This is a genomic window from Streptomyces sp. NPDC012474 (genome assembly GCF_042955185.1).
GTDB lineage: Bacteria > Actinomycetota > Actinomycetes > Streptomycetales > Streptomycetaceae > Streptomyces > Streptomyces cahuitamycinicus.
The window spans coordinates 1-54,808 of sequence record NZ_JBIBEP010000024.1 but is presented as its reverse complement, the minus strand read 5'-3'; the positions used below and the strand labels follow the sequence as shown (position 1 = coordinate 54,808).

The window sequence follows — 54,808 nt, the reverse complement described above, 5'->3', positions numbered from 1 at the left end:
CCCACGCACCCGCGTTGAGCGGGCACGGGAAGCTGGACTTCGCGGGGGTGTGGGGCCGGCGCCCGGAGGCCGCGAAGGAACTGGCGGAGCGGCACGGCGTCCGCGCCTACGACGACGTCGACGAGCTGTTCGCGGACGTGGACGCCGTCGCCGTGGCACTGCCGCCCGAGGTGCAGGCCTCACTCGCCGCCCGGGCGGCGCGGGCCGGGTGCCATCTGCTGCTCGACAAGCCGCTCGCACCGACGGTGGAGCAGGCGCGGGCCGTGGTCGAGGCTGCCGAGGAGGCCGGTGTCGCCTCGGTGGTGTTCTTCACGCCCCGCTTCCAGCCCGGGCCGGCGGCGTGGATCGCCGAGCAGGCAGCGGTGCCGGGCTGGTTCACGGGTCGCGCCGAGTGGCTCGGGGCGGTGTTCACGACGGAGAGCCCCTTCGCGACGCCGTGGCGGCGGGAGAAGGGCGCCCTGTGGGACGTCGGCCCGCACGCCCTGTCCGTGCTGCTGCCGGTCCTCGGCGAGGTACGGGGCGTGACGGCGGCGGTGTACGGGCCCGGCGACACGGCCCATGTCGTCCTCGACCACGCGGGTGGGGCGTCGAGCACCCTCACCCTGAGCCTCACGGCGCCGCCCGCCGCAGAGGGTGCCGGCGTGGAGCTTCGGGGGGAGGCCGGGGTCGCGGCGCTGCCGGACAGCTCCGACGGGGCGGTGCCCTCGTTGATGCGGGCCGCGGACGCGTTGCTCGACGCCGCCCGGACCGGCCGCCCGCACGCCTGTGACGCGGCGTTCGGCCTGAGGGTGACGGAGATCCTCACGGCGGCCCAGGACCTGCTGAACGACAGGTCCTGGGCCGCGCGGCCGGGGGCGGGCGGCCCGGTTCCTACGCCGGGTCGAAGTTGAGGCGCTCCCTCACCACCGGGAAGCCGGCCTTGGCGAAGTTCGCCGCCATCGGGAAGTTGCCGCGGTCCGTGGCCGCGGCGACGAACTCAGCCCCCTGCTCGGCCAGGAAGTGCGTGCACTCGGCCAGGAGGTCGTAGGCGTAGCCGTGACCGCGCCGGTCCGGCAGGACGCCGATGGAGCCGATGCAGGGGCCCGACGGATTGTGGGCCGGGATGTGGATGCCGGCCATGTCGCCCTGCGCTGTGTACGCCACCTGCCACCACTCGCGCGGCGACGGGCACCAGTGGAAGAAGTCGAGTTCCTCCTGGGCCGCCCGGTCGAGTCCGCCCTGCTCGACGGCCTTGAGCGCGTGGGCGTCCAGGGTGACGGAGTGGATGCGGCGCAGCGCGTCGAAGAACACGGCGTCGTCCGGTTCGGCGCGGAACTCCAGGCGCCCGGGCCGCTCGGGCAGGCCGCAGCCGGGGGTCCAGCGGTACAGGAGGCGTTCGACGAGGAGTTCGTAGCCGGCCTTCCGGGCGGCGGTGATGCGGGTCTCGGCGGCGGCGCGCAGGGCCGGGTCGTCGCGCCAGCCGGCGGGCAGGTTCACTTCCAGTCCGACCTGCCAGGGGGCGGAGCGCAGGAGTGCGGCGCCCGCTTCCTCCTCGCCTTCGGCCACGTCGAACCAGTTGAGGTTGAGGGGCTCGGAGTCGTCGGGGCCGCCCCACCAGGCGCCGCGGGCGACGACACGGCCGTCGCGCAGGGCCACCCATTTCCAGTCGGGGCGGTGCCGGGTCAGCCGGTGGCCCTCACGGGCGCCCAGCGGGTCGGGCAGGGTGTCGAAGATTTCGGCGTCGCTCGTGTCGAGCGCGCGGATGACCACATCGGTCATGGGGAGTCCTCCGGGACGCATGCTGCTGAGAGCGCTCCCGGTCGGTCAGTCGAGGCACGCCGGCTGGGCGGGGAGGGAGCGCGGAAACGGTGGGAACTGCACGGCTCGTCCTCCTTCCGCTGGTCTCTTGGCGTGGCGCGCCACACGCTACGTGATCTCCGACGGGCCGTCCATCGGTTTTCCGCGGCGGCTCAACGGCCCTTGGCCAGAGGCGTGTTCGGGGTTCCGGCCGAGGCGGGCGCCCTTCCGGCCGGGCTCATGGCCGCCGGTGGCGGTGCGGGCCCGGCGTGCGGCGGCCGGTCGGGCGTAGCAGCGTGGTGGTGTGAGCAGTGTGCGCGGCCGGCTGGCGCGGCGGGACCCGGACCGGCGGGGCTGGCTGGGCGGCGCACCGCCGCCCGGCTGGGCCCGGGTGCTGCCGTCGGCACTGCTGGTGGGGGTGTGCGCGGCGGAGCTGATCAGCCCGGAGCCGCTCGACATCGGCTTTCTGCTGGGCGCCATCCCGCCGCTGGCCGTGCTGGCGCACGGCCCGGTGGCGACGGCGGTGCTCGGCGCGCTGGTGGTGGTCGTGCTGACCGTGCCCGTCTTCAGCCTCGATGATCCCGGCAGTACGGATCTTCTGACCGTGTGCTTCGTGTCGGTGCTGAGCGTGCTGCTGTCCTACATCCGCACCAGGCGGGACGCGCAGTTGGTCACCGAGCGGACCGTTGCCGAGGCCGCGCAGCGGGCCGTCGTGCCGCCGCTGCCGGCGCGGGTCGGGCCGGTGCGGTGCGCGGGGCTGTACCGGGCCGCGCAGCGCGGGACGCTGGTCGGCGGCGATTTCTTCGACGTACGGGCGGGCCCCTACGGCGTGCGGGCGGTGATGGGTGATGTGCAGGGGCACGGGCTGTCGGCCGTGGCCACGGTCGCGGCGCTGCTGGGGGCGTTCCGGGAGGCGGTGCTGGACCAGCCGGACCCGGAGGCGGTGGCGGCCCGGCTGGACCGGAGGCTGGCGGTGGACTCGGCGGGCGACCCGCACGCGGAGCTGTTCGCGACGGCGGTGCTGCTCGACTTCTCCGCCGATGCCCGCATCGTGCGGATCGTGGCGTGCGGGCAGGCCGGACCGCTGCTGCTGCGGGACGGACGGGCCGTCGAGCTGGACGTCGAACCGTGTACCCCGCTCGGTCTCGGGCTCGCCGAGGCCGCCGCGCCCCGGGTCGTCTCGGTGCCGCTGCGGGCCGGGGACCGGCTCTTCCTCGCCTCCGACGGGGTGACCGAGGCCAGGGACGCGGACGGGGCCTTCTACCCGCTGGTGGAACGGCTGCCGGGCCTGGCCGCCGAGGACCCGGTCGCGCTGGCCGAGCGGGTCTGGGCCGACCTCGTGCGGCACTGCCCGGACGTGCAGGACGACGTCACGATGCTGGTGCTCGCGCCGCGTCCGCGGGGCGGGATCTGACGACAGCGGCCTGCGGCGGCCCGCGATGCTTCGCGGGCCGCCGCCGGCCGGGCCGTACGACCGGACCGGTACGTCAGTCCTTGATCTCGCACTCGTTGCCGAACGCGGGGTTGAGCAGCCCGATCACGTTGATCGAGTTGCCGCAGACGTTGGCGTTGACGTCGATCGGGATCTGGATGACGTTACCGGAGAGGAAGCCGGGGCTGTCGGTGGCGATACCGACAGTGCCGTCGTCCGCGCTCGCCGTACCGGCGAAGGCCAGCAGGGCGGCGCAGGCCAGGCCGGCCGCGGCGGTCATACGTGTACGCATGGAAAAGCTCCTGTCATTCGCAGGGACACGTGACTCCACCGTCACCCGGAGTAGGGCCGTGCGACATCCATGGGCGTCCGAACGGGGTGCGGGGCCACGACCGCGCTCTCCGGATGCAGGCCGCGCTCCCGGGGGGAATGGTGATATCGGACCCGTTTTTCAGCACCGGGGCCGCCCCAGCGATCCGGACCCTAGGAGCAGAGAACATGTCGACGTCAGAGCCCGCCGCATCCCGGCCGTCCGAGGACCGCGCCACCCCGGACCGCCTGCTCCACGCCCGCACCGGCACCGACGTGTCACCGGAGGACCTCGTCCTCGCCTCGGGCAAGGACATCACCCCGCGCAACATCGAGTGGGCCAAGCGCAAGCTGGCGGCCGAGGGCCCCGCCGCCCTGGAGAAGATCCTGCCCTAGTCGCGTTCCTCGGCATGCGGAAGGCCACCGGCCCGGCGCGGATGCGTTCGGGTCCGGTGGCCTCGCGCGGTCCGGCGGGCGCGGGCTCACGCCGGCGGGCGGTTCACAGCCTGCCGTCGTCCTCGGGGAGGGCGCTGTCGTCCTCCACGACGTGCACGGCGGCCTCTTCCGCGCCGGCCGCTCCGCCGTCGATGCCGACGTCCGTCGCGACGGTCTCCTTCGTGGTGTCGGCGTGGGTGCCCTCGTCCGGGGCGACCAGCCGGCCCGCACGGGCGGTGCCCGCCTCGGGGTCCACCGGTTCGCCGTCGCCGTCCGGGGCGTCGCCCACACCGTCCCCGGCGGGCTCGTCGGACACATCGGGGACTTCCTGGGCCAGCCGTTCGTCGAGGGTCTCGCCCTCGTGCTGCTCGGCGGCGGTGGTGCCGCGCTTGGTGACGCCGAGGGGCTTCTCCGGCGGGGAGTAGCCCTCGTCGAGGGTGTCGTCGTACGTCCGCTCGTCGACGGCGTCCTGCAGGTCCAGCGGCGCGGCGTCCTCCTGCTCCTCGTTGGTCCCGGTGGGCTGGTACGCGTCGTCCGCCATCGGTTCGGAGCTCATCGGTTCCGTGCCCATCACTCCTGCCTTCCTGTCGCGCTGCTCGACTCGTTCGTCTGTGCTGTCCGTTCCGCGTTTCCCGTTACGCGGGCTTCAACCTCGGCGGAGGCCCCACGACCGGGCCGGGAGACCGAAGGCCCCGCGTACCAACAGGAGTTAAAACCCTGGGCTGCCCCGGACATTACCCACCGGTTAATCTTGAAAGCTCAAGGAGTGGGACTATCATCACTCGCACACACGCTGTGACCGGCTGCCGACGCGGCGGCAGCACGGTATCCACGACCCCCTTTGCCATCGCTCCGGGCCCGAGGCCACCCTCCTCCGTCCGGCGGCGAGCTCCCCCCCCAACGCCCCGGGGCGGCCTGCCCGCCTCCGGTCGTGCACAAGTGAAAGCAGCACATCCATGAGCTACAGCAGGGGCAGAGGGCTGCAGGCCAATGTCCTCAGCACGTTCGACACCGTGGTGATGGCGGTGGCCGGCAGCGCCCCGGCGTATTCGCTGGCCGCGACCACCGCCGTCCTGGTCGGCGCGGTGGGTCTGGCCAGTCCGGCCGCCCTGCTGTATTGCGCGATACCCATGCTGGGCATCGCTCTGGCGTTCAGCTACCTCGGCCGGATCGACGTCAACGCGGGTGCCAGCTACTCGTGGGTGGGGCGCACCCTCCACCCCTTCCTGGGCTTCATCAGCGGCTGGGCACTGGTGATCTCGGCGACGATCTTCATGGTGGCCGGGTCACTGCCCGCCGGGTCGATGACGCTCGCGCTCTTCGACGAGCAGCTGGCCGAGAACACCGCGCTGTCCACGGTGATCGGCGCGGCCTGGTTCCTGATCATGCTGTGCGTGGTGCTCGGCGGCGCCCGTCTCACGGTCCGGGCGCAGCTGGTCATGTCGGGCGTCGAACTCGCCATCCTGGCCCTGTTCGCGGTGCTCGCCTTCTTCCACACCGGCAACGCCCGCGCCTTCGACTGGTCCTGGCTCGGCTTCTCCCACTTCGACGGCATGGCCGGCTTCGCGTCGGGCGCGCTCATCGCCGCGTTCTACTACTGGGGCTGGGACGTCACCAGCAACCTCAGCGAGGAGACCCGCAACAGCCGCCGTACGGCGGGGCTCGCGGGCCTGATCGGGCTGGGCATCGTCTTCCTGCTGTTCGAGGTGTTCACCATCGCGGTGAACGTGATCCTGTCCTCGAAGCAGATCGAGGAGAACGACGCGAACGTGCTGGCGGTGCTCGGCGAGGAGATCTGGCCGGGCTGGGGCGGCAAGCTGCTGATCGTGGCCGTGATGCTGTCCACCATCGCCACGCTGGAGACGACGCTGATCCAGGTCACGCGCTCGCTGTTCGCGATGGGCCGGGACCGTACGATGCCGGCGGCGCTGGGCCGGGTGCACCGCCGGTGGAACACCCCCTGGGTGGCGATCGTCGTGGTCGGGGCGGTGGCGCTGGCGATGTTCATCGCCTCCAACGCCCTGGGCTCGGTGGGCGACATCCTCGCCGACGCCATCTCGGCGATCGGCCTGCAGATCGCCGTCTACTACGGGCTCGCGGGCCTCGCGGTGGTCGTGGCGTACCGGAAGATGCTGCTGAAGTCCCCGGCCAACTTCCTCTTCGGCGGTCTGTGGCCGCTGTGCGGGGCCCTGTTCATGTTCTGGGTGTTCGTGGAGTCGCTGGGCGAGCTGAGCAGCGCCGCGATCACGATCGGCATCGGCGGCCTCGCGGTCGGGCTGGTCCCGATGCTCTGGTACTGGAGGCAGGGCAGCGACTACTACCGGCCCGCGAAGCTGGATGCCTCGCGCGCGGTCGAGGCCGACTACGTCCCCGACGAACAGGACGCGCACGCCCGCGTCCACGAGGGTCTCTCCACCGACTTCTGAGGAGGACCCCGATGGCGCGAGGCAGTATCAGACGTGGTTTCACTCCCGACTTCGACCCCGACTGCGGGGACGCCGGCCTCACCTCCGCCCGCCAGGACGTCGTGATCGGCCGCTGGCAGGGGCTGCGTGACCTGCTGGGCGCCACCGGCCGCGACTGGGCGGCCCGTGGGCACCGGATCCGGCAGCTCGCGCAGGTGTGCGCGGGCAGTTCGACGGTGGAGTCCTGGCTCTCGGCGGACGCCCACAGCGCCGACGCGCTGGTGCTGCGGGCGGCGACGGAGACGGCCCGCACCTTCAACGTGGCCATCGCGGCGGGGCGGGGCGTGCCGATCGACCAGCACCGGGTGGACGCCACGGTGCTGGCCTGCCTGACGGCGGCGGAGGCGTACCCGGAGGATCCGACGCCGTGGGTGTCGCTGATCTCGGTGGCGCGCCTGTACCCGTCGGGGGTGCGCCGCCAGGAACTGGGGCGCTGGTGGGACGAGTTGCACGGGCGCGATCCGTACAGCGTCGAGGGACACCTGCAGGTCCTGCACTACTACTCGGCACGCTGGCACGGCACGCACGGCCTGATGTACGACTTCGCCCGGGACGCGGCCGGGGTGGCGCCGCCCGGCTGTCCGCTGCCCGTGCTGGTGCAGTACGCCCGGGTCGAGGAGTACCGCTTCGCCCTGGACGCGGCACAGGGCAGGCACTCCGCTGTAGGCCTCTCACAGCACTGGAACCACGACGGTGCGGTGAGTGACCTGCGGCGTACCTGGCAGCGCTGGGTCATGAGCCGGACGGAGCTCGGGATCGCGCCCGCCGAACTCCGCGACTTCAGCTACCTGGCCCACGCGGCCTGTTCCGCCGGTGCCAAGGACCTCGCGGGCGTCCTGCTGGGCATGCTGGGGCCCCGCGCGACCCGCACCCCGTGGTCGTACACGGGGGATGCGGAGAAGCAGATCGTCAAGTGGCGCAAGGAACTGCGGCTGGGGGCGTGAGCGGCTGCTACGAGCGTTGAGGAGGGGCCAGGTCCCCCGACCACTTCTCCTCGATGCGCCCGGCCCGCCACACGACGAGCGCCACCACCCACGTGGCGAAGAACAGGGCGACGACGACGTAACCGAGGATGTTGAGGTCGAGGCCGGAGACCCAGTCCCAGAAGGGGCCGTGCAGTGCGAGCTGTCCGGCGAGGAGGCCGAGGAGTTCGACCGAACCGATCAGGAGGGCCACGGCGACGGACAGGCCGGTGATGGTGAGGTTGTAGTAGACCTTGCGGACCGGCTTGGAGAAGGCCCAGCCGTAGGCGAAGTTCATGAACGAGCCGTCGATGGTGTCGAGGAGGCACATCCCCGCGGCGAACAGGACGGGCAGGCACAGGATCGCGTACCAGGGCAGTCCGGAGGCGGCGCCTGAGCCGGCCAGGACCAGCAGGGCGATCTCGGTGGCGGTGTCGAAGCCGAGGCCGAACAGCAGGCCCAGCGGATACATCTGCCAGGGCTTGGAGACCGACTTCGTCACCCGTCCGAGCAGGCGGTTCATCAAGCCGCGGCTGTCCAGCCGCTCCTCCAGGGCTGCCTCGTCGTAGCGGCCCGAGCGCATGGCGCGGAACACCTTCCAGATGCCGGCCAGGATGACGAGGTTGACGCCCGCGATGAGGTAGAGGAAGGCCCCGGAGACGGCCGTGCCGATCAGGCCGGTGACGTCGTGCAGCGCGGAGCCGTCGTCGCGGACCGGCCCGGCCAGGCTCTTCACCCCGAGCGTGAGCAGGAAGGCCAGGGCGAAGACGACGCTGGAGTGGCCCAGGGAGAACCAGAAGCCGACCGACAGCGGCCGCCGCCCCTGCCCCATCAGCTTGCGCGTGGTGTTGTCGATGGCGGCGATGTGGTCGGCGTCGAAGGCGTGCCGCATGCCGAGTGTGTAGGCGGTGACTCCGATGCCGACGCCGAAGGTCTGCGTGCCGATGGCGTGGTGCTCCGGAGCGACGACGGCGACGAGGGTGAACCAGCCGGTCACGTGCAGGGCCAGGATGAAGGCCGCCATCCCCCCGACCCTGGTCCACTCCCGCCGCGTCATCGAGGTGCGGACGCGGTGCCAGGCCGTGCGCTGGGCCGGGGCGGGGAGGCGCGGAGTGGACTCAGGGGCGGCCGTCATCGGGGGAAGGTCTTTCTGTCGGATGAACGGCTGTGGCAGACAGCCTTGCGCCATACTCCAGCACCTGCAAGTCATGTGCAGTAAAGCCGGTGACAGATCTTGTCCATGGAACCGGAAACTCCGCCGCCGGGCCGTCCGGCCGGGGTGTCACTCCCTCACATACGGGTCTTCCGGCCGGGGGTCACACCCCCGCGACCGGTCCGTCCGGCCGGATACCCGCCCTCGTCCGGGCCTTCCGGCCGGGGGTCACACCCCCGCGTCCGGCCCTCCCAGCCAGGGGTCACACCCCCGCGACCGGTCCGTCCGGCCGGATACCCGCCCTCGTCCGGGCCTTCCGGCCGGGGGTCACACCCCCGCGTCCGGCCCTCCCGGCCAGGGGTCACACCCCCGCGTTCGGTCCGTCCGGCCGGGTGTGCCGCTGCTCGACCATTTCGCGGCTGAGCTCCTCCGTCTCCCCCTCGGCCAGCCGCTCGAAGCCGTCCTCGCTGATGACGGAGACGATCGGGTAGATGCGGCGGGTGAGGTCGGGGCCGCCCGTCGCGGAGTCGTCGTCCGCCGCGTCGTACAGCGCCTGCAGGGCGGCCAGGGCCGCCTCGCGGCGGGACATGCCCGGTCGGTACAGCTTCTTCAACGCGCCCCGGGCGTACGGCGACCCGGAGCCCTCGGCGTGGAAGCCGAACTTCTCGTAGCGGCCGCCGGCGACGTCGAAGGAGAAGATGCGGCCCCGTGCGCCCTCGGGACCCGCAGGGTCGTAGCCGGCCAGCAGCGGGACGACGGCGAGGCCCTGCATGGCCTGGCCCAGGTTGTTCCGGATCATGGTGGCAAGCCGGGTGGCCTTCGCGGCGAGGGTCATGGGGATGCCCTCGATCTTCTCGAAGTGCGCCAGCTCGACCTGGTACAACTTCACCATGTCCACCGCGAGCCCGACCGTGCCCGCGAAGGCGACCGCGCAGTGGTCGTCGGCGGGATGCACCTTCTCCAGGTCGCGCTGGGCGATCAGGTTGCCCATCGTCGCCCGCCGGTCGCCCGCGATCAGCACGCCGTCCCGGTAGGTGAGGGCCAGCACGGTCGTGCCGTGCGGAGCGCCCTCGGCCCGGACGCCGTCCGGAAGGACGCGCCGGGTGCTCAGCAGTTCGGGGCGGTGGGCCGCCAGGAAGTCCGTGAAGGACGAGGAGCCCGGAGTGAAGAACTCCTCCCCCCAACCTGCCCCCTTGGTCGCTCGCGGCCATGCCGTTCCCCCCTCGATCGTGACCGTCAACCGACTCCTACCTGAGCCGGACGGACGGGAAACGTTGCCTGCGGCATCAGGAGCCCGGTGCGACACGGACGTCCAGATCCGAGATCCGGTGGACGGGCCAGGAGCTGGCGTAGCCGGGCGGGGTGCCGCCGGCCGGTGCGAGGTGGGCGACCGGGAGACGGTCCGCGGTGCGCAGGATGCCGGTCACGGTGATGTTCTCGTTGTTCCCGGACGTCGCCCCGGAGGAGCAACCGGTGTAGTAGCCGACGGGGATGGCCTCGTGACCGGTGAGCAGACAGGGCGGGCGGACACCGAGCCGGTGCAGGGCGTCGGCGGTGCGGTCCCAGTCGCGACGGCTCTCGGTGTTGCGGGACACCGCGCCGTGCAGCACGGCGAGTTGCGCCGCGAGGTGCCCGGCAAGGCACAGCGGGACGAGCACTGCGGCCACCGGGCGCCAGGTCCCGCCCGGGGTTCTGACCAGGTGCCACAGGGCGTCGGCGACCGGGATCGCGAGCAGCGCGTAGGCCGGCTGGAGGAAGCGCGGGGCCGCGTAGCCGATCATGAAGAGGTACGGCAGCGCGACCGTGGCGGCGCAGGCCAGCGGGACCAGGGTCCGCCCCAGGCGCCCGGCCCGTGCCGCCACGACCAGCCCGAGGCCGGCCAGGACGGGCAGGGCGAACCACCAGAGGGTGACCAGGGGGGTGGGCATCGGCCCGGTGCACGGCCGGCACAGGGCGCGTCCGCCCAGGCTGCGCAACTGGTCGTCGACGGCGATCTGCCAGCCAAGACCGCCCTGGATCCGGGAGGCCTCCGCCAGCCGCTCGCCCAGCCCGCCGAAGCCGGCGTAGGCCTCGATCACCCAGGGCACGGCACCGGCCGCGAGCCCTGCCGCGAGCACGAGCAGGAGTCGCCGGTGGCGGTGCACGAGGGCGAGGACGAGCAGCGGCACCGCCACGTAGGCCGCGTCGGTGGGACGCATCCACGCCATGAGCGCGGCGCCCGCCGCGAGACCCCACAGGACCGCCGGGGAGTGCCCCTGCGCCCGGGCTCGCAGGAAGCAGCCGACGCTGATCAGGGCGCCGATCGCGACCCAGTAGTTGGGCATGGCCTGCGGACCGTAGAAGAGCGTCACCCACAGGGACGCGAAGAGGGCGCCGCCGACGACCAGGACGCGGGTCGGGAACAGGCCCCGCCAGCAGCGCAGGGCCAGGTAGAGGGCGATGCCGGACAGCAGGGCGAGGTAGACGCGCAGCAGCGGGACGGACGACGACCAGGACGCGACGGGCGCGACCAGAAGCGTGACGCCGCGGGAGCGGGGTGCGCTGAAGAAGGCCGCGGGGTGGTGCGAGGTGACCTGGCTGACGTAGACGATCTCGTCCCAGCCGAGGCCCAGGACGGGCCGCACGAGGACGAGCTGCGCGAGGGTGAAGACGACGGCCAGGGCGGCGAGCGGCCGGTTGCCGCGCGCCCCCGAAGCGGTGCGCGGCCCGGCGGGCTGCTCGCGTCTTCGCCTCCCGGTGAGGATGGCGTTGGCGCCATCAGGCATGTTCCGCCCCTAACCCTGATGATCGGAAAACATGATCAAGCTAACCCGCGGGTCGGCGGTGTGCAGGGCGGAACTCAGCCAAGTGGGGGTGCTGCTCAGCGGGCGTTCGGTGCGCGGTGCGGGGGCCCGCTCGGGGCCGGGCGGCGAGTCAGCTCGGGGATGGGCCGGGAGGCCGGGGCGTCCTCGCCCACCGTCAGCTCGCTCCCGTGGTGCCGGATCGTCAGGGGCATGCCGGAGTTCAGGGTGTACGTGGCCCGGTCGGCGGTCAGTTCCACGCGCAGGCACCGGCCGAGGAAGCTCACCCGGAAGGCGAGCCGGCTGTACCGTTCGGGAAGGCGGGGCGCGAACCGCAGGGCGCCGTCGTTGCACCGCATGCCGCCGAATCCGGCGACCAGCGCCATCCAGGTGCCGGCCAGCGAGGCGATGTGCAGTCCGTCGCGGGTGTTGTGCTCCAGGTCTCCGAGGTCCATCAGCGCGGCCTCGGCGGTGTAGTCGGCGGCCAGGTCGAGATGACCGGACCGCGCGGCCATGACGGCCTGGACGCAGGCGGACAGGGAGGAGTCGCGGACCGTCAGCGGCTCGTAGTAGGCGAAGTTGCGGGCGATCTGCTCCTCGTCGAAGTACTCCTCGAAGAAGCTGCCGCAGGCGTACATGGCCAGCACCAGGTCCGCCTGCTTGACGACCTGCTTGCGGTACAGGTCGAAGTAGGGGAAGTGGAGCATCAGGGGGTACTGGTCCGCGCCGGTGTTCGCGAAGTCCCAGCGCTGGTGGCGGGTGAAGCCGGCGTGCTGCTCGTGCACGCCGAGTTCCTCGTTGCAGGGCACGTTCATGGCCTCGGCGGCGTCCCGCCAGGCGGCCATCTCCTCCTCCTCGGCCCCGAGCCGCGCGGCCTCGTCGGGATGGCGTTTGCAGGCGTCGGCGGCGGCCAGCAGGTTCGCCCGGGCCATCAGGTTGGTGTACGTGTTGTCGTCGGCGATGGCGCTGTACTCGTCCGGTCCGGTGACGCCGTCGATGTGGAAGGTGCCGCGGTCGTCGTGGTGGCCGAGGGAGCGCCACAGGCGGGCCGTCTCCACCAGCAGTTCCACGCCGACCTCGCGTTCGAAGGCCTCGTCGCCGGTGACGGCCACGTACCGCACGACGGCGTCGGCGATGTCGGCGCCCACGTGGAAGGCCGCCGTGCCCGCCGGCCAGTAGGCCGAGCCCTCCGAGCCCTCGATGGTGCGCCAGGGGAACGCGGCGCCCCGCAGGCCGAGTTGGGCGGCGCGCTCGCGGGCGGCGGGCAGCGTGTCCAGGCGCCAGCGCAGGGCCTCCGCGGCGGACTTCGGCGCGGTGTAGGTCAGCAGCGGCAGCACGAACGCCTCGGTGTCCCAGAAGGCGTGGCCGTCGTAGCCGGAGCCGGTGAGGCCCTTGGCGGGGATGGCGCGCTGTTCGGCGCGGGCACCGGCCTGGAGGACGTGGAAGAGGGCGAAGCGGACGGCCTGCTGGATCTCCTCGTCGCCGTCGATCTCGACGTCGGCCCGCGCCCAGAAGTCGTCGAGGTAGGCCCGCTGGTCCTCCAGGAGCCCCTGCCAGCCGCTGTGCCCGGCCGCGGCCAGGGCCGCCTCGACCTGGTCGCTCATGGCGGGCCGGGAACGGACCCCGGACCAGCCGTGCGCGACCAGCTTCTCCACGCGCAGCCGCTCCCCCGGTTCCAGCACTGAGGTGATGGTCAGCCGGGACACGTCCACGTTGCTCTCGCTGCTCGTGGTGGTCCGTTCCGGCCCGGTGACAGTGTGGTCGGCGGCCACGGCGACCCTCAGGCCGCTGCGGCGGGTGCGGTGGACCAGGCGCAGCCGGCTGCCCGAGGCGTAGTCCTCCTCCGGCTCCAGCGGCGACTTCAGCGCCTTGGCGGCGCGCGGGTCGCCGTCCGGCTCGGGCAGGCTCTCGTTGGCGACGAGTTCCGACTGGACGACCACACGGGTCCGGCTGTCGACGGGCTCCACCTCGTACGCCACGGCGGCTATCGCCCGCTGGGTGAGGGACACCAGCCGCGTGGAGCGCACCCGGACGGTGGAGCCGGCCGGTGAGGTCCATTCGCAGACCCGTTCCAGGACTCCCCGCCGCAGGTCGAGGGTCCGCTCATGCGTGACGAGACGCCCGTAGCGCAGGTCGAAGGGCTCGTCGTCGACCAGCAGCCGCAGCACCTTGCCGTTGGTGACGTTGATGGAGGTCTGGCCGGACTCCGGGTAGCCGTATCCGGCCTCGGCGTACGGCAAGGGGTGCACTTCGTGGACGCCGTTGAGGTAGGAGCCGGGCAGGCCGTGCGGTTCGCCCTCGTCGAGGTTGCCGCGCCAGCCGATGTGGCCGTTGGACAGGGCGAACACGGACTCGCTCTGCGCCAGGAGGTCGAGGTTGACAGCCGTCTCGCGTACGGTCCAGGGCTCGACGCCGTACGCCCGCTGTGTGATCACTCCGTGTCCCCCAGTTCGGCGAGGTCCTGCACCACGATGTCGGCGCCGTGCCGGTACAGCGCGTCGGTCTGCCCGACCCGGTCGACCCCCACGACGTAGCCGAAACGGCCCGCGCGGCCCGCGTCCATACCGGCCAGGGCGTCCTCGAAGACGGCCGCTTCGGACGGCTCGACGCCGAGGTCCGCGGCGGCGGCGAGGAACGTGTCGGGGTGCGGTTTGCCGGGCAGTTTGCGCTCGGCGGCGACCACACCGTCGACGCGTACGTCGAAGAAGTGCTCGGCGCCGATCGAGCGGAGCACGTCACGGCAGTTCGCGCTGGAGGAGACGATCGCGGTGCTGAGCCCGTGGGCCCGGACGGCCTCCAGATAGCGCAGGGTTCCGTCGTAGGCCTCGACGCCGTCGGTGCGGATCTTCTCCAGGACCAGTTCGTTCTTGCGGTTGCCCAGTCCGTGCACGGTCCCGGCGCCCGGCGGGTCCTCGGGGGCGCCGTCTGGCAGCTCGACGCCGCGGGAGGCGAGGAAGGTGCGCACCCCGTCGGCGCGTGGTAGCCCGTCGACGTACTCGTCGTAGTCCGCCGCCTCGAACGGCCGGAAGTCCGCGCCGTCGCGCTCGCGCAGGTAGGCGTCGAACACCTCCTTCCAGGCGGCCGCGTGCACGACGGCCGTCTTGGTGACGACGCCGTCGAGGTCGAAGAGACAGGCGTGGATGTCTGCGGGAAGACCGAGCTGCGTCATACAGGACCGGTTTCCCCGCAGGGCGATGTTCCAGTGAGTGGCGCACGCCACATGCAGGGGGCGCGAGGGGCGGGGGCCTTGCGGCGCGCCAGTCCTGACCCGGGTGGCAGACTCTCTTTGTGCCACTCGCCTTCGACGACCTCCTCCACCGCGCCCGGGCCCTGCCCCAGGGCGGCCGGCGTGCGATCCTCGGTATCGCGGGCAGCCCCGGCGCGGGCAAGTCGACGCTCGCCGGGCGCCTGGTGCGGGAGTTGAACGGCGCCGGTGACCCCTGGGTCGCGCACGTCCCCATGGACGGCTTCCACCTCGCCGACGCCGAACTGGAGCGCCTCGGGCTGCGGGACCGCAAGGGCGCGCCCGACACGTTCGACGCGGCCGGGTACGCGGCCCTGCTGCGGCGGCTGCGCGAGGAACCCGGCGACGTCGTGTACGCCCCCGGCTTCGAGCGCGTCCTGGAGCAGCCGGTCGCGGGCGCGATTCCGGTGCCCCCGACGGCCCGTCTGGTCGTCACGGAGGGCAACTACCTGCTCCTGACCACCGGGCACTGGCCCCGTGTCCGCCCCCTCCTCGACGAGGCGTGGTTCTGCGAACTGCCCGAGCCGGAGCGCGTCCGCCGACTGGTCACCCGCCACGAGCAGTTCGGCAAGACGCACGAGGAGGCGGTGGCCTGGGTCGCCCGCTCGGACGAGCACAACGCCGAGCTGGTCACGGCGACGCGGGGGCGGGCGGACCTGGTGGTGCCGGTCGGGGCGTGATCAGCGCGGGGTCAGGTCCGCGCCCCTGAGGACCGGCGGGCGCGCAGCGCGACGGTGAGGGTGTGGGGGCCCTGCCCACCGATGTAGAGGCGGGTCCCGGACGTCGCGTCGGTACCGCCCACCACGGTGTAGTCCTGGCCCGGGTCGTACCGCAGCACGTCGCTCCGTTCCGGCCCGGCCAGCGGTTCGCCCGCCTCGACGCCGGCCTCGATCCGGATCTCGTCGTCACCGACCCGGTACGTCGCCGGCCCGGACGCCAGACACCAGCGTCCGTCGCCGATCGGTACGGCGCCCTCGAGCCCGCCACCCGGCCGGAAGGTCAGTTCGAGGGCCCAGGGCACTCGTGGGCCGCTGAGGTCGATCCGCAGGTCGGCACCGTCCTCCCTCAGGTCCACCTCGATGCCGGACGTGTGGGAGACCTCGTTGCGCGGCCGGTCCGGGAAGGCCATCGCGGCCGAGAAGCGTCCTTCGTCCGCCATCCGGTAGGCGCCGTCGTCCCGTCGCCGGGCCGGCGACAGCGGTTGGTAGTAGGCGGCCGTCAGGGTTTCGGTGAGCTGATACCGGTTGTCGGCGGACTGTCGCATCGCGGCGGCACGGAAGGGGCCCAGGTCGAAGAATCCCCGTGCGAGGCGCACCGCGTCGAGGACCGCGTCGCCGGCGAACAGCCGCAGGAAGGTGGGGTTGCAGGCGAGGCCCGAGCGGATGCGCCGGTGCTCGGGCACGTCGGAGCCGCCGTACACCACCGTGTGGGCGGTGGCGGAGGCGCGTGCGGCGAGGCGCGCGGTGGTGAGGTACCGGTCGCGCGGCAGTGGCTCCGCGGACGGTGCCGGCAGGACGCGGGTCAGGTCCGGGGTGAGGAGGGTCTCGGCGAGCAGGTCGGGGTCGTCGATGCCGCCGGCGGCCGCCAGCCCCGCCGCCCGGCTGAAGTCGCCCCGGCCGGTGCGGATCGCGAGCAGCCGGTAGTGCGGCAGGTAGGGCGCCAGCGGGAACGGGTGATTCTGGTCCTGCCGGCGCGAGTGGACGGTCTCCACCGTGCCGTCCGGCCTGATGAGGTCCAGGGTGGCGGCGAGATTGCGTTCGACGGCGTCCAGCAGGTCGGCGCGGCCGAGCACACCGGCCAGCAGCAGCAGCGAGGGGTTGGACACGTGGACCGCGTAGTTGGCGCTCCGTTCCGAGTACAGGCCCTCCGCGTCGATGTCGACGCCCTCGGCCAGCCACTCCTCGACGCGGTCGAGCAGCCGGTCGTCGGGGAACGACCGGTGCAGCCGGGCCAGCGCGGCGCACAGCTCCCAGCGGTGGTTCGGGGTGTGCACCCCACCGGTCAGGAGACTGCCGGAGGCGGCGCGGGCGATCTCGGCGAGCGTGGCCGTGACGTCGCGCAGTTCCGGCCCCGCGCCGGCGGCGAGGACGTGCGCGTCGCACACGTCGTTGACGGTGAATCCGGAGTCCGGCGGTGACTGCACGTTGTCGCCGCCGGCGAAGAGGCCGGTGGTCGTCTGCGCGGCACGCAGGGCGCGCAGGTGGGTCGTCGCGGCGGCGACGGCCCGGCTGCTGCCGTGCAGTGCCGAGTCCGGGGACCGGTACGCGGCGATCAGGGTCTTCACCCGGCGTGCCAGGGCGCGGTGGGGAACACCGGTGGGTTCGTCGTCGGGGCGGGCCGCCAGCGGGACGGCCGGCCGGTCGGCGGCGCGGGCCACCGCGCGGACGAACTCGTGGTCGAGCGGGGTGGGCAAGGTCAGTCCTTCAGTCCGGCGTTGATGTCGGCGTTCATGACGTAGCGCTGGAACACCAGGAAGACGACGATCAGGGGGACCATGGAGATGACCGATCCGCCGAGCACCACCGACCAGTTGATGTTCTGCGCCCCGACGAGGCTCTGGATGCCGATCTGCACGGTGAACTTCTCGGGGTCGTTGAGCATCAGCAGCGGCCAGATGTAGTCGTTCCACCGCCACTGGAACGACAGGATGGCGAGCGTCAGCATGATGGGCCGGGAGATCGGCACCATGATCCGCAGGAAGATCGAGAGTTCGCGGGCGCCGTCGATGCGGGCGGCCTCGATGAGCTCGTCGGGGACCGTCAGGAAGAACTGGCGGAACATGAAGCACCCGGTCGCGGTGAGCACGGCGGGGACGATGATGCCGGCGAGCGAGTTGTAGAGGCCGAGGTCGCGGACCACCAGGAACTGCGGGGCGAGCATGACCTCGGACGGCAGCATCGTGGTGGCCAGGATGCCGACGAAGAAGACCTTGAGCCACTTGTTGTCGTACTTGGCCAGCGCGTACCCGGTGCAGCAGCTGACTCCCACCGTGAGGATCGTCGCGATCACGCACACGATGGTCGTGTTGATGAAGTACTGGGAGAAGTTGGCGCTGTCCCACGCCGCCTTGTAGCCCGACACGGTGGGGTCGTGCGGAAGGATCGTCAGCGGGAGGGAGAACAGGTCTCCCGCCGGCTTGAAGGAGCTGAGGACGAACCACAGCACCGGCAGCCCGTAGATGGCCGCCAGGACCCACAGCAGTGTCGTCGCGGGCACCGCGCGCCGAAGCCCGCCGCCGACCGCGCGGGGCCGCTTCCTGGAGACGGCCCGTGCGGAATCGGCGTCGGCCTTGCGCGGCATGTCTGTGGTTGTCATCGGTTCTCCACCCGTCGGTTGACCATCAGCTGGATGATCGCGACGGCCATCAGGATGAGCATGAGCACGAACGACGCGGCGCTCGCGTAGCCGATCTGGCCCGCTTTGAAGCCGGTCTGGTAGATGTACTGGACAAGCAGGTTGTTCGACGTTCCGGGGCCGCCGTTGTTGAGGGAGGCGAACAGCGGGTATTCCTTCATCCCGTGGATCGTGTTGAGCAGGATGACGATGAAGGACGTGGGCGCGATGCTCGGCAGGGTGATGCTGAAGAACTGGCGCCACGGACCGGCGCCGTCGAGCGCGGCCGCCTCGTAGTACGACGTCGGTACGTTCTTGATCGCCGCGATGAACAGCAGCATCGAGAAGCCCGTCCAGGCCCAGGATGCCGCCACCACCACGACCATCAGCGACAGGTCCGCGTTCGACTGCCACGGAACGGCACTACCGCCGACCTTCTCGATGAGGTAGTTGACCAGTCCGAAGTTCTCACCGAACAGCCACCGCCACAGGACACCCACGACGATGGGCGACAGCAGCCACGGGATGAAGAAGAAGACCCGGGCGACCGACACGCCCTTGGCGTGCTTGCTGACCAGCACGTTGGCGATGAGCAGGGAGAACACGAAGTTCAGCGGGACGAAGAGCACGGTGTACAGCAGCGTCCGGGTCAGCGCGTCGAAGAAGGTGGAGTCCCCGAACAGGTTCTGGTAATTGTCCAGGCCGACGAACTGGAACGCCCCTATGCCCGTGTAGTTCGTGAAGGAGTAGACCAGCCCGATCACCGCCGGCCAGACGAAGAACAGCGCGAAGAGCACGACGTTGGCCGCGATGAGGACGAGCGGCGCAAGGGTGTACTTGCTGCGGCTCCTGGGCGGGCTCGCGGACACGTCCGGGGCGCGTTTGGTCATCTTCCTGACTCCGTGCTGGTGGAATGGGTTCCTGGAGGCTCAGGCCATGAGCCCGGCATCGCATGGGGGTTCTCGAGGCCCGGGCGGCGGTGTCTCGACCCCCGCCGCCCGGACCTGTCGGCCTGCGCTCAGCCGCCGACCTGCTGGTTGTAGCCGGCCACGATGTTGTCCAGCGCCTTGTCGACCGACTGCTGGCCGTTGATCGCCTTGCCGAGCTCCGTCTTGGTCGGGTCCTCGGTGAGGCTCTTGCCCTTCAGCACCCAGTTCGTCTGCGCGGTGTTGAAGTAGCCGGAGATCGGGGCGTACAGCGGGATCGACTCGTTGTACAGCTTGAACGCCGCCTGCGCCGCCTCGGACTTGAAGGGGTACTTCGGGTTCAGACCGCTCTCGACGGGCAGGAACCCGGACGCCTCGCACAGCGCCTGGTAGTGGGCCGGCTCGTACAGCCAGGACAGGAACTTCGTCGCGGCGGCGGACGCGTCGCCGTTGTTGTTGAAGCCCACGGTCATGCCGCCGCTGTTGACGTCGCTGGCCTGCACCGGCTCGGCGGGAGTGGGGACGCTCGCCCAGTCGAACTTCTTGATGCTCTCCGCGAAGGCGGGCACCTGCCACACGCCGGACCAGTAGGCGACCACGTCACCGCTCTGGAACATGGCCGACGGGTCGGCGCCGCTGGTCCACACCGACTTCGGCATGGTCTTGTCGTCGTTCATCTCGACGAAGCGCTTCACGGCCTTCTTGGTCGCGCCGTCCACCGAGAACTTGCCGGAGGAGTCCGCGTGGACGTACTTCCCGCCGAGCTCGTACACCATGGCGCGGAGCCGGGAGGGCGACTGGTCGAACGTGAGGGAGTACTTGGCGTCGGTCTTCTCCCGGACCTCGTCCGCCGCCTTGACGAATTCGGTCCAGGTCCAGGTCTTCTGGGGCGAGGTCGGGACGGAGACGCCGGCCTTCTTGAACAGCGTCTCGTTGATGAACAGGCCGGAGGCGGTGACGTCCGAGGGGATGGACAGGACCTTCCCGGACGAGTCCTTGGCGATGAAGTTCTTGTTGATCTTGTTGCTCTTCTTGTTGGCGATGGAGCTGAGGTCGATCAGCTTGTTCGCCCAGATCGGGTCCAGCTTCGGCACCGCCGCCACGTCGGGCAGGGAGTTCGCCTGCGCCGCGTTGCGCAGCTTCGCGTCGTAGCCGTCGTAGGGAATGTTGACGAGCTTGACGGTGACGCCGGTTTCCTTCTTGTACTGCGCCACCATCTTCTTCCAGCCCGCGTCCTGCCCTGGAACCGTGGAGATCCAGAACGTCAGCGACTTGGACGTCCCGCCCGAGTCGCCGCCCGATCCGCAGGCGGAGAGCAGAAGGGCACCTGCCGTGGCCACGGCAGCGAGGGGAACAACGCGGCGTATGCCGCCGCGGCCGAGCCGGCGGGAGCGCCGCACACCCACACTGATCATCTTCGATCCCTTTTCGTCGTAGCGGAGGAAGCACGGCGCCAGCCGAGGCGGCACGGGTGCATTGTGAAGGAGATTCGGCTTTCCGGGGGCACGGCCTCGCCCGGCCGCGTCGCCTTGACGGGTGGTGTCCCCGGCCATGACGGCCGGCGTCGCACAAGCTCGCCCTCGTGCGGCTGCCGTACTTCGCGTACGGGCGGGAGGCTCACCCGGAGTCGGCGTCCCGGCCGACTAGAAAGCGCTTGTCCGGACATTGGCAGATCGAGTCGGAGGCCGTCAATCCTTCACCCCCGCGGACTCGGTCACGGTTTGGACTCCTCGGGAGACCGCCAGCCGGGCGGCGCCCACGACGGTGCCGAGATCGCCGACCGTGCTGCTGACGACTTCGGTGGGCCAGCTCAGCCGGGCGAGCTCGGCCCGGACACCGTGCAGGAGCTGCGGGTACGCGCCGGTACTGCCCCCCAGCACGACCAGCCCCGGGTCCAGCACCGCGGTCACGGCGGCGGCCAGCCGGCCCACGTCCACGGCATGGCGGTCGACGACGGCGCGGGCGGCCGCGCGGCCCTGTCCGGCGAGGGCGAAGAGCTGCTCGGCGGTGCCGGGGCACGGTCCGTCGGTGTCCGGCCAGGCCTCGGCCGCCCGCCGCAGCAGGGAGCGTGCCCCGATGTACTCCTCCAGGGCCTCGTGGCGGGGCTCGCGGCCGTCGTCCCACGGGTAGGGCAGCCGGGCCAGCTCACCGGCCGCGCCGTTCGCTCCGCTCAGCACCTGGCCGCCGACGACGATGCCGAGACCGATACCGACGCCGATGCGCAGGTAGCCGAAGGTGTTCCGGCCCCGTGCGGCACCTTCGTGCAGCTCGGCGAGGGCGGCGCAGTTGACGTTGTTCTCGAGGTGGACGGGGACGTCCGGCGGCAGCGCGACGGCCACGGCGTCGTAGACGGGACCTGCCTTGGCGGTCGCCGGACGCATTCCGGCGCCCTCCTTGCGCGGCGCGGTGACGTCACCGACGGCGACGACGATGGTCCGCAGCGGGGCGTCGGCGGGCAGTGCGTCGAGCGCCTCGCGCACGACGTCGGCGGCGCCCGCCCGGGAGCCGGTGGCCTCGGCGAGCAGCGAGCCGTCCAGGGCGCAGCCGCGGACCCGGGTGAGGGCGGGGCCGAGGTCGACGGCGAGCACGGCCCCTGCGGCCGGCCCGAGACGGTAGACGGCGGCGTTGCGTCCCGTGCCGCTGGAGGCCGTGCCGGAGTGGGCGGCGAGCCGGACGCCCTCCAGTTCGGCGACGGCGGCGGACACGGTCGGCTTCGACAGGCCCGCGAGACTCGCGAGCTGCGGCCGGGTCGCCCGGCCGGCCCCGGCCAGCACGGCGAACACCGCGCCCGCGCTCTCGGTCAGGCGGGGGGCTCTTGCCACGTCAGGTTCCAACAGATCCCCCACACGGGTAACGGGCCGCGCTCCCGGGTCGATCGTCTCGGATCGTCTCGGGTCGTCTCCACGGGACGCGGCGAAGACATTCCTCTTGACGCACTGTACTTCGTTAGTTAACTTCCTAACGAAGTACACGGTACTCGCCTGCCGTGCTCCGCCAGAAGCCCGTCCCGGGGCTTCCCTAGTCATTCAACTGCCCTTCCGTCAGGCACGGTTCGCCCGCCGTCGCAGCACAGCGCAACGACGAAAGAGATCCCGTGCAGGACTTCGCGCCCCTCGTGGTCGGTATCGACGTGGGCGGCACCAAGACGCACCTTCGCGCGCTCGCGGGCGACGCCCTCGTGGCCGACCACGTCCGTGCGAGCAGCGGCTGGCGGCCGCACGACCCGGTGGCAGCCGCCGCGTGGCTGGCCGCGCTGGCCACCGACGCGCTTCCGGCAGGCGCCCGCCCGTCCGTCGTGGCCGTCGGCGGTCATGCCTGCGAAACCCCACGCCAGTGCGCGCAGATCCGCGCCGCTCTCCAGCTGCACTTCGACGCGCCCGCGCTGGTGGTGGGCGACGCGCAGCTGCTGGTTCCCGCGGCCGGACTGGACAAGGGTGTCGGTCTGGTCGCCGGCACCGGCTCGGTGGCGGTGGGGCGGCTGCCCGACGGCACCGCCGTCCAGGTGGGCGGCTGGGGCGCGGTCCTCGGCGACGAGGGCGGCGGCGCCGGTCTCGTCCGGGAGGCGGCACGGGCCGTGTGGGCGGCCCACGACCGCGGGGAACAGCCCGACGCGCTCGCGCTCGGGCTCATCGCCGCGTTCGACGTGCCCGAAGTCCCCGCGCTCGGCGCGGCTCTGGAGAGGGCCACGGACGTCTCCGCCGAGTGGGGCCGGCACGCTCCCGTCGTCTTCGCGGCGTCGGCCGACGGCTCCGCGCTCGCCCGGACCGTGATCGACGAGGCGGGTTGGGCGCTGGCCGCGCTGGTCACCGGGCTCGCCGCGCGCGGGGTGGCGGTCGACGACGTGGTCGTCGCGGGCGGCACGGTGCTGTCCCAGCCCGAGCTGTTCGACGCGCTCTCCCTCGCCCTGGCCGAGACGCTGCCCACGGCCCGCGCCAGGCCCCTGCGGGTGCCACCGGTCGAGGGTGCGGTGGCACTGGCACGGTCGCTCCTGTGAGCCGGGGTCACGCGTTCACCCACCGGACACGTCCGGGCCGTCGCCCCCTCGTCGACGGGACACCGCTCGGCCTTCGTATCAGGCAGGATCGCACGACTTCACCCGGCCGAACGGCCGCAGAACTGAAGAGAGGCACACCCATGCCGTCATCCGCCGCGCACCACTCCCCCACCCTGAACCGGAGAGGTTTCCTCCGAACCTCCCTGGGCGGCTCGGCCGCGCTGGTCGCCGCGCCGACTCTCGTCGGGTGGCTGGCCGCCGCGGACGCCAAGGCCGCCACCGCTCCCGCCGCGTTCGTCGACGACTACCGGTCGAACGTCGTCGCGAACCAGACCCCGGAGACCAACGCCGTCGTCCGGATCCTGGGCGGCATGGCACAGGTGTGGAAGACCGGCGGCGCCTGGGACACCGGCCGCGTCCTGGACCGCGAGGTGCTGCGGGCCAACATGCGCTACTGCGCCCGGATCACGACGTCCCGCACCGAGGCGCAGGCGAAGGAGGCCTTCCTCTACGACCGCCGGCACCAGAGCTACGCCATGATCGACGGCCTGGGCCCGCTCGCCGGCCTGTACACGTCCGGCGCCAAGGCGGTCACGTCGATCACCACCGCCCCGGACGGCACGCCCCCCGGGAAGATCAGCGACACCCTGCCCGCCGACGCCCCGGCCGGATCCGCGCTCGGCGCGGGCTCCTACGACTCGGAGCTCGGCAAGGTGGCCAAGCTGGTCGACACCGTGCGCGGGCCGTTCGCCTCGGGCAACCCGGCCAAGTTCTCCTTCCAGTACCCGCGTCCGTGGCGGATGAACGAGGACAGCGAGGTCGTCGACACCGGGAAGAAGGACGCCCTCGGCTACCCGGTGTACGACTCGGACGTGGTCGTGGCCCCGCAGCTGCTGCGCCAGCGCTCCGAGGACCCGGAGGAGGACGGCGGTTTCCCGAGCGGCCACACCAACGCCTTCCATCTGGCGGCTCTGGCCTATGCCTACGCGGTGCCCGAGCGTTTCCAGGAGCTGGTGACGCGGGCGTTCGAGCTCAGCCACACCCGGATCATGTCGGGCATGCACTCCACCGTGGACGTCATCGGCGGCCGGGTCATGGCCACCGCCCTGACCGCCGCGGCGCTGGCCGACCCGGCGAACGCGGAGCTCAAGGCGGCGGCCCGCGCCCAGGCCCTCGCCTACTTCACCGAGAAGACCGGCACGACGGCGGACACCCTGTACGACTACGCCCACCCGGGCGCCGGGGACGCCTACGCCGACCGCGAGGCCAACGCGCGCACGGTCGGACACCGGTTGACGTACGTCCTGCCACGCCGGGGCCGCAAGGACCCGCTCACCGTGCCGAAGGGCGCGGAGGTCCTGCTGGAGACGCGGCTTCCGTATCTGACCGCGGCCCAGCGGCGCGAGGTGCTGCGGACGACCGCGCTGCCCTCCGGGTACGTCCTGCTGGACGGTTTCGAGCAGTGGGGCCGGCTGAACCTCTTCGCCGCGGCGGACGGCTACGGCGCGTTCGACCGGGACGTCGCCGTGACGCTGGACGCGGCGGCCGGTGGCTTCCACGCGGACGACACCTGGCGCAACGACATCGAGGGCGACGGCGGTCTGACCAAGCGCGGCTCGGGCACGCTCACCCTGACGGGCCACAACCGCTATCACGGCGGGACCGTCGTCGAGGACGGCGTGCTGGTCGCCGGGGCGCCGAACGCCCTGGGCGAGGGCGACGTCCACGTCACCGGCGGCACGCTGCGCGCGGACAGGGTGCTGCGGGTGCGCGGCTCGTACGTCCAGGACGGGGAGTCGACGCTGGAGCTGCTGCTCCGCAGGAACCACGGCCCCGCCCTCACGGTGAGCCGGCGGATCCTGCTGGGCCGGGGCAGCGTGCTGTCGCTGCGGCTCGACACCGAGCGTCCGCCGGTCGCGGGGACGACCGTTCCCGTCCTGTCCGCCGCGCGGCTGCGCGGCCGGTTCGACCGGGTCGAGCTGGACTCGGAGACGCTGCGGGCCGTGCCCGTCCACACGGCTGACGGTCTGTCGGTGCGACTCGTGCGGCGGTAACGCTTTCTACGGCGGGGGCTGATGCAGAGTGGGCCCATGAGGGACCTCCGGATCGCTCCCGCCGTTCCCCGGCCGGTGTCGCTCCCGCCCCCGGCACCGGTGGCCGGCGCGCACCGGCCCGGCAGACGGTGGCCGGTGCCGCTCCTCGTAGGTGTGCTGCTCGCCCCGATGGCCTTCGCGATGGTCACGACCGCCGTGCGGCAGACCCCGACGATCGACGAACCGGTGTACGTGGGCGCGGCCGCCCAGTACGTGCGCGAGCACCGGCTGCGGCACAACCCCGAGCATCCGCCGCTCGGTAAACTGGTCATCGGCGCGGGGGTCGCTCTCGCGGATCCGCACATCGACCCGGCCTTCGCCGGCGACCAGGGGCGGTCGGGCCGGCACCTGCTGTACGAATCGGGCAACGACCCATGGCGGCTGATGCTCTGGGCCCGCCTTCCGGTGATCGCGCTGACCCTGTCGTTCGGGCTGGTGGTGTTCGCCTTCGCCCGTGAACTGGCAGGGCTCGCAGCGGGGTCGACCGCGCTCGCGCTGTACTGCTTCTCCCCCGACGTCATCGCCCACGGCTCCCTCGCCACGCTCGACGTACCGGCCGCCGGGTTCGTGCTGACATCGGCGTGGCTGGCATGGCGGGCGGGCCGGAGACCGCGGCTGTACGTGCCGCTCGCGGGAGTGGCGCTGGGCGCCGCGCTGGCCACGAAGATGAGCACTCTGCCCGCTGTCCCGGTGCTGACGGCGCTGGCCGCGGTGTCCGTGTGGCGGTCGTCCGGAGGAGGCCGGCGCCGGGCCGTGACGGCGGCCGGTGGTGTGGTCCTGGTCGCGGTCGCCGTCGTGTGGGTCACGTATCTGATGGTCGATCCGCGGCTGCGCTGGGCTCCGGAACAGCATGTGCCGGTGGTGCGCGGGCTGCGGGGGCTGCTGGTGGGGTCGATGCCGTTCCCGGAGGCCTACCGGGACGGGATGCGGGTGCAGTTCGGGCTGGAGAACCGGCCGTGGCAGGGGTTTCTGTTCGGGCGGCTGTACGACGGCTCGCTCTGGTACTACCTGCCGGTCGCGCTGCTGGTGAAGACGCCGTTGGGGACGCTCGTGCTGTGGGCCGCGGGTGCCGCGGCCCTTGTCGCGATCAGGCGGCTGCGGCCTGCCGCGCCCGGTGTGCTGGCCGTTCCCCTGGTGCTGCTGGCGGCTGCCATGCAGGGGGCACGAGATTTCGGGACGCGGTACGCCGTGTTCCTGCCGTTGTTCCTCGCGGTGGCGGCTGGGTGTGTGCTCGCGGCGCGGCGGCGGTGGGTCTCCGCGGGGGTGGCCGTGCTGGTGGCGTTCGCCGCCGTCAGTTCGGTGCGGGCGTATCCCTACTATCTGCCGTACTCCAACGAGGCGTTCGGGGGGCCGGGCAGGACCCGGGAGTGGCTGCACGACTCGAACGTCGACTGGGGGCAGGACCTCGGACGGCTCGCGGACCGGCTCCGTCAGCGGTATCCGGGCGAGCGGGTGTGGCTCGTGTACAAGGGCAGTGGTGTGCCGTCCTTCTACGGCATCGAGTCCTCCGATCCGCGGCGGGTGCCGATCGGTGAGGTGCGCGGACTGCTGGCCGTGTCGGACTCGGCGGCCGCGAAGGCCACGGGGCGGCTGGCCGAACTGATCGGCGACAGCCGCCCCGTGGATGACGTCGGGCACTCGATCACGCTGTACCGCCGCTGAGCGCGGTGGCGCGCGACATCAGTGGGTCGCGTAGAAGAACCCGTCCGCGCTCACGTGCTCCATGACCCGGCCGGCCACCCGGTAACGGCCGTTGGGCACGTCGGGGCACCTCGCCACGTGCACGGCCAGCGGGCCGGCGAATTCGTAACCGCGGCGCTCCGCGTGGCGGCACAGGCTGTCGGTGAGTGCCTGGCCCACATCGGTGCCGGTGCGGGTCAGGTGGTCGTGAACGTCGTCGGGCAGCTCCACGTCGTAGGCGTTGGGGACCATGACGCGACCCTCACGGCACACGACGGCGTTGTCGTCGCACGCACGCCGCAGGGCGTCGAGGACCTCGACGGGTTCCTTGTCGAGGAGCCGCGCCCACAGCGCGTCCCAACGGTTCTCCAGGGTCTGTTCCAGCGCACTCAGCGCGCCCATGCCGTCTCACCTGCCGGAAGCGTCGTCGAATTCGATCGTGGGTGCCGGGGGTGTCCCGCAGGGCACCCCCTAGCGGTCGTCGTAGTCGTCGGGACGCACCTCGGCCTCTTCAAGCGCCTCGCGCATCGTGCGGCCGGTCGCGCCCGGCTGCCCGGAGCGGTGGTCGTCCTGGTGTTCCAGCAGTTCGTCCGTGGTCCCCGTCTTGGGACGGTTCTCCTCAGGGACGGTCATGACGGCGGCTCCTCTCTGGGGTCGTGTGCGGCGGCGGGTTCCCGCCCGGCGTACGGGTAACCCCCGGCCGGGCAGCTCATGCAGTTCGAAGAAGCCCTGGTCACCAAGTGCGTGAGCTATGTTGAACGTCCGTGGGAGACGAAGGAGGCGCACCGGTGCCATCGCCGCAGCAGGCACGCGCACAGGCATCCGCGATCACCTCGGGGAAGGCCGCCCCCGAAGCGGAGGTCTCCCCGTCCGCCCAGCTCAGGGCCCTCTTCGACCGCCCCCGGCTGTCCCCGGGGCAGCGGCGCATCGCGCAGTACCTGATCGAGCACATCACCGAGGCGGCGTTCCTGTCGATCACGGATCTCGCGGACCGGGCCGGTGTCAGCCAGCCGTCGGTGACGCGCTTCGCCTCGGCGGTCGGCTTCAGTGGTTACCCGGCGCTGCGGGAGAAGCTCCAGTCGATCGCGCTGGGCACCCTCGCCGTCGGCCCGGCCGAGGAGTTGCGCGGCAACGAACTGCAGGCGGCGGTCGACGCCGAGATCGAGAACCTGGAGAACCTGCGGCGCGACCTGGCCGACCCGGACGCGGTCATCGACGTCGGCCGCAAGCTCTCCTCGTCCGCTCCCCTGACGGTCCTCGGGCTGCGGATCTCCGTCTCCCTCGCCGAGTACTTCGCCTACGCCGCCCGCCGGATCCATCCGGACGTACGGCTCGTGACGCGAGGCGGCAGCGTCGCCTACGACGCGCTGCTGCAGTCGCGTGAGGCGGGTGGTACGTGGGTACTGGCGTTCTCCTTGCCCCGGCACGCGCAGGAGACCCTGACGGCCGTGCGGGTCGCCCGGGGCGCCGGGCTCAAGGTCGCGCTGATCACCGATCTGGCGCTCGGGCCGCTCGCGGACGAGGCGGACGTCGTCTTCGCCCTCGGGACCGGGTCGCGCCTGGTCTTCGATTCCTACGCGGCCCCGGGCGTGATGTGCTCAGCGCTGTTGCAGGCGATGACGGACGCGGATCCTGAGCGGACGCAGGGGCGGCTGGAGGAGTACGAGCAGCTCGCCGACCAGCACCAGTTCTTCCTCAGGGACTGAGCGGCACGCGGCGGACCACACTCGGGACCATCCCCAACAAAGCGCGCATGAATGTTTTCATGCTCCTTGCAAACCGGATGGCATATATAAATACTGCTCACGGATCGCGACCCGGCAGTTCCGGATCCGTTCCGCACCCGTGAGCCGGGTCCTACCCACTCCGGCGTCCCGGGTGTTCGCGGCGGCCCCGGCCATCCCCTAGGCCGGGGCCGCCCCGACCCGTCGTCCACCCTCACGGCGCCGCACACCCGGAAGCGATGATCATGCACCTGACCACCACGCGCATCAGTCCCGACTGGCCCTGCCAGGTCAAGACCCCCGGGAGCTACGACTGGGAGCGCTCGGCGGCCAAGTGGCTGCGCGAGCTGGTGCCCACGCGCTACGCCGGATACCCCGTGTTCATCCGCCACCCCGTCCTCCTGGCCCGGCATGCCCAGATCCAGGTCCAGAACGAGATCCGGGTCGCCCGCACCGCTCTGCAGACCGCCCGCGCCGACCTGCCGGGACTCGGCCTGCACGAGGGGGTCATCGAGCACACGATCAAGCTGTACGCGGCCGAGGTCATGCAGCTCCAGCACATCGCGCGCAGCGTGCGGGCGGTGACCCAGGCCCTGGTGGAGGCCAACCGCCAGCCGTGAGCCGCCGGCACGACCGGCGCCGGGCATGACCGGCGCCGCGCGTGGCACCCGTGACGCGATGAGCACCACCACAGCCCGGCGCGAGCCGGTGACCACGGTCCTGACCTGGCAGGTGCGCCCCGGCCGGGAGCAGCGGTTCGAGGAGTGGACGCACGGCATCACCCGCTGCGCCAGACAGTTCCCCGGCAACGAGGGCGTCTCCTGGCTGACGCCGGAGGACGGCCACCGCTACCACGCGGTACTGCGCTGGTCCGATCAACACCGGCTCGCCGCCTGGCTGGAGTCCGAGGAACGCGCGCACTGGCACCGGCAGATCGAGCACATCGCCACCGAGGTCAGCAGCGAGCGCCAGTCGACGACCGGGATGGAGACCTGGTTCAGCCTCCCGGGCACCACGGTGCAGGCCCCGCCCCGATGGAAGATGGTCCTCACGACCTTCCTCGGCGCCTACCCCTTCACCCTGCTCGTCCAGTGGCTGGTGACGCCCCACACCACCGGCTGGCCGCTGGCCCTGCGAGCCGCCGTCTTCCCCTTGGTCATGCTGCCCGTGCTGACGTATCTGGTGATGCCACGACTCAGCCGGCTCCTGCGCCTGTGGCTGTATCCGCGCGACGGCCGCTGAACCGACGTCCGGCGAGACCGACGTGACGGATGGGGCGCCAGGGGCGGGCGATCATTCCGTGCACACAAGCCGGTCTTCGAATCGGGCAAGGTGTGCAATGCTCGACGCGTGACGAGCGAGCCCGTGACGCCGGCGCAGCCCGGTGCCGCACCGGACCTGGTCGAACTGGCCAAGATCGTCGCCCGGCAGCGCGCCGAACTGGACCGGCTGCGCGACCGGGCGGCCACGGCTGCTGTCGTGGAACGGGCCAAGGGCGCGGTGATGGCGCTGACCGGGTGCCCCGCCGACGCGGCGGGCGAAGTGCTGCTCCAGCGGGCCAAGGCCGCCCGTCACACCCTGCTGGAAGAGTGCTGGATCACCCTGGGCACCCTCGCGCCCACTCCACCCGCGGGGGCCGGGACGAGCGGGTCCCCCGGTGTCGAGGCTCCCGGCTCCGGGGCAGGGGCCCTGGAGCAGTCGGACGCGCCGGACGACGTCACCGCCGCGCTGGCCCGCCTCGGCCAGGCCCTCGTTCGGGTGATGACGCCGCAGGACCTCGCCCGGTGCCTGCTGGGGCATCTCGGCCCCGACATGGGGGCGGAGGCGGTCCTGATCTACGCCCGCAGGCCCGACGGCGGGCTCGGGCTGATCGGGCACGCCGGCATCGAAGACAAGCTGGCGGCCCAGTGGCGCCAAGTGCCGCCGCTGAGCGGCATGGCGGCGCTGGACGCGCTGCAGGCCGGTGAGCCGCGCTGGCTGGAGGACTTCGCCGCGGACGAGCGGCGGTACCTGCTCATCGGCGACCCTCCCGACCGGTGGCGCTCGCGTGCCTGGCTGCCCGTGCTCGCCGCGGGCTCGGCGGAGGTCTGCCTCGGCGTGCTGCGCGGCCGGGGCGGGGTGTTCACCCCGCGCGACCGCGCCCACCTGCGGGGTGTCACCGGGCTGTGCGCCGGCCGGCTGCGTGCCTTCGACACCCCGCCCGAGCGCGGCGCCGACGCCGCCACGGACGCGGCGCAGGCGTTGTTCGAGGCGCTGCCGGTCGCGGCGATGCTGCTCACGCCGCTGCGAACCGCGACGGGCGAGATCGAGGACTTCCGGGTGGAGGCCGCAACCGCGCAGGTGGGCGACCTGCTGGGCCGGACCGGTGAGGAACCGGCCGGGCGGCGGCTGCTGGAGCTGCGGCCGGCCCTGGCGGCCGAGCCGCTGTGGCGGGGCTGTCTGCAGGTGGTGGCCACCGGGAAGGCGTACGAGGGCCGGCCGTTCGCGCACGAGGAGGTCGTGGCGGGTGTCGCCGAGCTGTTCGTGTACACCACGCGGGTGGCCCCGATGGACGACGCCCTGGTCGTCTCGTGGGTCAGGCACGGCTCCTCCGACCGGCAGGAGCAGCGGCTGGCGGACCTGCAGCGGCTGGGCAATCTCGGCTGGGCGAACTGGAACCTGGACACCCAGGAGGCCTCCTGGTCGACCCAGGTGTTCACTCTCGTCGGCCGGGACCCGGCGCACGGCCCGGTGAGCCTGCTGGAAGTGCCGGAGCTCGCGCTGCCCGAGGACACGCCCGCCCTGACGCGCGCCGTCGGTGAACTGGTCCAGGACGGGCGGGCGTTCGACGTTCCGTTCCGGATCCGGACGAGCGGCGGCATCCGGCATCTGCGACTGGTGGCCGAGGCGGTGGCCGACCGGCACGGGACGCCCGTCGAGGTGCACGGCTTCGTGCAGGACATGACCGCCCGGCGGCGGGCGGAGTTGGCCCTGGTCGAGAGCGAGCGGGCGATCCTGAACCAGCACGACGTGATCCAGGCCGAGCGGACCCTGGCCTCCCGGCTCCAGCACGCGCTGCTGCCCATGTCCAACCGGCCCGTGCACCTGGCCGGACTGCGCGTCGAGGTCGCCTACCTTCCGGCCCAGTCGGGTGTGCACGTCGGCGGTGACTGGTTCAGCGCCATCGAACTGCCCGACGGGGACGCGCTGCTGGTGGTCGGCGATGTCGCCGGGCACGGGGTCGACGCCGTGGCCACGATGGCCCAGCTCCGCTTCACCGCGAAGGGCATGGTCATCACGGGCTCCTCGCTGACCGGCGCGCTCGCCCGGCTGAACACCCTGCTGCTGCACTCACGCGACTCCCACGCGACCGCCACGATGGTGCTGGCCCGCTACGAGCCGCGCCGCCGGCGTCTGGTCTGGGCCCAGGCGGGGCATCCCCCGCCGCTGCTGCTGCGGGACGGCGAGGCGCGGTATCTGCACCGCCCCAGGGGAATGCTGCTGGGGGCGGCCACCACGCCGGTCTACCAGGAGGCGGAGTGCCGTCTCGACCCGGGCGACCGGCTCATCCTGTACACCGACGGCCTGGTCGAGCACCCCCCGGACAGCATCGACCTGGGTCTGGAAGAGCTCGCCGAGGCGGTGGCGGCTCCGCACGGTGACGGGCCGGTGCCGCTGGGGCCGTTGCTCGCGCGGATGCTGCCGGACGAGCGGCGGGACGACGTGTGTGTGGTGGACGTCCGGGTTCCCGGGGTGCAGGACGGGTAGGGGGCACCGCATTTCACGAGTCACCGCGTCACGAGTCACCGCGGTGACGCCAGTACCACCACAGACCCACGAGCAGGGCCAGCAGGAACAGGGTGGGCAGTACCAGGCCGGGGATGCGGGAGCCGTTCATGGCGTGGCCTTCGGTTCGCGGCGGTTCGGGCGCCTCGTGCGTCGCCCCGGCCCAGGATGACGCCGGGTGGCCCCGTCGTTCCGCCGCTTTTCCGAGCCCTTGCCCGGCGTTCGACATGAGGGGAGCGACGTCAGTCGACCGGGTGGCCCGGGTCGATGGTGACGGCGTCGGAAAGCCGCAGCAACGTCCCGTCGTGCGCCTCGTTTCCGCCCCACTCGACCGGGTCGAGGACGAAGCCGATGTGGTCGCCGCCGCCCGCACGGGTCAGGATCCGGCCGACGAACCAGGCCGGCGCGTCCTCCAGGACCAGGGCCCCGCCGTATGCCACCCGCAGCCCGACGTCCTGGAACTTGTCCGTCCGGTCACCGGTGTCCCCGCCGAACAGCTCGGCGAGACCGTACTGTTCGCGGCCGAGCAGGTGCACGGCGAGGACGTCCGCGTTCCGGGCCACCCGGAAGGTGTGGTTGAGCTCGGACAGCCAGACCACGAACCGCACGGGCCGCAGCGAGCACTGCGAGGCGAACCCGACCAGGCATCCAGCCCGTTCACCGCCCGCGGCGGCTGTGACCACGTACATCTCGGGGTTCAGCCGGTCGACGAACTCGTCCATGCCCGCCATGGTCACACATCAGCCCGCCCCCGCCGGAGTGCGGGACTCCAGTGCGGCCCGGGTGTCGTCGCCGTACACGCCGGTCTCGTCGCCGCGGATGCCGTACCAGAGCTGGAAGCGGGCGACCGCCGCGGTGAGGGTGGGGTCGTAGCGGCCGCTGGTGGAGCCGTCCCGGTAGACGTCCGGGATGCGCAGGAGGCGTTGCTGGAGTTCGGTCACCTCGGGGCCGGCGGCTCCCTCGCGCAGCGTCCCGGCGCCGTCGGGGTCCACGGGTGCCGTGGCCTGCGGAGTGGGCGGGGCGGGTGCGGGATCCGGGGTGGAGGCGGCGGACCGGGGCGGACCGGGGGCGGGAGCCGCGGTATCGTCCCCTTGCCCACCGCGGAGCAGGAGCGCGCCGCCGAAGCCGATCACGGCGGCCGCGAGGACGGCCACCGCGACGGCGGCGCGACGCAGTCCGGTTCCCTCGGGTACGGCGTCCGCGCGCCGGCGGCTCTCGCGGGCGACGGGCGGGATTTCCTGCGTCAGAGCCTCGGAACCGGCCGGCGGCCGGCCCGGCAGCGCGACGGACTCGTAGCCGGCGGGCTCCCGGCCGGTGTCCTGCCGGAACTCCCGCATCAGTTCCGCGAGGGCGTCGGTGCGCCGGGGCCGCAGGACGCGGATGGGTTCGAGGGCCGGGCCGTCGTGCGGCGGCCGGGGCTCGGACGGTGTCGACACGCTGTACTCCTTCGTCCGGGCCGGGGGCGCCCGTCTTCGGGGATCGTCCTGCACTAGATACGCGGCCTGCGCGTCCGGGGTTCAGTGACCGGTCAGGCCTGGCAGGGAGAGCACTCAGTACCGTCCTCGGAGTGCACTGAGTGCCACGAGTGGTCCGCCGGGTGCTACGTTCGCGCCCATGAGCTCCGCGAAGGACGAGGCCGGCACCGGAAAGCCACCCATGCGGGACGCCCTGGTGACGGCGGCGTTCCGGCTGTTCCTGGAGCGGGGGTACGAGCAGACCACCGTCGACGACATCGTGGCGCTCGCCGGTGTCGGACGGCGCTCGTTCTTCCGGTACTTCCCTTCCAAGGAGGACGTGGTCTTCCCGGACCACGAGCGGTGCCTGGCCGACATGACGGACTTCCTGGCGGGCGGCTCGGACGACGACGAACCCGTCGGGCGGGTCTGCGACGCGGCGCGCCTCGTGCTGCGCATGTACGCCGAGAACCCGACCTTCTCGGTACAGCGCTACCGCCTCACCAAGCGGGTGCCGGGGCTGCGCGCCTACGAGCTGTCGGTCGTGTGGCGCTACGAGCGGGCCCTCGCCGAGTACCTGCGCCGGCGCTTCGCCGCCCGCCGGGAGGGCACCCTGCAGGCCGATGTGATCGCGGCGGCGGTGGTCGCGGCGCACAACAACGCCCTGCGCTCCTGGCTGCGTTCGGACGGGCAGGGCGAGGCGAGCACCGCGGTCGACCACGCGCTGGCCTACGTGCAGTCGGCGTTCGGGGACGCACCGGTGACGCCGGCGGCGGAGCAGCCGGAGGACGTGGTCGTGGTCGTGGCACGGCGCGGGGCGCCTCTGTGGCGGGTGGTGCGGGAGATCGAGGCGACGCTGGGCAGGGACTGAGCACCCTCACACTGAGGGTACGGAGTGCCTTTACGAGTGGCACTGAGTGCCATACTGTGTGGTGCGTGCACGGTGGCACGGCGAACCGCGCACACGTGTGCGCGGGTGATCGCGTGCGCGGATTCCGGCCGAGTGCAGGGAGTTGACCAGCGTGTACCAGTCAGGAAGCGTCGCTCAGCAGGCAGCCGGCTCCGCGACGGGTCTGCTCGACCCGAGGGGCCACAGCCCGGAGGCCATCCTCTTCCAGCGCTGCACCTGGTGCGGCACCGCCATGTACCACCGGCTGCTGTGTCCGGTCTGCCGGGGCAGCGAGCTGCGCACCGAGCGCGCCGAGGGCACGGGCACCGTCCGCCACTCCACGGTGGTGCACCGCAACACCCCCGCGGCGCGCAACGTGTCGCAGATAGAGATGTCCGAGGGGTTCGTCGTGCGCGGCCGGGTGATGGGCCCGCCGATCGGCATCCACAGCGGGGACCGGGTGCGGCTGTCCACGGCCAAGGACCCGGTACGCGGCGAGCCGGTCTTCCAGCTGCTGGACGAGCCGTACCGGGCCTGGAGCTGACGTCCCCCGGCGCGCTCGTCAGAGGGTGATGCGGATGCCCACCGTGCCGTCCACACCCCGGCGCAGCCGACTGCCGAACAGGGTCAGCCGGCCCGTCAGGCCGTACTTGCGGGCGATCAGCTTCCGGTAGCGGGCGGTGGTGGCCGCGTCGCAGATCTCCGCCGTCGCGGGCACCTGGTCGCCGGTGGGGTTGCCGCGCAGGTCGCAGGGGCCCACCAGCACGTCGGCGCGGTTGCGGATGCGCTTCACCTTCCAGGAGTCGGCCGGGGTCCACACACCGAGCGCCTCGGCGTCGCGCACCACCCAGACCGGGGTGGCGACCGGCGTGCCGTTCCTGCGGTAGCTGGTGACCAGCAGGTACTTGCCCGCGCCCAGTTCAGCCGCTGTCCTGTCGTCCATGCCGGGAAGTGTACGAGCGCGTCCCCGGGTTCACCGCAGCGCCGCCGCCATTCTCCGCACGGCCTCCACGAGCACCTCCTGTGAGGCCGCCAGGTTGAGGCGGGCATGGCCCGTGCCGCCGGTGCCGAAGGGAAGGCCCGAGCTGAGGGCGACGCGTCCGCGGTGCAGGAAGACGTCGGCCGGGTCGTCGCCGAGTCCGAGGGCGCGGCAGTCGAGCCAGGCCAGGTAGGTGGCGTCGCCGGGCCGGTAGCGGATCGCGGGCAGGTGCTCGGCGAGCAGGCCGGCGAGCAGCCGCCGGTTGCCGTCGAGGCCGGACAGCAGGGCGTCCAGCCAGGTGACGCCGTCGCGCAGGGCGGCCGTGTGGGCGATGACGGCGACGTGGCTGGGGCCGTGCCCCACCTCCTCCGGCATGCGCTCCAGGTCGGCGGCGGCACCGGGCCCGGCGACCGCGAGGGCGGCCTTGAGCCCGGGCAGGTTCCAGCCCTTGGAGGCCGACATCAGGGACAGGCCGCGCTCGGCGCCCGGCACACTCAGATACGGCACGAAGCCGGCGCCGCCGAGCACGAGCGGGGCGTGGATCTCGTCGGCGACGACGCGCACGCCGTACCGCTCGGCGAGGCCGGCGACGGCGGACAGTTCCGCTTCCGTGTGCACGGTGCCGGTCGGGTTGTGGGGGTTGCACAGCAGATAGGCGGCTCGCCGCCCGTCCGCCACGGCCTGCCGGAACGACGACTCCAGGGCTTCCAGGTCGATGCGCCCGTCCGCCCCGAGCGGGGCCTCGGCCACCCGCCGGTCCATGTGCTCCACGAACAGGTAGAACGGCGGGTACACGGGCGGATTCACCACCACGATGTCACCGGGGCCGGTGACCAGTTTGAGCATCTCGACGACGCCCAGCATGACGTCGGGCACGATCGCGGTGCGCTCGACCGCGAGCCCCTCCCAGCCCCACCGCTTCCCGGCGAAGGCGGCCAGGGCCTCCGCGTAGGCGGTGCCGGCCGCGTAACCGGTGTCGCCGAGGTGGAGCGCGTCGGTGACGGCGCGCACCACGGGCTCGGCGAGCGGCACGTCCATCTCGGCCACCCACAGCGGCAGTACGTCTTCCGGATAGGTGCGCCACTTCATGCTGGTGCGCTGCCGGAGGCGGTCGAGGGTGAGGGCTTGCAGGGGATTCGGTTCACCGGACGTCTCGTGCGGGATCCTGGTCATGGGCACACGATAGGGGGCCGTGCGGTGAGCTGGAATGTTGCGGACGTCGAACGGGGCGGGGTGGCGGGCGTGTTTCTGGAGATCGCCTGCGACGAGTCGGGGTCGGACGGTGAGAACCTCACCGGCGGGAACACGGACGTGTTCGCGCACGCCGGCGTCTCGCTGTCCTTGGCGTCGGCCGCGGCGACGGTGGCGGAGATCCGGAGCCGGATCCGCTCACCGGCCGAGGAGTACAAGGCGACCCACCTGCTGCGGGAGAAGCACCGCGCGGTGCTGGAGTGGCTGCTCGCGCCGGAAGGCCCGGTCGACGGGCGGGCGCGGGTGCACCTCATGGAGAAGGCGTACTTCGTGGTGGACCGGACCCTGGGCCTGCTGCTGGACGACGCGGCCGAGGCGGCCGTCCTGTTCCGCGCCGGGCGCCCGGTCTTCGGGCAGGAGGGCTGGAGGGCCTTCCTGGAGGCGGCCAACCAGTTGCTGCGGGTCCGCCACGACGGGGACCCGGTGGACGCCTTCTACGGCACCGTCGACACCCTGCGCAGGGCACATCCGCGGACGGACGCGGCACGGATCCTGGAGCGGCTCGCCGCGACCCGGCCCCGTGCGGTGGCGTACCGGGACGGCTTCCTGGCCGGGCCGCCCCTGATCCCGCTGCTCAACCCGCTGCTCCCGGCGATCGTGCGGACGGCGGAGCTCTGGAGCGGGAGCGGGCGGCCGGTCCACCTCGTGCACGACCGGCAGAACATGCTGACGCCGGAGCGCATCGCATGGATCGAGACGACGGCCCGGCGGGCCGGGATCGGCCTGACCGGGCTGCGGCTCGTCGTCGCGCGTGACGACGCGCGGGTGCAGGTGGCGGACTTCCTCGCCGGCATCGCCCGCAAGATCGCCTCCGACGAACTGAACGGCCGCGGGGATCCGGCGCTCACCGCCCTGCTGCGGCCCTTTGTCGATCCCGGATCGGTGTGGGACGACGCGCGCAGCGGGGCCCTGCTCGCGGCCCCGGTCGCCGGGTGACCCCGAAGAGATCGCCGGTGCGCTGAACGCGGCACGGCTGCGCCCCGTATGGATGAAGGGCACTCAACTCAAGGGAGTCCCTGCGGTGTTCGCACCGTGATGTTCTGGTTCGGGAGCCATGCATGAGGCACGCACGACGACGGGTCGTCCGGCGAGTGACACGGCTGGCGGCCGTCGGCGGACTCCTCCTCGGAGGAGGGATGGTCACCAACGCCGTGGCGAGCGAGCCGTCGGCCCCGGTCATCGGCGTCCCGTTCACCGCGCCGCCGGCGACGGGCGAGGGCACCGACCTCGTGTCCCGGCTCGGGAACGCGCGCACGGCGGGCAGCTGGATCGACTCGTCCGGGCGACCGGTCGTCGCGGTGACCGACGAGAAGGCGGCCTCCGAGGTGCAGCGCGCCGGTGCGCGGGCCAAGATGGTCGGTCACAGCATGAGCGACCTCAAGTCCGCTGCGGCGACGCTGCGTTCGGCCCCCAGGGTGGCCGGAACCTCATGGGCCCTGGACTACAAGAGCAACCAGGTGGTGGTGCGCGGTGACAGCACCGTCTCCGCCTCCGACTGGTCCCGGATGACCGAGGTCGCCGAGCGCATCGGCTCCTTCGTACGGATGGAGCGCACCGAGGGCACGTTCACGACACGCGTCAACGGCGCGCAGCCCATCCTGTCGACCGCCGGGCGTTGTTCTGCGGGGTTCAACGTGACCGACGGCAAGAGCGACTTCATCCTGACTGCGGGGCACTGCGGGCCCGACGGTTCCGTCTGGTTCGCCGACGACCGGGGCCGGCAGCAGGTCGGCACGTCCCTCAGGGGGAGCTTTCCCGGCGACGACTACTCCCTGGTGAAGTACGACGGCGGCCGTGCGGGCAAGGGCGCGGACGTGGTGGCTGTCGGTGACGGCAAGGGTGTGCGGATCACGGGCGTCGCAGACGCGGAGGTCGGGCAGAAGATCTTCCGCAGCGGCAGCACCAGCGGACTGCGCGAGGGAGAGGTGACGGCGCTCAACGCGACCGTGAACTACCCGGAGGGCACGGTCACCGGCCTCATCGAGACGAACGTGTGCGCCGAACCCGGTGACAGCGGAGGCCCGATGTTCGCCGACGGCGTCGCGATCGGCCTGACCTCGGGCGGCAGCGGGGACTGCAAGGCGGGCGGTACGACGTTCTTCCAGCCGGTGACGAAGGCGCTGACCGAGCTGGGCGTCAAGCTGATCGTGGCCAAGTCGTCGGGTGGCACGGGCGCAGCACCCGCGCCGTCGGCCCAGCCGGGTGCGGCCTCGCCCGGTTCGTCGGCGCCGATCACGGGCACGGACGTGTCGACGCTGCTGACCCGCCTCACCGATCCGCGCAATGTCGGCCCCGGCATGCTCGTCATCGCGGGCAGCCTCGTGGCCCTGGTGGCGACCCGGTGGATCCGTGCGGAGCAGGACCGCAAGGCGTACCGGCAGTACTACTCGGCCACTTGGGGATGACGCGGGTGGCCGGCCGTCGCGGGCCGGGCCCGTCAGCCCAGGGTGAGCAGTACGGTCGCGATTCCCGCCCCCAGCAGCCCCACCGCCTGACGGCGGCTGATCCGCTCGTGCAGCACGGCGAGGCCGAGCACCACGGGGAGGGCCGGGTAGAGGGAGGCCAGGACCACGGCGACGGCCAGCAACTGCCGCTGGACGGCGAGCAGATACAGCACGAGGCCAAGGGCCGCCCCGGCCCCGATGAGGACGGCCTGGGCGCAGCGGACCGGTGGCAGCCTCAGCCGTCGGGCGTGACGCGCGGCGTCCGGCAGAAGGACGAGGATCGCGGCGACCCGGCCCGCGGCGACGGGCCACAGCCCGCTCCCGGGACCGGCCTGACCGAGGGCCAGGTACTGCACGGCGACGCCCAGGCTGGCGACGAGTCCGTCCGCCGTCCCCTTCCCCGCGCCGCCCTTGCCACCGGCGACGAACCACAGCGCCGGCACCGTGACGGCGATGCCCAGCCAGGCGACGGCGCCCGGGCGGTCGCCCAGGACGAGGACCCCGCACAGCACCGACAGCGCGACCCCCGTGACGGCGCTCACCGGCACCACGACGCTCATGTCCCCTCTGCTCAGCCCGCGGTTGAGGAACCACATGGCCGTGCCGCTGCCCACGCCGGACAGCGCGCCCCACAGCAGGTCGGCAGGGTGGACGGCGTCGGCGGGCAGGAGGAGCGCGGCAGCGCAGGCGAGCAGCAGTCCGCCCAGCTGGCCGAGGAAGGTGACGGCGGTGTGATGGACCCGTCGGGACAGCAGGCCGCCCGCGAAGTCGACGATGCCGTAGACGACGGCCGAGGAAAGTGCGAGAAGGGCACCCATTGGATCAGGGGTGCCCTTCGAGGAGAGTCCGATGCGCGGCGGGCCGGGCCGGAGGTCAGACCGCCGGCGCCTACTGCGGGGCCGCGGAGGCCCACTCCAGGACGAGCCGCTGGTACTCCTCGCGCTGCTCGACGCTCAGTGTCCCGCCCGACCGGCGCCACAGCGCTCGGATCTCCTCGTTGACCTCGTCAGCCGATCGCTCGGATGATGTTTCAACGGTGGTGGACATGCTGTGAAGCATACGTCGCCGGACGTGAAGGCGACGTGAGTAATCAGGAGTTAAACCGGCATTTCGGACAGTGTTACTGATCACGTCCATCTCCTGGTAAACGTGAGGCTGTTCACATCAGCCACCTGTGAGTACCTTTCGCCGCCCGGACGTTCGCCGTCCTTCACGCTTCGGCCGATCCCAGCACCAGCACCTTGATGGCCAACACGGCGGCGCCGCGGGCCCAGTCGTGGAAGTCGGACACCTTCGTCTCCAGGGCGACCGGGGCGGCCAGCGGGTGCCGGAGGTCACGGACCGTCTCCTCGACCGTCTTCCCGGCCACGTCCATCAGCCCGACCCCCTCCCCCGCGAGCAGGATCTTCTGCGGCATCACGAAGTTGGAGATCTGCGCGACGAGTGTGCCCAGGGCTCGCGCGGCCTCGTCGACGACCCGCGCGGGCATCGGGTCCCCCGCGGCGGCCAGGGCCAGGATCTCCTCGTAGGTGTGGTCGCTGCCGGTGGCGGCCCGGATCTGGTAGCGGATGCTGGGGATGGTCAGCAGCGAGACGGCGCTGCCGCGCCTGCCGTCCGGGGTGAGCGGACCGCTGGAGTCGACGATCCAGTGCCTGCCGAAGCCGCGGTCCTCCTCCGCGAAGGGCACCCGCCTGCCCCCCAGGACGAGTCCGTAGCCGAGGCCGGCGCCGATGGTGAGGACGACGAAGCGCTCCAGGCCGCGCCCGGCGCCGAACCACGTCTCGGCCTCGACCAGGGCGGCGACGTCGTTCTCGACGACCACCGGCAGCCCGGTGCGCTCCTCGACCAGGTCGGCCAGGGGGACGTCCCGCCACAGCAGGAAGGGGGACTCGCCGACCACGGCACGGTCCTGGACGAAGCCGCCCACCCCGATGCCGATCCCGGCAGGACGGGGGTGGTCTTCGGCCAGTTCGGCGGTCATCTCGGCCAGCACGTCGGCGACTTCGGCGGGGTCGTGGGTGGTGAGCGGGCGGTCGTGCCGGGCGACGATGTGGCTGCGCAGGGTCGTGACGACGCCGTAGACCATGTCCTCGGTGATCTTGAAGCCGAGGAAGAAGCCCGAGTCGGCGACCACGTCCAGAGGCTGGGAGGGGCGGCCCTGGCGCGACTCCGCGGGCGCATCGGCTTCGGGCACCTCGACCAGCAGCCCCGACTCGATCAGCGGCTTGGTCAGCCGGGTGAGACTGCCGGCCGACAGACCCAGCCTGCGGGCGAGTTCCGTGCGCGAGAGCGGGCCGTGGACGAGCACTTCGATCGCCACGGAGCGTTCCCCCGGGCTCAGCGGCAGCCAGCCGGCGGTGCCTTCCGTCATGGAGGTCCGACTCCCCTCATCCATTTTTTTCACACCGAAACCAATATGACCACTCTAGGCCCATGCCGGTCCCCGGGAAAAGATGTTTGCAGGCCTCTTGACGCGGCAATTGTTTCGCGCCAAAAGTAAGTCCCGCCAGAGGACGAGCCGCCGCAGCGAGGGAGTCTCCCGATGACCATCGCCTCCAGCAGTCCTCCCTCACGTCTGCCCACGGGCGGCGCGGCGGAGGCCCCCAGCAGGACCCGGACCCGGACGCGACGGGGGGTGGCCGGTGAGGACCGGGGAGACGGGCGGCTGGCCGCGCTCTTCATCGCGCCGGCCCTGCTCGGCTTCCTGGTCTTCCTGCTCTGGCCGACCCTGCGGGGCGTCTACCTGAGCTTCACCAGCTTCAACCTGCTGACGCCGGCGGAGTGGGTGGGCCTGGACAACTACGTCCGCATGGTCAACGACCCCATCTTCTGGGACTCCCTGTGGGTCACCGTCGAGTACGTCGTCATCAACATCGGCGTGCAGACGGTCGCGGCACTCGCCATGGCCGTCCTGCTGCAGCGGCTCACCCAGTCGGCGATGCTGCGCGGGATCGTGCTGACGCCGTATCTGATGTCGAACGTCGTCGCCGGTCTCGTCTGGCTGTGGATCCTCGACACCCAGCTGGGCATCGGCAACGAGATCATCAGCGGCCTCGGTGCCGACCGCATCCCGTTCCTCGCCGACGAGACCTGGGCGATCCCGACGATCGCGGTCATCAACGTGTGGCGGCACGTTGGCTACACCGCCCTGCTGCTGTTCGCCGGCCTCCAGGCCATTCCGGGCGACATGTACGAGGCGGCCCGGGTGGACGGCGCGAGCGAGTGGCGGATGTTCTGGCGGATCACCATGCCGCTGCTGCGTCCGGTGCTCGCGGTCGTCCTGATCATGACGGTGATCGGGTCGTTCCAGGTGTTCGACACCGTCGCCGTGACCACCGCGGGCGGTCCGGCGAACGCCACCAACGTCCTGCAGTACTACATCTACGGCTCGGCCTTCGGCCGCTTCCAGTTCGGCTACGCCTCGGCCATGTCCGTCGCCCTGCTGGTCGTACTGAGCGCGATCACCGTCCTGCAGTACCGGCTCACCCGGGCCGGCCGGACCGACCTCGGCTGACGGAAGGGAGACACCGCCATGGCTGCCGTGACGACCACGACGACCCTACGACCGGTGCGGCGCGGGTTCCCCTTCGGGCGGGCCGCCGCGTGGACCGTGATGGGACTGATCGTCCTCATCACCATGCTGCCGTTCTACTGGATCCTGCGCACCGCGCTCTCCACCAACGCGGGCCTGAGCGCCGACCCCACCAACCCCCTGCCGGTGGGCCTCACCACCAGCGGCTTCGAACGGGCCCTGGGCCTCCAGTCGTCCGAGGAGGCGATCGCGCAGGGCGGTGCGGGCGGCGGGCTGGACTTCTGGCGCTACCTGCTCAACTCGGTGCTGGTCTCGACCCTGATCACCGGCTGTCAGATCTTCTTCTCCGCGATGGCCGCGTATGCCTTCTCGCGGCTGCGCTGGCGGGGCCGGGACAAGGTGTTCGGGCTGTTCCTGGCCGGGATGATGGTGCCGACCATCTTCACGCTGCTGCCGAACTTCGTGCTCATCAAGCAACTGCACCTGGTGGACACGCTCCTCGGCATCGCGCTGCCCAGCCTCTTCATGACCCCGTTCGCGGTGTTCTTCCTGCGACAGTTCTTCATGAACATCCCCAAGGAGGTCGAGGAGGCGGCTCTGCTGGACGGCGCGGGGAAGATCAAGATCTTCTTCCGGGTGGTCCTGCCGATGGCGTCCACGCCGGTCATCACGCTGGCCGTGCTGACGTACATCACCTCCTGGAACGACTACTTCTGGCCGCTGATGGTGTCCTACAGCGACAGCTCGCGCGTGCTGACCGTGGCGTTGGCGGTCTTCCGGGCGCAGACCCCGCAGACCGGCGTCGACTGGTCCGGGCTCATGGCGGCGACGCTGATCGCCGCGCTGCCGATGCTGGTGCTGTTCGCCTGCTTCGCCCGCCGCATCGTCAGCTCCATCGGCTTCACCGGGATCAAGTAAGGGGACTGTGATGCGAATTCGACTTCGTCCGCTCGTCGCGGCGACCGGAGCGCTGGCGCTGTCCCTGGTCAGCGGATGCGCGCAGGAAGGCGCCGCCGGATCCTCCGCGAACACCGTCACGTACTGGCTGTGGGACGCCAACCAGCTGCCCGCCTACCAGGCCTGCGCCAAGGGGTTCGAGAAGGAGAACCCCGGACTCAAGGTGAAGATCACGCAGCTGGGCTGGAGCGACTACTGGACCAAGCTCACCGCCGGGTTCATCGCGGGCACCCAGCCGGACGTGTTCACCGACCACATCCAGAACTTCGGCCAGTTCGCCGACCTCAAGGTCCTCGAACCGCTCGACGACCTCGGCATCGACAACTCCGACTACCAGCCGGGCCTCGCCGCCAACTGGATCGGGAAGGACGGACACCGCTACGGCGCCCCCAAGGACTGGGACACGGTCGCCCTGTTCTACAACTCGAAGTTGACGAAGGACGCCGGTCTCACCGCCGAGCAGCTGAACGACCTGTCCTGGAATCCCGAGGACGGCGGCACCTTCGAGAAGACCGTCGCCCACCTCACGATCGACAGGAACGGCAAGCGGGGCGACGAGCCGGGCTTCGACAAGAACAACGTGAAGGTGTACGGCCTGGCCTCGGGCGGCGGCGGGTTCGGCGACGGCCAGACCCAGTGGAGCAACTTCGCCGCCTCCGCAGGATGGAACTACCTCGACAAGCCGCGCTGGGGCACGGAGTACCAGTACGACAGCAAGACCTTCCAGTCGGTCATCAAGTGGTACTTCGGTCTGGCCGAGAAGGGCTACATGCCGCCGCTGTCCGACTACAACGTCCAGTCCAACCAGCAGAACACACAGGTCGCGGCGGGGAAGGCGGCCACCGCGTTCGACGGGGCCTGGATGATCTCCACGTACGCGGGCTTCAAGGGCAGGGACATCAAGACCGCCCTGACTCCGGTCGGCCCGACCGGCAAGCGTGCCACGATGATGAACGGCCTCGCCGACTCCGTCACCAAGGCCTCCAAGAACAAGGCGGGGGCCAAGAAGTGGGTGGCCTACCTGGCCTCGGACGACTGCCAGAGCGTCGTCGGCAGGTACGGCGTCGTCTTCCCCGCCACCCCGGCCGGGACCGAGGCCGCCGTCGCCGCGTACCGGAAGAAGGGCATCGACGTCTCGGCGTTCACCGAACCGGTGGCCGACAAGAAGCACTCCCGGACCTTCTCGTACCCGATCGCCAGCTACTCCGCGGACATGACGGCGCTGATGGCACCCGCGATGGAAGACATCTACGGCAACGGAAAGCCCGTGAGCAGCCTCGATCAGACCAACGACCAGATCAACCTCATCCTCTCCCAGTGAAGGGCACGCGCTCCATGACGTTCTCCATCGGCATCGTCGGCGCCGGACAGTTCTCGGGCCAGTTCGCCACCCTGTTCCAGGCCCACCCCGGCGTCAGCGACGTCTACGTCACCGACCTGCTGCCCGAGAGGGCCGCCCAACTCGCCTCCGCCCAGGGGCTGGCGGGCACCTTCCCGTCCTACCAGGCCATGCTGGAGTCGGAGGACGTCGACGCCGTCGCGATCTTCACCCAGCGCTGGACGCACGGGCCGCTGGTGGTCCAGGGCCTGAACGCCGGCAAGCACGTGTACTCCGCCGTCCCCATGGCCATCAGCACGGAGGAGATCGCGGCGATCATCGACGCGGTCAAGGCCACCGGGCTGACCTACATGATGGGCGAGACCAGCGAGTACAACCCGGCCACGGTCCACGCCCGCAACCAGATCGCCGAGGGCGCCTTCGGGCGGCTCTTCTACGCCGAGGGCGACTACGTCCACGACATGGACCTCGGGTTCTACGAGGCCTACCAGTACAGCGGCGGCGAGAACTGGAAGGCGACCGCCAGCTATCCCCCGCTGCTGTACCCGACGCACGCGGTCGGCGGGGTGCTGGGCGCCTGGCAGACGCACGCGGTGAGCGTGTCGGCGATCGGTGTCGTCGACGACCGGGGCGACGGCGTCTTCGACAAGGACATCAGCCAGTTCGGCAACGACTTCTCCAACGCCACCGCGCTCTTCGAGGTGGCGGGCGGCGGCTCGTTCCGCACGAACGAGTTCCGGCGGGTCGGCTACCCCTCGCACATACGGGAGTCGCGCTTCCGCTTCTTCGGTACCGAGGCGAGCATGGAGCAGCTCGCGACGTTCGCCCTGTGGCAGGACAAGCAGGGGGTGAAGGACATCAGCGAGCTGCTGGAGCCCAAGCCCACCATGGCTCCCGACGATCCGTCGCTCCAGCACATCGCGCCGGAACTGCGGGCCGCCTTCACCTCCGGGTCGGCGCCCGTGCACGACCGGGCGCGGCTGCCGCGGGAGTTCGACAACCTCCACAACGGCCACGAGGGCAGTCACCACTTCCTGGTGGACGACTTCGTGACCGCCGTCAACACGCGCGCCCTGCCGTCGGTGAACGCGTGGGTGGCCGCCCGCTACACCCTGCCGGGCATCGTCGCTCACGAGTCGGCGCGGCAGGGCGGGGTCAGACTGGAGATCCCGGACTTCGGGGACGCTCCCCGGTAGGGAACGCCCGGCGCGAGCCGGGTGCCCGGTATCAGGTGCCCGGCTTGCGGCCGTACACGAAGACGTCGTCGTTCTTCTTCAGCAGCGACCAGTACTTCTTGGCGTCGGTCTTGGTCATGTTGACGCAGCCGTGCGAGCCGGGCGGGTTCCACATGCTGACGCCGACCGAGTGGAAGGCCTGGCCGCCGTCGAAGAACTGGGCGTAGGGCATCGGCACGTCGTAGATGGACGAGACGTGGTCGATGTTGCGCCAGTAGATCTTCTTCAGGCCGGTGCGGGTCTCGTACCCGTTGCGGCCGGTGCGGACCGGGACGGGGCCGTAGACGAGCTTCTTGCCGTCCTGGATCCAGCTCAGCTGGAGCGTCAGGTTCACGCAGGCGATCCGGCCCTTGTTCACCGGGCATTTGCCGTCCTTGTTGGGGTTCTTCCCGACGGCCTTCTGCTTCTGCATCAGGTCCATCACGCCCCAGGTGACGGGCCCGGCGTAGCCGGCGTTCGGGGAGATGCCGTGCTTGGTCTGGAAGGCGCGGATGGCCTTGCAGTCGGCGGCGGACTGCTTGCCGTCGACCGGACGGCCGAGGAACTTCTCGACCTTCTTCTGGTACGGGCCGGCCTGCGTGGTGCAGCTCGCGGCCTGCGCCGGCGTGGCGCCGAGTGCGAGCGTGAGCGGTGCCACCAGACCGGTGATACCCAGTGCGACGGCGCTCCGTCTGCGTACGTCCCCCATGGCTGGTCATGCCCTTTCACGAAAGCGGTTCTGCGGTGTCTGCCAGCTAGACGGCCGGGGAACGGTTCCGGTTGTGCCGTCGGCGGGGCTGCGACGGAACAGTGACATACCCCACCGGCACACCGTGGACATACCTACACATAGGGGGATGATCACGCCCGATCAGGTGCCGAACGCGTCCGCGTCACCGGTATCCGGTGACGTCCGCGGGCTTGCCCGCGTCCTGGACCTCGACGAGGTAGCGCCAGGCGTCCGGGCGGCTGCCGTCGAGGTCGGTGAAGCCGTACTCCTGGGCGAGTCCGCCGCTGGACAGGGACCGGCCGTTCCAGCGCGCCACGTCAGCGTCCGCGGCCAGCGCGGCCACCGCCCGGCCCACGTAGTGCGGGGTCTCCGAGATGGCGAAGTGGGGGACGCTCTCCAGGGCGTCGCGCCAGTTCTCCTCGCACACCCCGAAGCCGTCCAGCATCAGCTCCGAGCGCAGCCAGCCGGGCGTGAGGGCGACGGCGGTGGCGCCGCGCGGGCCGATTTCGTGGCCGAGGGCGAAGGCCATGCGCAGGACGGACGCCTTGGCGAGGTCGTAGAAGAAGTTCACGCGGTAGTTCTCGGCGTTGTAGTCGGCGGTGCCGTCGGTGACCTCGACGACCAGGCCGCCCGGGTTGCGCAGCAGCAGGGGCAGGGCGTGGTGGCTGGTGACGGCGTGCGTCTCGATCGCGAGCCGGAGCAGGCGCAGGCCGTTGTCGAGGTCGTGCTCCCAGAGCGGGGTGTCCCACTCGAAGAGTTTCTCGCCGCCCCAGATGTCGTTGACGAGGACGTCGAGGCGGCCCTGCTCGTCCGCGATCCTGTCCACGAGCGCCCGGACCTGCGCCCGCTCCAGGTGGTCGGTGGGGACGGCGACGCCCCGGCCGCCGGCGGCGGTGACCAGGTCGGCGGTGTCCTCGATGGTCTCCGGCCGGTCGTACTCCGAGCGGCGGGCGCGGGTGGTGCGGCCGGTGACGTAGACCGTGGCGCCGGCCGCGCCGAGCTCGACGGCGATCCCCCGCCCGGCGCCCCGGGTCGCACCGGCGACCAGTGCGACCTTGCCCTGCAACGGAGCTGACATGTCCGACCTCCTGTGACGTGACTGCTTGTCGCCTTCAGGGTGACGGGTAAGCCGGACATCTTCTGTCGCCTTTTACGGGCGACACGTGATCAGTGGCCTCGGGTGATCCATTCCTCCAGGTGCGGGACCTCCGCGCCGATGGTCGAGGAGTCGCCGTGGCCGGTGCGGACCGTCGTTTCGGGCGGCAGGGTGAACAACCGGTCGCGGATCGAGTCGATGATCGTCGGGAAGTGCGAGAAGGAGCGGCCGGTGGCGCCAGGGCCGCCCTGGAAGAGGGTGTCGCCGGTGAAGACGGTGCCGAGCCCCGGTTCGTAGAGGCAGACGGCACCGGGCGCGTGCCCCGGGGTGTGCAGGACCCGCAGGTCGGCGCCGCCGGCCTCGATGACCTGGCCGTCGACGAGCCAGGCGTCCGGCTCCCGGTCCGGGTGGGTCTGCTTCCACAGCGGCAGGTCGTCGTGGTGCAGCCAGATGGTGGCGCCGGTGCGCTCGGCGAGGGCGGGGGCGGCGTCGATGTGGTCGTTGTGGGCGTGCGTGCACACGATGGCCGTGAGCCGGCGGTCCCCGACGGCCTCGGCGATGGCGTCGGCGTCGTGGGCGGCGTCGATGACGATCGCCTCGTGGTCGTCGCCGACGATCCACACGTTGTTGTCGACGTCCCAGGTGCCGCCGTCGAGGCTGAACTGCCCGGAGGTGACGAGGTGTTCGATGCGGGTCGTCATCACAGCACCACCACCGAGCGCAGCACGTCGCCGTGGTGCATCCGCCCGAACGCCTTCTCCACCTCGTCGAGCCGGATGGTCTCCGTGACGAACGCGCCGAGGTCCAGACGCCCCCGCAGATGCAGGTCGATCAGCATGGGGAAGTCGCGGGAGGGCAGGCAGTCGCCGTACCAGCTCGACTTCAGGGCGCCGCCGCGGCCGAAGACGTCGAGCAGCGGCAGGTCGAGCTTCATCTCGGGGGTGGGGACGCCGACGAGGACGACCGTGCCGGCGAGGTCACGGGCGTAGAAGGCCTGCTTGTACGTCTCCGGGCGGCCGACGGCCTCGATGACGACGTCGGCGCCGAAGCCTCCGGTGAGCTCGCGGATCGCCTCGACCGGGTCGTTCTCGCGCGAGTTGACGGTGTGGGTGGCGCCCATGGAGCGGGCGGTCTCCAGCTTGCGGTCGTCGATGTCGACGGCGATGATCGTCGCTGCTCCGGCCAGCTGCGATCCGGCGATGGCCGCGTCACCGACACCGCCGCAGCCGATCACGGCGACCGAGTCGCCCCGGCCGACGTTCCCGGTGTTGATCGCGGCGCCGATGCCGGCCATCACACCGCAGCCCAGCAGCCCGGCCACCTGCGGGGCGACGCGCGGGTCGACCTTGGTGCACTGCCCGGCCGCGACCAGCGTCTTCTCCGCGAAGGCACCGATGCCCAGGGCCGGGGACAGCTCCTGGCCGGTCGAGGCGAGGGTCATCTTCTGCTGCGCGTTGTGGGTGTCGAAGCAGTACCAGGGCCGCCCGCGCCGACAGGCCCGGCACTTCCCGCACACCGCGCGCCAGTTGAGGATCACGAAGTCACCGGGCTCGACGTCGGTGACGCCGGCGCCGACCGCCTCGACCACGCCGGCGGCCTCGTGGCCCAGCAGGAACGGGAACTCGTCGTTGATGCCGCCCTGCTTGTAGTGCAGGTCGGTGTGGCACACCCCGCAGGCCTGCACCCGCACCAACGCCTCGCCCGGGCCGGGATCGGGCACCAGGACCGTCTCGATCCGCACCGGCTCGTCCTTGCCGGGGGCGATCACGCCGCGTACTTCCTGGGCCATGGTGCTGACTCCTTCGTCGGCCGGGTCCGTTCCTCTCCGACCCTACGCGCGACTGATCGGTAAGGGGCGCGGATCGGCCACCCTCCTCGGCCGGGAAAGGGCGGAAAGGGCAGGCCGGGCGGGTCGGCGGCGTCGTAGCCTGAACGCTCCGCCGACGCCGAGGGAGCGCCGTGAGCATCACTGGGACCGAGGTGGCCACACCCGCGTGGCGGCAGCTCCTCGCATACGTACGCCCGCACCGCTGGTCCCTGTTCGCGGGGGCGCTGCTCTCGCTGGTCACCGGGGCGACCGGACTGCTGCTGCCGCTGGTGGCGCGGGAGCTGATCGACGACCTCTCGCACGAGCGGGCCATCACCGGCGCCCTGCTGGCGATGTCGGCCCTGGTCGTGACCAACGCGGCGGTGGGCGCGCTGGGTTCGTACGTGCTGACCCGCACCGCCGAGTCGGTGGTGCTCGGCGCGCGGCGTGCCCTGTCGTCGTATCTGCTGCGCCTGCGGATCACGGCCGTGGACCGCAGCGAACCCGGGGACCTGATGGCCCGCATCACCTCCGACACCACCCTGCTGCGCGCGGTCACCACCGACTCACTGGTCGGCCTGGGCACGGGCGGGCTGACGCTCGTCGCCACGGTGGTGATGATGGGCCTGGTGGACGCCGTGCTGCTGGGCGTCACCCTGGCGGTCATCCTGGGCGCGGGTGTGATTCTCGGGGTGATCGTGCCGCGCATCAACAAGGCGAGCCGGCAGGCGCAGGACGCGGTGGGTGTCATGGGTGCCTCGCTGGAACGGATCCTCGGCGCCCTGCGCACCGTGAAGGCGTCCGGCGCGGAGCACCGCGAGGAGCGGACGCTGCACGAGGCGGCCCAGGAGTCGTGGCGGCAGAGCGTGCGGGCCGCCAAGTGGTCGGCGGCCGCGGGCAACACCGCGGGGCTGTCCATGCAGGTCGCCTTCATCACGGTGCTCGCCGTGGGCGGCGCGCGGGTCGCGACCGGCGCGGTCGACGTGGGCACACTGGTCGCGTTCCTGCTGTACGTCTTCTATCTGATGTCCCCGATACAGCAGGTCGTCGGCGCCATCACGCAGTACCAGACGGGCGCCGCGGCCCTCACCCGCATCGAGGAGGCGCTGAACCTGCCCGCCGAGCCGGCCGCCGATGCCGCGCCGCTGCCCTCGACCGGCGCGCAGCCCGCCGCCCTCGCCTTCGACGACGTCCGCTTCCGCTATGCCGACGACCTGCCCTACGTGCACCACGGGGTGACGTTCACCGTGCCCGCGCAGGGCATGACGGCGTTCGTCGGCCCATCCGGCGCGGGCAAGACCACCGTCTTCTCCCTGATCGAACGGTTCTACGAGCCCGAGTCGGATGTGATCACGCTGGACGGGCGGGAGCTGGACGACTGGGAGCTGTCCCGGCTGCGCGCCGCGATCGGCTACGTGGAGCAGGACGCGCCCGTCCTGTCGGGCTCCCTGCGGGACAACCTGCTGCTGGGCAATCCGGAGGCGGACGAGGACGCCCTCGCGCGGGTGCTCAAGACGACCCGGCTCGACGGGCTGATCTCCCGGCTGCCCGCCGGCCTCGACACACTCGTGGGGCACCGCGGCACCAAGCTGTCGGGCGGTGAGCGCCAGCGCGTCGCCATCGCCCGCGCGCTGCTGCGCCGGCCCCGGCTGCTGCTGCTCGACGAGGCGACCTCGCAGCTGGACGCGGTGAACGAGGCGGCGCTGCGCGACACCGTCGCGGATGTGGCCCGTACGACCACGGTCCTCGTGGTGGCGCACCGGCTGTCGACGGTGACGATGGCCGACCGGATCGTGGTGATGGACGCGGGCCGGGTCCGGGCCGTCGGCACGCACCGTGAGCTCGTGACGGCCGATCCGCTCTACGCGGAGCTGGCGGCGACGCAGTTCCTGGCCACGGCGGACTGAGCCCGGGCGTGCGTGAGGGCCGCCCGGGCGTGCGGCCCTCACGCACACGCTGCGGTCAGTGCACGTTCGGCAGGAAGCCGAAGACCGGGGAGACCAGACCGACGACCTGGTTCAGCTGGTCGAGGTCGTTGAGGCGGTTGAGCCCGGCGAGCTGCGAGGAGGGCCGCGGGATCTCGTCCTTGTGCGCGGCGGGGATGTCGCTCACGGTCAGCGAGTCGAGCGTGGTCATCGGGCTGAGCGGGCTCTTCGCTTCCGCGTCGGCCGCGTTCGCCATCGGCGCGGCGAGGCCGGTGACCCCAGCGGCGAGAGCAACGGCGGCGACCATACGTCGTGTTGAGATCATGCCTTTCGCAACGCGGGCGGGTCCCCGGCGGACACGGGCGGGCGGTCCGCCTCACCCATCAGGCCCAGCGCTTGCCGAGGCGGGCGGGCCGGAGGAGCCTCGGGAGGAGAGGCCTTTCGCGGCCCGCTCCCGCCGGGTCGCGGCCCTTCGAAGGGAGTCGTCATGGGAACAGCGGCAGAACCCGCCTTCGACCGAGAGACGCTGCGCCGGGGCCTGGAAGGGCAGAACCCGGACATGCTGCTCTCGCTGTACGCCGACGATGCGGAGCTGCGCATCGTGGACCGCACGACGCAGCCCAGCCACCCCAAGGTCCTGCACGGCCGGGACGAGATCGGCCGGATGCTGGAGGACGTCTACAGCCGGGACATGTCGCACAAGCTGGAGCGGTGCGTCATCCAGGGTGACGAGGCCGCCTACAGCGAGAGCTGCGAGTACGCGGACGGGGTGCGTGTCCTGTCCGAGTCCATGATCGGGCTGCGCGAAGGCAAGATCACCGAGCAGACCCTGGTCCAGGCCTGGGACGAGTAGCAGGGGCCCACCGGGCTCCGTCAGGGTGGGGCCGGACCGTGACCGCCGCTGAGGTGGAGCACCACCGGGGAGCGGCCCCGCGGAGCCGATGCCGTGCGCCTGGGCGAAGCAGCACATCGGCCCATGGGTGGATCATGTCGCAGGCGCGTCGCATGAACGGCACCGCACTCTCCCGGCGCATCGTGGCAAGCCCGGCGCCGAGGTGATCGACGCCGGGGTACAACGCCGGGAACGTCGGGGACGTCGACTTCGACTCCGCCGTGGAGCGGGCCTCGCTGATCACACCGGTGCCGGGTGGGGTCGGTCCGATGACCATCGCCACGCTGCTGGAGCAGACCGTCGAGACAGCCGCCCGGCAACTCGCCGTCATCGGGGGGTGATCAGCGCATCCATGCGCTGTACGACATGACGTCACCCTCCTCGACGCCGTACGCGGGCTCCGGCTCGGTGAGGGTGCTCTCCAGCCCGAGGACGGCACCGGTGGCCGGGTCCATGATCAGCATGCGGCGGAGGCCGCGGGAGTCGTTCACGTAGGCCTGGCCGCGGCGGCCCAGCCGGTCGGTCACCTGGCCGGCCGGCCGCAGCCCCTCGGCGCGGGCCAGCAGCCGGGCCAGCGCCGCACTCTCCTGTGCGCCGAGGGTCCAGTGGTCCAGCAGTGTCGCCGTAGCGTCCAGCAGCTCGGGCGTGGTCAGCGGAGTGCCGGAGAACTGAGCCTGTGTCAGGTAGGCGCGCAGCCGGGCGGGATCACGGGGCGGGGGTGACTGGGGCGGGGCGTCGCTCCAGCTGGGCGGGTAGGTCCGGTCGAGGAGGACGTGACCGTCGTCGACGGGGTGCGGCTCGCCGCCCTCGTCCGAGAGGACCGGGCGGCCCGGATGCCTGGGGTCCGTGGCCACGACGAGTTCGGTGTGGCTGTCGTCGGCGTGCCAGCGCACGATGCGCTCCTCGGGCAGGGTGATGGGGGGCTTGTCGTCCGACATGCCGAGGCTCCAGGACTGCACGTGCGTCCCCTTGCGCAGGCGGGGCGCGTCGTCGGCCCCGGCGGCTGCCGCGGCGCGGTCGGCCAGCCGGTCCAGGGGCACGGCTGTGAAGCCCGATTCGATCACCAGCGGGCGGGGCGCGGCGACCGCGGGCGTGGCGCTCGGGCCGCTCAGTACGAAGGTGAGGGTGAGAGCGGCGACGACGGCCGTGGCGAGCAGCCCCCAGGCCAGCCGGGGCCATCCGGGGCCCGGCAGCAGCCGCTGCCGCAGCCGGCCGAAGGGCCGGCCCCGTCCGTCCCGGAGCAGTTGTTCGAGCCGGCGCTCGGCGTTGTGGTCCAGGGGACCGTCGCCGTAGTGAGGGCCGTCGGGCGGCACCGGGTCGGCGCAGCGCAGCAGTTCGAGTTCGTCAGCCATGGCCGTGTTCCTTCGGGGCGGTCATGCAGGAGTGCTCGGCGGGCGGGGGTTCGGGACGCATGCGGTCGATCTCGGCTCTGAGGCGGCGCCTGGCCCGGTGCAGCCGCATGGACGCGGCCCGGCTGCCGCAGCCGAGGGCGACGGCGACCTCGTCGATGCCGAGTTCCTCCCAGGCCGTCAGGCGCAGCACCTCCTGATCGGCGGCGGAGAGCCGGGCGAGTGCCTCGTGCACCCAGCCGCCCGGTGTGTCGGCCTCGGGGCCCGCCGCGATGTGACGCCCGTGTGCGGTGTCGTCGTTGCCGAGCCGGTCGACGAGCCGGCGGCGGCGGCCGTGTCCGCGTACCGCGTTGGCCAGGCAGTTGCGTGCCACGCCGTACAGCCAGGGCAGCGCGGCGGCGGGGAGGTCGGCCCGGCGCCGCCAGGCGACCGTGAACACCTCCGCCACCACTTCCTCCACGTCACCGGCCCGTGCGTCCAGTCGCCGTGCGACATAGCGGCTGACCGCCCAGTAGTGCTCGCGGTAGGCAGCGGCGAAGATCTCGTCGTTGCTCATGTCCCGTTCTTGTCCGGCACCTTCTCGATCGTCACACCCGATTTCGTGATGCTCGTCGCGTCAGTGAAGTGTGACGCGCGGGCGGGGCGCGGACACAGGCGGGGCATGAGGCACCTCAAGTGGCTGACGACCACTGATCACAAGACGATCGGCACGCTGTACCTGGCCACGTCGTTCGCGTTCTTCGTCATCGGTGGCGTGATGGCGCTGCTCATGCGCGCCGAGCTCGCCCGGCCCGGTCTGCAGATCATGTCGAACGAGCAGTTCAACCAGGCGTTCACGATGCACGGCACGATCATGCTGCTGATGTTCGCGACGCCGCT

The 54,808-nt window shown here is 71.7% G+C and carries 52 protein-coding genes and 2 pseudogenes (1 of these 54 cut by a window edge); 25 read left to right on the top strand and 29 right to left on the bottom strand.

The genetic code is table 11. The features are described from left to right. Nucleotides 1–890, top strand: the 3' portion of a protein-coding gene (locus ACFY9S_RS36225) for a Gfo/Idh/MocA family oxidoreductase (RefSeq protein WP_391137430.1). It extends 43 nt beyond the left edge of the window; the window shows 890 of its 933 coding nt (coding positions 44–933); its start codon lies off the left edge, out of view; the stop codon is at nucleotides 888–890. Here ACFY9S_RS36225 and ACFY9S_RS36220 read toward each other — a convergent pair. Next, nucleotides 871–1,758, bottom strand: a complete 888-nt coding sequence (locus ACFY9S_RS36220; RefSeq protein ID WP_391137427.1) for a GNAT family N-acetyltransferase — start codon at nucleotides 1,756–1,758, stop codon at nucleotides 871–873. The two genes, ACFY9S_RS36225 and ACFY9S_RS36220, sit on opposite strands and share 20 nt — an antisense overlap. Before the next feature lie 322 nt (nucleotides 1,759–2,080). Here ACFY9S_RS36220 and ACFY9S_RS36215 point away from each other — a divergent pair, with 322 nt between their 5' ends. Beyond that, a complete protein-coding gene (locus ACFY9S_RS36215) occupies nucleotides 2,081–3,190 on the top strand; it encodes a SpoIIE family protein phosphatase (protein WP_391137424.1) in 1,110 nt (369 codons plus the stop codon). 73 nt (nucleotides 3,191–3,263) lie between these two features. Here the strand turns inward: ACFY9S_RS36215 and ACFY9S_RS36210 are convergent, their stop codons facing one another. Continuing rightward, entirely contained in the window at nucleotides 3,264–3,500 is a 237-nt protein-coding gene (locus ACFY9S_RS36210) for a chaplin family protein (RefSeq protein ID WP_391137421.1), read from the bottom strand. A 206-nt stretch (nucleotides 3,501–3,706) separates the two neighbouring features. On the opposite strand from ACFY9S_RS36210, the gene ACFY9S_RS36205 reads away from it, so the two are divergent. Further along, a complete protein-coding gene (locus tag ACFY9S_RS36205) occupies nucleotides 3,707–3,913 on the top strand; it encodes a hypothetical protein (protein ID WP_102909672.1) in 207 nt (68 codons plus the stop codon). A gap of 103 nt (nucleotides 3,914–4,016) precedes the next feature. On the opposite strand, the gene ACFY9S_RS36200 is transcribed toward ACFY9S_RS36205, so the two are convergent. Then, nucleotides 4,017–4,508, bottom strand: a complete 492-nt coding sequence (locus tag ACFY9S_RS36200) for a DUF5709 domain-containing protein (protein ID WP_391137419.1) — start codon at nucleotides 4,506–4,508, stop codon at nucleotides 4,017–4,019. 400 nt (nucleotides 4,509–4,908) lie between these two features. Here ACFY9S_RS36200 and ACFY9S_RS36195 point away from each other — a divergent pair, with 400 nt between their 5' ends. After that, nucleotides 4,909–6,378: an amino acid permease gene (locus tag ACFY9S_RS36195; RefSeq protein ID WP_391137417.1), complete on the top strand. Its 1,470-nt coding sequence runs from the start codon at nucleotides 4,909–4,911 to the stop codon at nucleotides 6,376–6,378. Nucleotides 6,379–6,389: 11 nt separating this feature from the next. After that, the gene (locus ACFY9S_RS36190; protein WP_391137415.1) at nucleotides 6,390–7,361 is read left to right on the top strand and encodes a hypothetical protein; all 972 of its coding nucleotides are present in this window, start codon (nucleotides 6,390–6,392) and stop codon (nucleotides 7,359–7,361) included. A gap of 7 nt (nucleotides 7,362–7,368) precedes the next feature. On the opposite strand, the gene ACFY9S_RS36185 is transcribed toward ACFY9S_RS36190, so the two are convergent. The 5 genes and pseudogenes from ACFY9S_RS36185 to ACFY9S_RS36165 form a co-directional block, all read right to left on the bottom strand. Beyond that, nucleotides 7,369–8,514, bottom strand: coding sequence for a HoxN/HupN/NixA family nickel/cobalt transporter (locus ACFY9S_RS36185; RefSeq protein ID WP_391137413.1), 1,146 nt, complete (start codon nucleotides 8,512–8,514; stop codon nucleotides 7,369–7,371). 379 nt (nucleotides 8,515–8,893) lie between these two features. Further along, nucleotides 8,894–9,743 (bottom strand): annotated as a pseudogene (gene prcB, locus ACFY9S_RS36180) (proteasome subunit beta). 75 nt (nucleotides 9,744–9,818) lie between these two features. Continuing rightward, nucleotides 9,819–11,297: a hypothetical protein gene (locus ACFY9S_RS36175; RefSeq protein WP_391137412.1), complete on the bottom strand. Its 1,479-nt coding sequence runs from the start codon at nucleotides 11,295–11,297 to the stop codon at nucleotides 9,819–9,821. A 95-nt stretch (nucleotides 11,298–11,392) separates the two neighbouring features. Further along, nucleotides 11,393–13,747 (bottom strand): glycosyl hydrolase family 65 protein, encoded by a 2,355-nt coding sequence (locus ACFY9S_RS36170; protein ID WP_391137410.1) that lies wholly within the window; start codon nucleotides 13,745–13,747, stop codon nucleotides 11,393–11,395. Beyond that, entirely contained in the window at nucleotides 13,744–14,481 is a 738-nt protein-coding gene (locus tag ACFY9S_RS36165; RefSeq protein WP_391137408.1) for a beta-phosphoglucomutase family hydrolase, read from the bottom strand. Before ACFY9S_RS36165 ends, ACFY9S_RS36170 begins: the two co-directional genes overlap by 4 nt. 119 nt (nucleotides 14,482–14,600) lie before the next feature. Between ACFY9S_RS36165 and ACFY9S_RS36160 the strand changes: the two genes are divergently transcribed. Further along, nucleotides 14,601–15,236 (top strand): nucleoside/nucleotide kinase family protein, encoded by a 636-nt coding sequence (locus ACFY9S_RS36160; protein WP_391137406.1) that lies wholly within the window; start codon nucleotides 14,601–14,603, stop codon nucleotides 15,234–15,236. 11 nt (nucleotides 15,237–15,247) lie between these two features. Here ACFY9S_RS36160 and ACFY9S_RS36155 read toward each other — a convergent pair whose 3' ends face one another. The 5 genes from ACFY9S_RS36155 to ACFY9S_RS36135 all read right to left on the bottom strand — a co-directional run bounded on the left by ACFY9S_RS36155 (nucleotide 15,248) and on the right by ACFY9S_RS36135 (nucleotide 21,637). Then, nucleotides 15,248–16,969: a hypothetical protein gene (locus ACFY9S_RS36155; protein ID WP_391137403.1), complete on the bottom strand. Its 1,722-nt coding sequence runs from the start codon at nucleotides 16,967–16,969 to the stop codon at nucleotides 15,248–15,250. A 2-nt stretch (nucleotides 16,970–16,971) separates the two neighbouring features. Beyond that, nucleotides 16,972–17,871 (bottom strand): ABC transporter permease subunit, encoded by a 900-nt coding sequence (locus ACFY9S_RS36150; RefSeq protein WP_391137400.1) that lies wholly within the window; start codon nucleotides 17,869–17,871, stop codon nucleotides 16,972–16,974. Beyond that, entirely contained in the window at nucleotides 17,868–18,779 is a 912-nt protein-coding gene (locus tag ACFY9S_RS36145; protein WP_102909846.1) for a carbohydrate ABC transporter permease, read from the bottom strand. The genes ACFY9S_RS36150 and ACFY9S_RS36145 overlap by 4 nt, the downstream gene beginning before the upstream one ends. A 128-nt stretch (nucleotides 18,780–18,907) precedes the next feature. Continuing rightward, complete coding sequence (locus tag ACFY9S_RS36140) at nucleotides 18,908–20,230, bottom strand: extracellular solute-binding protein (RefSeq protein ID WP_391137396.1); 1,323 nt, start codon at nucleotides 20,228–20,230, stop codon at nucleotides 18,908–18,910. Nucleotides 20,231–20,503: 273 nt separating this feature from the next. Continuing rightward, nucleotides 20,504–21,637, bottom strand: coding sequence for an ROK family protein (locus ACFY9S_RS36135; RefSeq protein WP_391137393.1), 1,134 nt, complete (start codon nucleotides 21,635–21,637; stop codon nucleotides 20,504–20,506). 272 nt (nucleotides 21,638–21,909) lie between these two features. Here ACFY9S_RS36135 and ACFY9S_RS36130 point away from each other — a divergent pair, with 272 nt between their 5' ends. The 3 genes from ACFY9S_RS36130 to ACFY9S_RS36120 all read left to right on the top strand — a co-directional run bounded on the left by ACFY9S_RS36130 (nucleotide 21,910) and on the right by ACFY9S_RS36120 (nucleotide 26,564). Next, a complete protein-coding gene (locus ACFY9S_RS36130; protein ID WP_391137390.1) occupies nucleotides 21,910–22,809 on the top strand; it encodes a BadF/BadG/BcrA/BcrD ATPase family protein in 900 nt (299 codons plus the stop codon). 140 nt (nucleotides 22,810–22,949) lie between these two features. Next, nucleotides 22,950–24,863 (top strand): phosphatase PAP2 family protein, encoded by a 1,914-nt coding sequence (locus tag ACFY9S_RS36125; RefSeq protein WP_391137387.1) that lies wholly within the window; start codon nucleotides 22,950–22,952, stop codon nucleotides 24,861–24,863. 36 nt (nucleotides 24,864–24,899) lie between these two features. Further along, nucleotides 24,900–26,564: a phospholipid carrier-dependent glycosyltransferase gene (locus ACFY9S_RS36120; protein WP_391137384.1), complete on the top strand. Its 1,665-nt coding sequence runs from the start codon at nucleotides 24,900–24,902 to the stop codon at nucleotides 26,562–26,564. 18 nt (nucleotides 26,565–26,582) lie between these two features. Here ACFY9S_RS36120 and ACFY9S_RS36115 read toward each other — a convergent pair whose 3' ends face one another. Both ACFY9S_RS36115 and ACFY9S_RS36110 read right to left on the bottom strand, forming a co-directional pair. Then, nucleotides 26,583–26,984: a DUF3662 domain-containing protein gene (locus ACFY9S_RS36115; RefSeq protein ID WP_184853407.1), complete on the bottom strand. Its 402-nt coding sequence runs from the start codon at nucleotides 26,982–26,984 to the stop codon at nucleotides 26,583–26,585. Nucleotides 26,985–27,053: 69 nt separating this feature from the next. Then, complete coding sequence (locus ACFY9S_RS36110) at nucleotides 27,054–27,215, bottom strand: hypothetical protein (RefSeq protein ID WP_391137381.1); 162 nt, start codon at nucleotides 27,213–27,215, stop codon at nucleotides 27,054–27,056. 155 nt (nucleotides 27,216–27,370) lie between these two features. Between ACFY9S_RS36110 and ACFY9S_RS36105 the strand changes: the two genes are divergently transcribed. The 4 genes from ACFY9S_RS36105 to ACFY9S_RS36090 all read left to right on the top strand — a co-directional run bounded on the left by ACFY9S_RS36105 (nucleotide 27,371) and on the right by ACFY9S_RS36090 (nucleotide 32,053). Continuing rightward, nucleotides 27,371–28,288, top strand: coding sequence for an SIS domain-containing protein (locus tag ACFY9S_RS36105; RefSeq protein WP_391137378.1), 918 nt, complete (start codon nucleotides 27,371–27,373; stop codon nucleotides 28,286–28,288). 257 nt (nucleotides 28,289–28,545) lie between these two features. Next, entirely contained in the window at nucleotides 28,546–28,926 is a 381-nt protein-coding gene (locus tag ACFY9S_RS36100; protein WP_174569490.1) for a hypothetical protein, read from the top strand. 58 nt (nucleotides 28,927–28,984) lie between these two features. Continuing rightward, nucleotides 28,985–29,548 carry an antibiotic biosynthesis monooxygenase gene (locus ACFY9S_RS36095; protein WP_391137375.1) on the top strand — a complete coding sequence of 188 codons (564 nt, stop codon included), beginning with the start codon at nucleotides 28,985–28,987 and terminating at the stop codon, nucleotides 29,546–29,548. 108 nt (nucleotides 29,549–29,656) lie between these two features. Further along, nucleotides 29,657–32,053, top strand: a complete 2,397-nt coding sequence (locus tag ACFY9S_RS36090; protein WP_391137372.1) for a SpoIIE family protein phosphatase — start codon at nucleotides 29,657–29,659, stop codon at nucleotides 32,051–32,053. A gap of 260 nt (nucleotides 32,054–32,313) precedes the next feature. On the opposite strand, the gene ACFY9S_RS36085 is transcribed toward ACFY9S_RS36090, so the two are convergent. Both ACFY9S_RS36085 and ACFY9S_RS36080 read right to left on the bottom strand, forming a co-directional pair. Beyond that, nucleotides 32,314–32,802 carry a flavin reductase gene (locus ACFY9S_RS36085; protein ID WP_391137370.1) on the bottom strand — a complete coding sequence of 163 codons (489 nt, stop codon included), beginning with the start codon at nucleotides 32,800–32,802 and terminating at the stop codon, nucleotides 32,314–32,316. A gap of 9 nt (nucleotides 32,803–32,811) precedes the next feature. Beyond that, a complete protein-coding gene (locus tag ACFY9S_RS36080) occupies nucleotides 32,812–33,507 on the bottom strand; it encodes a peptidoglycan-binding protein (RefSeq protein WP_391137367.1) in 696 nt (231 codons plus the stop codon). A 220-nt stretch (nucleotides 33,508–33,727) separates the two neighbouring features. On the opposite strand from ACFY9S_RS36080, the gene ACFY9S_RS36075 reads away from it, so the two are divergent. Both ACFY9S_RS36075 and ACFY9S_RS36070 read left to right on the top strand, forming a co-directional pair. Beyond that, on the top strand, nucleotides 33,728–34,396 hold the full coding sequence (locus tag ACFY9S_RS36075; RefSeq protein ID WP_391137564.1) for a TetR family transcriptional regulator: 669 nt from the start codon (nucleotides 33,728–33,730) through the stop codon (nucleotides 34,394–34,396). A gap of 151 nt (nucleotides 34,397–34,547) precedes the next feature. Next, a complete protein-coding gene (locus ACFY9S_RS36070) occupies nucleotides 34,548–34,958 on the top strand; it encodes a zinc ribbon domain-containing protein (RefSeq protein WP_391137365.1) in 411 nt (136 codons plus the stop codon). Between the two features lie 18 nt (nucleotides 34,959–34,976). Here ACFY9S_RS36070 and ACFY9S_RS36065 read toward each other — a convergent pair whose 3' ends face one another. Both ACFY9S_RS36065 and ACFY9S_RS36060 read right to left on the bottom strand, forming a co-directional pair. Next, nucleotides 34,977–35,357 carry a PPOX class F420-dependent oxidoreductase gene (locus ACFY9S_RS36065; protein WP_391137362.1) on the bottom strand — a complete coding sequence of 127 codons (381 nt, stop codon included), beginning with the start codon at nucleotides 35,355–35,357 and terminating at the stop codon, nucleotides 34,977–34,979. Nucleotides 35,358–35,387: 30 nt separating this feature from the next. Beyond that, on the bottom strand, nucleotides 35,388–36,566 hold the full coding sequence (locus ACFY9S_RS36060) for an aminotransferase class I/II-fold pyridoxal phosphate-dependent enzyme (RefSeq protein ID WP_391137359.1): 1,179 nt from the start codon (nucleotides 36,564–36,566) through the stop codon (nucleotides 35,388–35,390). A gap of 24 nt (nucleotides 36,567–36,590) precedes the next feature. Between ACFY9S_RS36060 and ACFY9S_RS36055 the strand changes: the two genes are divergently transcribed. Next, a complete protein-coding gene (locus ACFY9S_RS36055) occupies nucleotides 36,591–37,580 on the top strand; it encodes a hypothetical protein (protein ID WP_391137356.1) in 990 nt (329 codons plus the stop codon). 122 nt (nucleotides 37,581–37,702) lie between these two features. Further along, nucleotides 37,703–39,049 (top strand): alpha-lytic protease prodomain-containing protein, encoded by a 1,347-nt coding sequence (locus tag ACFY9S_RS36050; protein WP_391137353.1) that lies wholly within the window; start codon nucleotides 37,703–37,705, stop codon nucleotides 39,047–39,049. A 32-nt stretch (nucleotides 39,050–39,081) separates the two neighbouring features. Here the strand turns inward: ACFY9S_RS36050 and ACFY9S_RS36045 are convergent, their stop codons facing one another. From ACFY9S_RS36045 to ACFY9S_RS36035, 3 genes are all read right to left on the bottom strand, one after another. After that, a complete protein-coding gene (locus tag ACFY9S_RS36045) occupies nucleotides 39,082–39,906 on the bottom strand; it encodes an EamA family transporter (RefSeq protein ID WP_391137351.1) in 825 nt (274 codons plus the stop codon). Between the two features lie 70 nt (nucleotides 39,907–39,976). Beyond that, nucleotides 39,977–40,135, bottom strand: a complete 159-nt coding sequence (locus ACFY9S_RS36040) for a hypothetical protein (RefSeq protein WP_180989589.1) — start codon at nucleotides 40,133–40,135, stop codon at nucleotides 39,977–39,979. A gap of 163 nt (nucleotides 40,136–40,298) precedes the next feature. Next, a complete protein-coding gene (locus ACFY9S_RS36035) occupies nucleotides 40,299–41,459 on the bottom strand; it encodes an ROK family protein (RefSeq protein WP_391137349.1) in 1,161 nt (386 codons plus the stop codon). A gap of 171 nt (nucleotides 41,460–41,630) precedes the next feature. Here ACFY9S_RS36035 and ACFY9S_RS36030 point away from each other — a divergent pair, with 171 nt between their 5' ends. Genes ACFY9S_RS36030 through ACFY9S_RS36015 form a run of 4 tightly spaced genes read left to right on the top strand, consistent with a single transcriptional unit; the run spans nucleotide 41,631 to nucleotide 46,112 of the window. Beyond that, nucleotides 41,631–42,602 (top strand): ABC transporter permease subunit, encoded by a 972-nt coding sequence (locus ACFY9S_RS36030; protein WP_391137346.1) that lies wholly within the window; start codon nucleotides 41,631–41,633, stop codon nucleotides 42,600–42,602. Between the two features lie 18 nt (nucleotides 42,603–42,620). After that, the gene (locus tag ACFY9S_RS36025; protein WP_391137342.1) at nucleotides 42,621–43,538 is read left to right on the top strand and encodes an ABC transporter permease subunit; all 918 of its coding nucleotides are present in this window, start codon (nucleotides 42,621–42,623) and stop codon (nucleotides 43,536–43,538) included. 10 nt (nucleotides 43,539–43,548) lie between these two features. Continuing rightward, nucleotides 43,549–44,898 carry an extracellular solute-binding protein gene (locus ACFY9S_RS36020; protein ID WP_391137339.1) on the top strand — a complete coding sequence of 450 codons (1,350 nt, stop codon included), beginning with the start codon at nucleotides 43,549–43,551 and terminating at the stop codon, nucleotides 44,896–44,898. A gap of 14 nt (nucleotides 44,899–44,912) precedes the next feature. Beyond that, nucleotides 44,913–46,112, top strand: coding sequence for a Gfo/Idh/MocA family oxidoreductase (locus tag ACFY9S_RS36015; RefSeq protein WP_391137336.1), 1,200 nt, complete (start codon nucleotides 44,913–44,915; stop codon nucleotides 46,110–46,112). Between the two features lie 31 nt (nucleotides 46,113–46,143). Here ACFY9S_RS36015 and ACFY9S_RS36010 read toward each other — a convergent pair whose 3' ends face one another. The 4 genes from ACFY9S_RS36010 to ACFY9S_RS35995 form a co-directional block, all read right to left on the bottom strand. After that, entirely contained in the window at nucleotides 46,144–46,839 is a 696-nt protein-coding gene (locus ACFY9S_RS36010; protein ID WP_102910083.1) for a L,D-transpeptidase family protein, read from the bottom strand. Nucleotides 46,840–47,023: 184 nt separating this feature from the next. Beyond that, on the bottom strand, nucleotides 47,024–47,938 hold the full coding sequence (locus ACFY9S_RS36005; RefSeq protein ID WP_391137332.1) for an SDR family oxidoreductase: 915 nt from the start codon (nucleotides 47,936–47,938) through the stop codon (nucleotides 47,024–47,026). An 89-nt stretch (nucleotides 47,939–48,027) separates the two neighbouring features. Next, nucleotides 48,028–48,657: an MBL fold metallo-hydrolase gene (locus tag ACFY9S_RS36000; RefSeq protein WP_391137329.1), complete on the bottom strand. Its 630-nt coding sequence runs from the start codon at nucleotides 48,655–48,657 to the stop codon at nucleotides 48,028–48,030. Continuing rightward, nucleotides 48,657–49,745 carry an S-(hydroxymethyl)mycothiol dehydrogenase gene (locus ACFY9S_RS35995; protein ID WP_391137327.1) on the bottom strand — a complete coding sequence of 363 codons (1,089 nt, stop codon included), beginning with the start codon at nucleotides 49,743–49,745 and terminating at the stop codon, nucleotides 48,657–48,659. Before ACFY9S_RS35995 ends, ACFY9S_RS36000 begins: the two co-directional genes overlap by 1 nt. Before the next feature lie 170 nt (nucleotides 49,746–49,915). Between ACFY9S_RS35995 and ACFY9S_RS35990 the strand changes: the two genes are divergently transcribed. Next, nucleotides 49,916–51,670, top strand: a complete 1,755-nt coding sequence (locus ACFY9S_RS35990) for an ABC transporter transmembrane domain-containing protein (RefSeq protein WP_391137324.1) — start codon at nucleotides 49,916–49,918, stop codon at nucleotides 51,668–51,670. A gap of 55 nt (nucleotides 51,671–51,725) precedes the next feature. On the opposite strand, the gene ACFY9S_RS35985 is transcribed toward ACFY9S_RS35990, so the two are convergent. Further along, the gene (locus ACFY9S_RS35985) at nucleotides 51,726–52,013 is read right to left on the bottom strand and encodes a hypothetical protein (protein ID WP_391137321.1); all 288 of its coding nucleotides are present in this window, start codon (nucleotides 52,011–52,013) and stop codon (nucleotides 51,726–51,728) included. A gap of 162 nt (nucleotides 52,014–52,175) precedes the next feature. On the opposite strand from ACFY9S_RS35985, the gene ACFY9S_RS35980 reads away from it, so the two are divergent. Both ACFY9S_RS35980 and ACFY9S_RS35975 read left to right on the top strand, forming a co-directional pair. Then, nucleotides 52,176–52,541 carry a nuclear transport factor 2 family protein gene (locus ACFY9S_RS35980; RefSeq protein ID WP_391137318.1) on the top strand — a complete coding sequence of 122 codons (366 nt, stop codon included), beginning with the start codon at nucleotides 52,176–52,178 and terminating at the stop codon, nucleotides 52,539–52,541. 184 nt (nucleotides 52,542–52,725) lie between these two features. After that, nucleotides 52,726–52,921 (top strand): annotated as a pseudogene (locus ACFY9S_RS35975) (bifunctional 5,10-methylene-tetrahydrofolate dehydrogenase/5,10-methylene-tetrahydrofolate cyclohydrolase); the annotation flags it as partial. On the opposite strand, the gene ACFY9S_RS35970 reads toward ACFY9S_RS35975, so the two are convergent. Beyond that, entirely contained in the window at nucleotides 52,922–53,932 is a 1,011-nt protein-coding gene (locus ACFY9S_RS35970; protein ID WP_391137315.1) for a CU044_5270 family protein, read from the bottom strand. After that, on the bottom strand, nucleotides 53,925–54,485 hold the full coding sequence (locus ACFY9S_RS35965; protein WP_391137313.1) for a sigma-70 family RNA polymerase sigma factor: 561 nt from the start codon (nucleotides 54,483–54,485) through the stop codon (nucleotides 53,925–53,927). The genes ACFY9S_RS35970 and ACFY9S_RS35965 overlap by 8 nt, the downstream gene beginning before the upstream one ends. 105 nt (nucleotides 54,486–54,590) lie before the next feature. On the opposite strand from ACFY9S_RS35965, the gene ACFY9S_RS35960 reads away from it, so the two are divergent. Then, a partial coding sequence (locus tag ACFY9S_RS35960; protein WP_391137310.1) for a cbb3-type cytochrome c oxidase subunit I occupies nucleotides 54,591–54,808 on the top strand: 218 nt, incomplete at its 3' end.

Excerpts from the sequence above, each read along its gene's own strand:
- ACFY9S_RS36220 (WP_391137427.1), bottom strand. The coding sequence starts at position 1,758 with ATGACCGATGTGGTCATCCGCGCGCTCGACACGAGCGACGCCGAAATC.
- ACFY9S_RS36210 (WP_391137421.1), bottom strand. The coding sequence starts at position 3,500 with ATGCGTACACGTATGACCGCCGCGGCCGGCCTGGCCTGCGCCGCCCTG.
- ACFY9S_RS36205 (WP_102909672.1), top strand. The coding sequence starts at position 3,707 with ATGTCGACGTCAGAGCCCGCCGCATCCCGGCCGTCCGAGGACCGCGCC.
- ACFY9S_RS36200 (WP_391137419.1), bottom strand. The coding sequence starts at position 4,508 with ATGAGCTCCGAACCGATGGCGGACGACGCGTACCAGCCCACCGGGACC.
- ACFY9S_RS36195 (WP_391137417.1), top strand. The coding sequence starts at position 4,909 with ATGAGCTACAGCAGGGGCAGAGGGCTGCAGGCCAATGTCCTCAGCACG.
- ACFY9S_RS36190 (WP_391137415.1), top strand. The coding sequence starts at position 6,390 with ATGGCGCGAGGCAGTATCAGACGTGGTTTCACTCCCGACTTCGACCCC.
- ACFY9S_RS36185 (WP_391137413.1), bottom strand. The coding sequence starts at position 8,514 with ATGACGGCCGCCCCTGAGTCCACTCCGCGCCTCCCCGCCCCGGCCCAG.
- ACFY9S_RS36175 (WP_391137412.1), bottom strand. The coding sequence starts at position 11,297 with ATGCCTGATGGCGCCAACGCCATCCTCACCGGGAGGCGAAGACGCGAG.
- ACFY9S_RS36165 (WP_391137408.1), bottom strand. The coding sequence starts at position 14,481 with ATGACGCAGCTCGGTCTTCCCGCAGACATCCACGCCTGTCTCTTCGAC.
- ACFY9S_RS36150 (WP_391137400.1), bottom strand. The coding sequence starts at position 17,871 with ATGACAACCACAGACATGCCGCGCAAGGCCGACGCCGATTCCGCACGG.
- ACFY9S_RS36145 (WP_102909846.1), bottom strand. The coding sequence starts at position 18,779 with ATGACCAAACGCGCCCCGGACGTGTCCGCGAGCCCGCCCAGGAGCCGC.
- ACFY9S_RS36140 (WP_391137396.1), bottom strand. The coding sequence starts at position 20,230 with ATGATCAGTGTGGGTGTGCGGCGCTCCCGCCGGCTCGGCCGCGGCGGC.
- ACFY9S_RS36125 (WP_391137387.1), top strand. The coding sequence starts at position 22,950 with ATGCCGTCATCCGCCGCGCACCACTCCCCCACCCTGAACCGGAGAGGT.
- ACFY9S_RS36120 (WP_391137384.1), top strand. The coding sequence starts at position 24,900 with ATGAGGGACCTCCGGATCGCTCCCGCCGTTCCCCGGCCGGTGTCGCTC.
- ACFY9S_RS36115 (WP_184853407.1), bottom strand. The coding sequence starts at position 26,984 with ATGGGCGCGCTGAGTGCGCTGGAACAGACCCTGGAGAACCGTTGGGAC.
- ACFY9S_RS36110 (WP_391137381.1), bottom strand. The coding sequence starts at position 27,215 with ATGACCGTCCCTGAGGAGAACCGTCCCAAGACGGGGACCACGGACGAA.
- ACFY9S_RS36100 (WP_174569490.1), top strand. The coding sequence starts at position 28,546 with ATGATCATGCACCTGACCACCACGCGCATCAGTCCCGACTGGCCCTGC.
- ACFY9S_RS36095 (WP_391137375.1), top strand. The coding sequence starts at position 28,985 with ATGAGCACCACCACAGCCCGGCGCGAGCCGGTGACCACGGTCCTGACC.
- ACFY9S_RS36085 (WP_391137370.1), bottom strand. The coding sequence starts at position 32,802 with ATGGCGGGCATGGACGAGTTCGTCGACCGGCTGAACCCCGAGATGTAC.
- ACFY9S_RS36075 (WP_391137564.1), top strand. The coding sequence starts at position 33,728 with ATGCGGGACGCCCTGGTGACGGCGGCGTTCCGGCTGTTCCTGGAGCGG.
- ACFY9S_RS36065 (WP_391137362.1), bottom strand. The coding sequence starts at position 35,357 with ATGGACGACAGGACAGCGGCTGAACTGGGCGCGGGCAAGTACCTGCTG.
- ACFY9S_RS36060 (WP_391137359.1), bottom strand. The coding sequence starts at position 36,566 with ATGACCAGGATCCCGCACGAGACGTCCGGTGAACCGAATCCCCTGCAA.
- ACFY9S_RS36050 (WP_391137353.1), top strand. The coding sequence starts at position 37,703 with ATGAGGCACGCACGACGACGGGTCGTCCGGCGAGTGACACGGCTGGCG.
- ACFY9S_RS36045 (WP_391137351.1), bottom strand. The coding sequence starts at position 39,906 with ATGGGTGCCCTTCTCGCACTTTCCTCGGCCGTCGTCTACGGCATCGTC.
- ACFY9S_RS36040 (WP_180989589.1), bottom strand. The coding sequence starts at position 40,135 with ATGTCCACCACCGTTGAAACATCATCCGAGCGATCGGCTGACGAGGTC.
- ACFY9S_RS36035 (WP_391137349.1), bottom strand. The coding sequence starts at position 41,459 with ATGACGGAAGGCACCGCCGGCTGGCTGCCGCTGAGCCCGGGGGAACGC.
- ACFY9S_RS36030 (WP_391137346.1), top strand. The coding sequence starts at position 41,631 with ATGACCATCGCCTCCAGCAGTCCTCCCTCACGTCTGCCCACGGGCGGC.
- ACFY9S_RS36025 (WP_391137342.1), top strand. The coding sequence starts at position 42,621 with ATGGCTGCCGTGACGACCACGACGACCCTACGACCGGTGCGGCGCGGG.
- ACFY9S_RS36020 (WP_391137339.1), top strand. The coding sequence starts at position 43,549 with ATGCGAATTCGACTTCGTCCGCTCGTCGCGGCGACCGGAGCGCTGGCG.
- ACFY9S_RS36015 (WP_391137336.1), top strand. The coding sequence starts at position 44,913 with ATGACGTTCTCCATCGGCATCGTCGGCGCCGGACAGTTCTCGGGCCAG.
- ACFY9S_RS36010 (WP_102910083.1), bottom strand. The coding sequence starts at position 46,839 with ATGGGGGACGTACGCAGACGGAGCGCCGTCGCACTGGGTATCACCGGT.
- ACFY9S_RS36005 (WP_391137332.1), bottom strand. The coding sequence starts at position 47,938 with ATGTCAGCTCCGTTGCAGGGCAAGGTCGCACTGGTCGCCGGTGCGACC.
- ACFY9S_RS36000 (WP_391137329.1), bottom strand. The coding sequence starts at position 48,657 with ATGACGACCCGCATCGAACACCTCGTCACCTCCGGGCAGTTCAGCCTC.
- ACFY9S_RS35995 (WP_391137327.1), bottom strand. The coding sequence starts at position 49,745 with ATGGCCCAGGAAGTACGCGGCGTGATCGCCCCCGGCAAGGACGAGCCG.
- ACFY9S_RS35985 (WP_391137321.1), bottom strand. The coding sequence starts at position 52,013 with ATGATCTCAACACGACGTATGGTCGCCGCCGTTGCTCTCGCCGCTGGG.
- ACFY9S_RS35980 (WP_391137318.1), top strand. The coding sequence starts at position 52,176 with ATGGGAACAGCGGCAGAACCCGCCTTCGACCGAGAGACGCTGCGCCGG.
- ACFY9S_RS35970 (WP_391137315.1), bottom strand. The coding sequence starts at position 53,932 with ATGGCTGACGAACTCGAACTGCTGCGCTGCGCCGACCCGGTGCCGCCC.
- ACFY9S_RS35965 (WP_391137313.1), bottom strand. The coding sequence starts at position 54,485 with ATGAGCAACGACGAGATCTTCGCCGCTGCCTACCGCGAGCACTACTGG.